Source organism: Streptomyces sp. NPDC059477, assembly GCF_042749375.1.
In the GTDB taxonomy this organism is placed as follows: domain Bacteria; phylum Actinomycetota; class Actinomycetes; order Streptomycetales; family Streptomycetaceae; genus Streptomyces.
Genome location: NZ_JBHYUG010000056.1, coordinates 1 through 48,485 on the forward strand (window position 1 = coordinate 1; position 48,485 = coordinate 48,485).

Sequence of the window (48,485 nt, forward strand, 5' to 3'; positions counted from 1 at the left end):
ACGGCGAGGGGCGGCCGGTCGTACGGGTGGGGAGCGCGCCCAGACGGCCGGTGGAGGGCGGATGAGCGGGTTCCGGTGCTTTGGGTTGCCGGTCAGGTGATGGCGAACCCGGGGTAGCCGCTGGTGGCGACTTCGTGGCACTTCTGCCGGTAGGCCCCCACGCCGCCGGTGTAGGAGAGGAGGCGTCGTGGTTTGCCGGACACGTTGGATCCGGTGTACCAGCTGTCGGTGCTGGGGATCAGTGTTGCGGCGGCGGTCTGCTCGTGATGTTCGATCCAGGCGTCCTCGGCTTCCTTGGTGGCCTCGATCGTGGTGGCGCCTTGGGTTCTGACGTGTGTGATGGCGTCGCGGATCCATTCGGCCTGTTGTTGTGCGCAGGTGGTCATGTTGCACAGCGCGGCTGACGGTGCCAGGGGGGCTCCGATGGTGAACAGGTTGGGGTAGCCGTGTATGCCGAGGCCCATCAGTGTGTGGATGTCGCGGCTCCAGTCCTCGGCGAGGCTGCGGTTGTCGCGTCCCCGCACGTCGATGCGGGTCAGCGAGCCGGTGCCGGCGTCGAAGCCCGTTGCCAGCACGATGACGTCAAGTTCGTGGACGGTGCCGTCGCTGAGGACGATGCCCTCCGGGGCGATACGTGCGATCGGGTTGTCCCGGATGCCGACCAGTTCGACGTCCGGGCGGTGGTAGACCTCGAGGTAGTTGTCTTCGAGGGGGACCCGGCGGGTGCCGAAGCCGTAGTCGGAGGGGACCAGTATGTCGGCGAGCCGGTCGTCTCCGAGGCGGGCGCGCATCTTGTTCCGGACGAACTCCGAGATCTCGTCGTTGACCTCGCGTTCGAAGAAGAGGTCGGCGAATCCGCCAACCCAGAGTCTGAGCGAGCCGTCCGCGTAGAGCTCTTCCATCACCTCGCGGCGCCGTTGTGGGGTGTACTCGGCCCAGACGTGTGCGAAGTCGAAGTCGAATCCGGCGAAGGTGTGCGGGACGGTGGAGCTGACTTCGTCGAAGCGGGCCTTGTAGGCGGATTGCTGCTCTTCGCCGTAGACGCGGTTCTTCATCGGGAGTACGTACTGCGGCGTACGTGCGAAGACGGTGAGGTGCCGGCCTCTTCCGGCGATTGTCTGGATCACCTGGATGCCGGTGGCGCCGATGCCGACGACTCCGATGCGTTTGCCGGTCATGTCGGCGTCCTCGGCCGGCCATTTCGCGGTGTGCAGGATGTCGCCGGAGAAGCTGTTCTGCCCCTCGAAGACATTCTCCAGGGGTGCGGAGAGCGGTCCGGCGCAGCTGACGAAGAACTGCGCGTCGACGGTGTCACCGCGGTCGGTACGCACCGTCCAGCGGCTGCGGTCCTCGTCGAACACCGCGCTGGTGATCGTCGTCGAGAACCGTATGTGGCCCCGGAGGTCCAGCCGGTCCGCGACGTACTGGGTCCAGCGCTGGATCTCGGGCTGGCCGGGGAACCTCTCGGTCCAGCTCCAGCCCTTGTAGAGTTCCTCGTCGAACATGTACTGGTAGACGTGGGACTCGCTGTCGAAGCGGGCACCGGGATAGCGGTTCCACCACCATGTCCCGCCCACGTCACCGGCCTTGTCGAAAACCAGCACGCGCAGTCCCAGTCGGCGCAGCAGGTGCAGCTGGTGGAGCCCGGCGATGCCGGCGCCGAGAATGACGGCGTCCACCTCGACGCGCTCCTCGTCGATCGCGTGGTATGCCGCCGGTAAGGACGTTTCCTCTGGGGTGGTCATCCTGGCTCCTTCGCTTTGGGCGCGTACGGAGGGTTCAGGAACCGGGCGTTGCCGGTCGTCGGGTGCCGTCGGGCAACGCGTGGTCCCTTTGCTTCTTGAGAGCGGGATCAGAGTTGTCGGCCGCTCGGCATCAGGTATCTCGACCAGTCTTTCCCGGAGTTTCGCTGATCAGTCCCTGCCGGAATCGGATTGTGTTGACCCGTCTGCAATCAGTCTTCGTGTCCTGAACTGTCGGTGGCCGTCGTGGGGCGTCGGGCGGGCGCGTCGTCGTGGCCTCGCTGGGGAGGGCTGGGGCGTGGTCCGGACCGTACGTATGTGGTCTGGGCTGTACGCGGCGGAGAGTGTCACCCGTGCGGTCGTCGATTTCTTCGCGCGGTTCTTCAGTGGCGTCCTGCCGGGCAGCGGGTTGGGCGGCTGGCGGCCCTGGCGGTCGGAGGGCGCGTGCGGCGCCGTTCCGGCACTGTGGCCGGGTTGCGGGGCGGAGGAGCGCGTCGTTGTCCGTCGTGGAGCCGGGTTTGTTGCCGGGGAGCCGCTCTTCCGGGGGGGGGCGTGGGGGCTGGTGCGGTGCCGGGGCGGTCGCCCGCGAGTGCTCCGAGCAGGAAGGTGGCGTACAGGCACACCGGTCATGGAAAGCGCGCTTCGAGCTCGGCGATCCACGCCTGTATGTCGGGGTCTGCCGCGAGGTGGGGAGGCAGGCGTGTGGAGGAGTCGATCTCCGTGGTGAGGAGCTGGGCTTCGGTGACGTCGGTGTTCCTCAGATCCGTTCCCCACAGGCCCGTCCAGTCCAGGTCCGCGTCGATCGGAGTGGCCTCCCTCAGGTCCGCGCCGGACAGGTTGGCTCCACTCAGGTTCCCCCCTGCCATCATGGCACCGGTCAGATCCGCGCCCACAGGGCAGCGGCGTAGAAGCTGGTGTCATTGAGGTATGCGTCGCTCAGGTCGGCTTTCGCGCAGGTCGACACCGGTCAGGTCTGCGAATGAGAGATTGGCTCCGGCCAGGTGTACCTCGGCCATGATCGCTCCGTTCAGCACAGTCCACCTCAGGTCCACGTTGTCGAGCTGGGCTCCGGTATGCAACTCGGCCCCGGCCAGATATGCGGATGTCAGGCTCAGGTAGGGCCCTTCGTCGTGGGCCGGGTCCCGGGTGGCGAGAACGTCAAAGCAGCCACGGCATCCGGCAGCGCCACCGGAACCGGCTCGTACACGAGGCCGCCGGGCGGGTGTACTCCCTGATGGTTTCCACGAGGTGGGGCAGGCCGAGCTTGCCGGCCGTGGTGCGGATGCGGGTGGAGACCAGCTCGCTCAAGACGTTTCCCTCGTGCTCGGACGGGTGGTGAAGGGACGGGTGGTGAAGGGACGGTTACCGGTCAGCTCGTCATAGACCGACAGCGGACGGCGACCGACCTCGATATGGGTGGCCGCGGCCCGGTTCAGCAGAGCCCGCAAAGGCCCTGTCTCCTCGCCCCGAGGACGCTCACGACGGGGCTGTGGCGGGACATCGCCGGTGGTGGTCCGGCGTCCCTTGCCCGTGGGCAGGCCGTCCCGGTGGGCCTCTTCAACGACGCGGCCCACCCGCGGCCGATCGCCCGCGGGTGGGCCGCCGCGTGGGCGGACATGATGCGCGCCCGCTACGAGACCTGACCCCGGCCGTGCGAAAGCTGCGCACCAGCCATACGAGCACCACCCACACCGAAAACGGACTCCAGCCGACTCCTACGTCATCGAACGCCCACCAACGCACCACTCCCGGATGACGTGCCACCGCTGAGCGCACCGCGTCACCGACGCCCTTCAACACGAACGCCCACCACCACCGCTGGCCGCCAGCCGGGGGCTTCATGCTTCCCGGAGGAGTCCGCTGTGCCCGCGTACGAGGCCCTGCCCCGCTTCACCGCCGGTCTGGACCGCCTCACCCTCGAACAGCGCCGCCGCTTCCGTCAGGCCGTGACCGCCTTCGTCGGCGACCTGCCCACCGGAAGACGCTTCCGCGACGGCCTCCGCGTCAGTCAAGCGTGTCCCGTGCGCTACAGGGATCTACGAGCTCACCTGGTCCATGGGCTCAGGGCCCGCAGGACGCGCGACCTGGGAGTACGGGCCTGAGCATCGCCCGGGCGAACAGCACATCGTCTGGCGACGCATCGGGCAGCCACGATGTCCTGACCGGCCCATGACCGGCTGAAGGCGGTGTCGGCGGCCAATGGAAAATCCCCGCGTACGGCCAGCGTGATTCCCCACTGGAGTGCCACACTCAGTAGTCGCAACCCTGGGCGGTCTTCGACGACTCGCGCGAGTCCGCCGTGCGGTCATCGCAGTGGAACCCCCTCGCCATCGGCGCCTGTTCAAGGGAACACTGCGGCCATGGAGTTCCTCTGCTACCACCGCGACCGCACTGGCTCACTGTCGCTGCGCTACGAACTGAACGATGCGCACTTGTCCTACATGGACGGATTCACGAAGGAGATGATCGCCCGAGGGCCGACCTTCGCTGACGACGGCGAGACCCTCACCGGCAGCGTGCACATCCTCGACCTGCCCGATCCCGCTGCCGCCCGCGCGTTCGCCTTCGACGAGCCGAACTACCGGGCCGGCGCCTACCGGGACGTACTCGTGCGACGGTGGCACAACGCCCTGGGGCGCACCATGTGGGACTTCCCCGGCGGCCGGACCGGAGGCAACCGATACCTGGTGCTCGGCCTCGGCACAGGAGAGGCCGCCGACCTCGCGCTGCCGCCCGAGCCGAAGGAGCTGATTGCCTACGGACCGCTGCTGTCCGACGACGGGACTCTCTGGCTGGGCACGGCGGCGTTGCTCCGGGCCCCGGACCCGGCCACCGCACGCGCCATCCTCACCCACGACCTGTACGCCGACATCGAGGTGCACAACTGGGAGTCCGGCGGGCGGCCGTCATGAACGAGGCGCCCACCGATGCCATCGCGGGCGCATCACGCTCTGTAGAGGAAGTGGCCGCCAACGGGGAATTGAAGTGGCCACGGGCGGGGAGAACCAACTGGCCGCTATCAAGGCGGTCATGGCGTGTGCGGCGCACGGGATTTCGTCCTGCTGAACACTTCCCCGGCGCAGCAGCGCCGGGCTGATGGAGAGGATGGGGTGGGGTTCAGGTCGCGGCGGTGAACGTCCAGCCGGTTTCGAAGGCTGCCCACTCGCTGAGGGTGATCAGGGTGCCGGAGGCTGCGGGGGTCGCGTCGACGGGGTTGTGGTCGAGGATGCGCAGGCGGGTGCCCTGGGAGCCGGTGGGGTGCGGCTGGGCGGGCTTGGCCGGGTCGAAGGTGCTGCCGGCGAAGCCGGGGTAGCCCATGGCCCACAGCTGCCGGCGTCCTCCCGGCTGGTCGGATGCCGCGTGAGGCTGCTGGGTGATCGTGCCGTCCGGCTGGACGGTCAGGGCGAGGCCGCTGCGGACGTTGGTGATGCGGAAGAACGTGTACTTGGTGCCGTGGTGGTCGACTTCGAAGCGCCACCGCTGGTGGGCGCCGTTGTTGCGGGTGTAGATGATCGGGGCGGCGCCGGGTGCGGTGGACGCGCGGCATGTCCCACACCAGCGTGGGATGGGACGCCAGAGCGATGTAGAGCTCGCCGTCCGGGGCCTCGTGCGTCTCGTCGATGTCACGGAACTGCGCCATGTACTCCCCCAGTTCGCCCGCGGTCCCGTCGCGGGGACGGGAAACCGTCACCAGTCCTCGCCCAGGGCCGGGCTCAACGACATGTCCGTCACACGGTAGGGAGCCCGACCGCCGCTGCCCAGAACGCCGATCCGGCCACCCGGCCGACCGCCCGGGGGAAAGCAGGGGCACCCAGTTCAGGCCAGGAGCACCCGCCGGTCCCGTAAGGGCACCGTCTTCCGCCGCGGGGACTTCGCCATGGCCTCGGTCGCGGCATCCTCCGCGGTCTCCGGAGTGAAGCCGGGGTGGGCGATCGGCATGGCCACCGCCCGCGGGTACCGACGGAACGCCGTGTATCTCTCGGATTCGTTGTCCACTCCCAACGTCCTTCCGGCCCGGACGGGCCCGGCGTCCGCTCCTGGCCCCGACGACGACCACGACGGTGATCAGCGGGACCAGCACAGCCGGACCGAGCGTGACCACAGCCGAACCGGTCGCGGGGCAGAAGGCGCCCAGGCCACCCAGGACAGAGCTGGTGAGCAGCATCAGGCCCGCCGTATCGCTCCGCTCCCGGCCGGCATCGCCATCTCCGGACCTTGCCGGAACGCCGGGCGTCTCGTCAGCGCCGGCCGCCGGATGGGAAGTCGAATCAGGCGGCCCGGCGAGCCGCTCGCTGTTGTCCGCCACGCCCATCTCGGGTGCTTCAGAAGCCGGGCGACGGCCGTGGCCCCGCCCGGCTGTCCCGCTGCACGCTTCGCGGCGGCGTCTCTCTCGCCGTCCGAAGCGCCCGGGAGCCTTGGGTCAGGGCGTTCGGGCGAGCGGCTTGCGCAGGAGCAGGAGGAAGAAGCGGGTCTTGCGGGCGACGACGTTCCGCGCCCTCGGGAGGCTGGAGATCACCAGCTCGGTGAACTCTGCGCCGAAACGCTGGGTGAACTCTTCCCGTCGGTCGTGACAGACAAGCTCCATCACATTCATGGTCATTGCCAGGTTGGCCGACAAGTCCTTGAGCTCCAGGGTCTGGAAGCCCGCCCGGGTGACCAGCTCGAAGAACTCCGGCAACCGGGGAGGAAGGTTGGCGGCCAGCATCCCGTCGAACACCGCGGCTTCGGCTTCAGTGAGCTCGTCGGTCAGGACCGACTCCAGGACCAGGAGGTCCCCGCCGGGGCGCAGTACCCGGTATGCCTCGTTCAGCGCCTTCTCCCGGTCCATGTGGCAGAGGCTCTCCACCGCCCAGGCGCAGTCGAAGGACTCGTCCTCGTAGGGAAGTCGCATGGCGTCGGCGTGCTCGAAGACGAGGCGGTCGCTGAGGCCATGGCTGCGGGCGAGTTGGCCGGCGCGCTCGATCTGGGCTTTGCTGATGGCGACACCTGTGACCTTGGAGCCGCGCTGCTCGGTCAGGCGGAGTGCGGAGCGTCCCGTACCGCAGCCGATGTCCAGCACCTGGTGGTGGGCCTGCGGATTCAGAGTCTTGATGAGGTAGTCGGTGTACCGGTCCTGGGCCTGCGATGACAGGGCCACGAGATCCATACTGCCGGGATGGGGCTCGTCCGGAGGGAACCACAGCCCGCAATGCACGCTCTCGCCGAGGGTCTGGTGGTAGACGTCGCCGAACTTGTCGTACCAGTCCCCCACCTGATCGGCGGTCACCTTGAGTTCAGAAGTGGGTCCTTGCGGCACTATGCGTTCCTTCCGAGGTCGGCAGCCACCTTCCAGTGAGGGAGAGGTGGCTGTGGTTACGACGTCCACATGTCACGGTGGGCCGTACGGGTCTGCCGCGCTCAGCGGTCATGGCGCTCGTCACGAGAAGCGTTCATTGCCTCCGTCCCTGCGACAAGAGGGCCTGCGTGCGTGTGCGGGCCTTTCAGGCCTGGCCGTTGACGGGTCAGGGCCGTTCGTCGAGCGCGGGCGGGGCTACGGTGGGCAGGTCACGCCGGGAGGGGGGCGGTGGCCGGCCCGTGGTACCGCACCATCTGGAACGTCCTCTTCGTCCGAAACCCTGCGAAGGTGTCCCTTCGTTCGGGCAGCAGGGTGTCCTCGCCGCTTCACTCCGTGTCTGGTGTGGCCGGGATGTGCGCAGTGGCCAGGAAGGCGGTCGTCGCGGGTGTGCGGCCGGCACGGCTGAAGGCGGCGTACTCGACACGGGTCGGGGCCACGGTGACCTCGATGGTGGTGACACCGGTGAGCTGAGGCACGTAGGCGGAGGGGCATGGCGACGCGGGCGAAGACGAAGGAGCATCACCCGCGTTCGGATCCGGTGGCGTCTCGGAGGACGCCACGGCAACCGTCCGGCATCTGGACCAGTAGGCCGCCTTCTCCGGCTCTGTCCACGGCCGGGTACCAGGTGCCTGGCGCCAGTTCCCGGGCCGGTAGGGAGCCGCCGTCCTCACTGACGAGTGAACGCGCAGCGGGCACAGCGAACCAGGCCGGGTCGTATTCCAAGGGCCGGCCAGTGAGTCTCAGCAGCAGCACCTTGCGGAGCTGGGTACTGGTCTCGGTGACCAAGGATCGGGCGCTCGTTGTCGTTCCGCCGTCGGCCAGTTCCACCCCGGCGATCGCTGTGGTCCGGTTGAAGGCCGTGGTGGGGACGTCGAGGAGTTCCCGGACGGTCGTGTCATAGGAGTCGACGTCGACGATTCGAGGTTCTGAACCACGAGTTCCGCGTAGAGGGCCCAGGACCCGTCGGTACCAGCCGACAGCAGGGAGGTCGTGCGACGATTCGCTGTCCAACTGAGCCACGAGCAGGGATGAATGACGATGGAGTACATCCAACTGGATGCGCGGATCGGCAGCCTGCCAGGTGTCCTGTCCCCCGCCCGATACCTGGAGCGCCTGCCGCTGCTGGCCGGCGGGCTGCCGGCCGGGGCGCGGGACTTCGCCACTGCGCCAGACCACTACGATTTCTCCAGCAAGCGGTGTGTGAAGGACCTGGAACTCCGGCACATCCGGGGTATCGGAGCGGGTGACCGGCAGATGGAGGTCCGTTTCCGGCACAACTGCTGGAAGCACGACGAAGACCTGACCGTCCGCTCCACCGGCGTCTGCGGCTTCAATGCCGCAAGCACCGACGATGGCGGCGGCGGTTGGGCAGCCTTCGGGGCCGTGATCCTTGACGAGGTCCTGCCCCACGAGAACGGCTGCAGCCACGAGATCGCGTTCTGGAACGGCTCACTTGCCGTCGTCTGCCATGACCTCGTTGCGATCTGGACCGAGGCCCGCTGCCCCGGCAACCCCTAGACCAGGAAAATCATCCCCACACAGAGCCACCTCCCTCACCGAGGTTGAACGGCAGGCTTAAAACTCCTAACTAAATGACACGCACTCCCTTGGAATGTGTGGGTCTGACGGTTTGTCAGCCTGTGCGTGACGAGGGGTGAGCTGCGTCCGTGGGTCGTGTCGGATGAGTTGTGGGCGCGGATCGAGCCGTTGCTCCCGGTCGGGCCGCGCCGTGCAGATCATTGTGGGCGCAGGCTTCTGGACGACCGGAAGGTGTTGCCGGGCATCCTGTTCGTGCTGTACAGCGGCATTCTGTGGGAGTTCCCGCACCAGGAACTCGGCTTCGGTCCGGCATGACGTGCTGGCGGCGACTGCGTGACGGGAACGACGCGGGTGTCCGGCAGCGGTTTGCACGAGTCGCTTCTGGCCGAGCTGCATGCCGCCGGTGCTCTGGGCTGGTCGCGGGCGGTGATCGACGGCTCCCGCGTGCGGGCCGTGAAAGGCGGCCCAAAAAGCCGGTGCGGGCCCGGTCGATCGCGCCCGGACCGGCTCCGGGCACCATCTGGTCACCGAAGCGCACAGCATCCCCCTCGCAGTGTCGCTGGCCGGCGGCAACCGCAACGACGCCACCCAGGCGCCGCGCGGGGCGTGGGTGAGGGCGGTGCGTCGGCGGCGGGCGGCCCACCGCAGGGACGGTGGCGCGTGCCGGCTCGGGCGTTGATGGGTTGGCGGGCGGCCTGCGGTGGACTCCTTCAGGCGGGCGACGAGCTGCCGGTCGGGCAGGGCGATGAAGCCGGGAACGGGGGTGCCGGCGGCGAGCCGGTCGACCTCGCTGTCAGGCGGTGGTGTGTTGCGTCGGACCTATGCCCTGTTGGTCTCAGGCACCAGTGGTCTCAGGCACCAGATCCGCCACTATGGCCGGTGGCAGGGACGGGCAGCAGCAACAGCGGGGCTGGCGCACCCGCGACGGCACCGCCGCGCCGACCCACCAGCCCCACGAACCGGAGCATCCGCCTCTACGCAGCCCAAGGCCAGCGGTCGAGTTGCCTGACGTCGAGTGGCGAGGTACCTGATGCAGCAGGGGCGGCCGAAGCCTCTCCTTGATGGCCGTGCGTGCCACGGCCGCCCAGACGTTCGCGTACCTTCACACAGCCGCGATCAGCCCCCGCCCAGCGACGGACAGCGGATCGCGAACGTGGCCGAACAACGACTCTAGTTGACGAGATTGCCGGAAGCGCCCGGCAGCTGCCCGTCGCTACGGTGGAGTCGTGGAGCGAGGGGCAGACAGCAACGGCGTCCAGCTGCCACCCGGCACGCCGCAGCCAGGCCGCGCTTGCACCGCCGAGGAGTTCACCGCGGCATCGCGCGGCCTGAGAGCCCGGTCCCGACTGTCCTACCGGCAGATGGAAGGCCGCAACGCGCGGGGACGCACTGGCCTCCGGCACGACGGGACCGCTCTCGGGCGCGCGCCGAGAAGAGGGGGATTCACGTGGCCGGGGTACCACTGCGGGCAGAGATCTTACGGGCGGGCGAGGAACACGTGGAGCAGATCGCCCGGCTCGCCGAGTCACGGAGTCTGAACGGGCCGGACGGCACCCGGAGGCTGGTGGAGGGCGGCTTTCTGGTCTCGGCGTACGCCGAGACCGACTACCGCGCCCGGCTGGGGACCGCCGAGCACTTCTATGTCGCGGTCAGTGGCGGGCAGGTGTCGGGATTCCTGCTGGCCTACAGCTCCGACCAGGTCGAGCCGGATGAATGGCTGAACCGCCGGATCAAGACGGCGCTCGGCAGCTTCCTGGTGGTCAAGCAGATCTGTGTGGCCCGGGACGCGGCGCGGATGGGGATCGCCTCAATGCTCTATCACCATATCCTCGAACAGTGGGACGAGAGCCCCGTGATCGCCGCCGTGGTCAACGATCCTCCCAATGACGCCTCCGCGCGCTTCCACCACAAGCTCGGCTTCCAGGAGCTGACCCGAATGATCCCGCCGGACGGGCTGCCCCGGGTGGTGTGGGTGTGGCGCAAACCGCGCGAAGCGATGCTGCACGCCCAGTATCAGATCGCGGTGGACCTCTACAAGCACGAGGACAACCTCAACTGGCAGAAGCTCAGCAACTTCTTCTACATCACGGCGGGCCTGGCGGCCTCCACCGCCTTCTTCCTCAGCAAGGACGGTGCGGGCGGCACCCTGGGCAAGGGGCTCGCGATCATCATCGCGATCATCGGTATCGGGGTATCGCTGGGCTTCTCACTGATGTTGCGTTTCGGCCGCCAGTACCTTCTGGCACGCAAGGAGACGGTGGTCGAGTTCGAGGAGTACATGGCCTGGCACGGCGGCGAGCGGATAGTGAACCGCCGTACCGACGAACCCAGTTCCGCCTACCTCAGGGTCTCCCCGACCGGCTTGATCATGGTGCTCCTGCCCGTGCTGGTGGCGGTCTGCTGGCTCGCAGTGCTCGGGGTACTGATCGCCGACTGAGCGGCTGAGGCTCTGGGCCAAACGCCGCCCCTAGACCTTGGGGCTGTGGCCCTGATCTGGCATGGACCATATTTGAGGACGAGGCGTCCATGCCGTGGTCCGCGGCACAGAGGACCGCGGCACGCTGTCCGACGTACCGGTATTCGAGGCGGTGCGTTCCGCTCTGGGCCGGCGCAGCGCCGGGCATGGATGGCCTCGGACTCGCGGAGGAAGTCCGCGTCCTGGCCACCGCGCCCAGACGCCCGTTCGCGCGATCGCGCGACGGTCGCGCGGCGGGCTGATGCAGTTGGGGGACCGGCCGGACCGTGCTGGAAGGGAGCGCCGATGACCTTGCGCAGCGTGGGGGTGCTGACGTCGGCCGCGGTGAGTCCGGCCAATGACGCCGCAGCCCGACGGCGCGCTGGTGCCGTCGTCCAAGGCGCGGTGCACTTCTCCCGCACCTCGATCGAGCGGGCTGGACCGCTCTGGCCCGTTCGGCGTCACCGACGTGCTGGTGGAAGGGGAGGGCTACCGCATCAGCCTGACCGAAGCGTTCACCCGCTGACCAGCCATGGCGAGACGGCTCTGTACGACAACGTCGTCACCTCGGCCGGCTCCGGGAGGCGGTTGTCGGCCGGGAGTTCTGAAGCCGGCCGAACCAGAAGCGCAGGGCGGAGGTCAGCGCCGGTGTTCGAGGCCGGTGAGTCACTGGCGGGCATGGTCGGTTCCGAGTTGGGCGGTGACGGTCTGTGCGGCGAGGGGAAACAGACGTTCGAGGTCGGCGGCGACGGCCCGGTGAGCGCCGGCGGCAAGGCCGGGCTGGTCCTGAGCGGTAGGGGCGATGGCACCGATGGTCTGGTGGCCGCCCCCCCCCGTGGGCTCCATCGGTGGCTGGGTAAGCCGCGGTCAGGGTGTCGTCGAGCGCGGTCGGTCGGCGAACGTCGGGAGGCGCGGTGGCCCCGTAGCCGCGGTGGTGGGCGTCGAAGGCGGCCCGGACGGCAGCTCGCCCGTCCTGCGCGGTGCGGGCTCCGGCGGATGCGGCGTACGTACTCCACTTCGCTGGCGAGCAGGACCTCCCTGGGATGGGTCTTGAGGGCGGACTCGGGGTTGGCACGTCGGCGAGCGCGGCGATGTAGTGGTGGATCACCGGTGGGTGCCCGGTGTGTTCGACGGCCGGTGGGCCGGGAGCGTCGTCGTGTCCCGCGTGGTGCCCGCCGTGCGGGCGGTGCTCAGGCCGGCTCGTCCCGCTGGGCGCGGACGCTCATCAGGCCGAGCGCGCCGAGCAGGGTGGCCACGACGACGGTCAGGACCGTGACATCGGTGGGGTAGGGCACGGCTGCGTCGAGGGAGTTCCAGACCGCCGACGCGACCACGCCCGTGCCGAGGCCGATGCCCACGACCATCACATACCCCATCAGGAACTCCCGCCCGGCGATCTCGCGCACCCGTGAACCGGTGAGTCCGAACGAGATCAGCAGACGTGCGTCGCGGCGGCCGGCCGCGCTGCGGTCGATGACGCCGATGGCCAATGTGCAGAAGACCTGTACGGCGAGCAGGGTGAGGCCGCCGAAGATCCAGCCGACGAGCTTCGACTCGCGGCCGGCGAGGTCGTTCTCGGACAGGACGGTGAGCGCGAGGGGCGAGGTGAGGGCGGCGGTGCGCACGTCGGGTTCGAAGCCGGGGCGACGCTCGCCGAGGATCAGCAGGGTGTCGGTCTTCGAGAGCTGCGACGGCTCCGGTGGCGGCCGGAGTGCCAGGTCCAGGGGTACGGGGAGACCCGCGATGCGGGTGAGCCGCTCGGCGGCCCGCGGCAGCAGTACGCCGGGACGCTCGCAGCTCGGGGCGCCGAGCAAGGTGGTGAGGGCGGAGCAGTCGGCCCCCAGCTGGAAGGCCGGCTCGGCTCGTTCGTCGCTGGGGTCGAGCGTGTGGATCCGGGCGGCCACCGCGCCCGGGACCGGTGCGGTGAAGTCCTTCAGATCGAGTTGCGCAAGTGCGCCCCGGAGCAGGACCGACTCCACGTACCGGTCCCGGGGTGCGGGCGGGTCGGCCTGGCGCGCGCTGGCCATCCAGGCGGCGACGACGGGGACGACCACGAGGAGCGCGGCGATCCCGTAGAGCGGTTTGACGGCGGAGCGCGGGTCGTACTGGAGACGGCGCGCGGCCATCACCCGCACCGGGTCGACGGCACCGGCGGCGCTGCGGGCGGCCAGTCGCCGGGCGACGACCGGCAGGGCGAGCGGCACCCCGGCGGCCAGGGTGACCGTTGCGGCGAGTGCGCTGACTGCCGCCGTCTCCCCCTCTCGCACGGATGCGGTGACGAGCAGGCAGACGCCCGCGACGGCGGGGGCGAGCCGCAGCTCGCTGAGCGCGGGGCGGCCCGCGCGTGGCCGGGGCGATGTCTGTCCCCGCCGCCCCCGTTTCACGCGGTCGGCGGCCAGGGAGAGCCCGGTGAAGAGCGCGGCCAGCGCGAGGACGGTCAGCAGGACCGCTCCGTACGGGGGGATCAGGGCGTTGTCCGCGACCCGATGGTCCACCACCGGTACCCGGTCGAGCAGCGAGCCGGCCACGGCCCACAGGACGGTACCGGCCACCAACCCCGGACCGGTGATCAGCAGCGACTCGTACACCAGCAGCCGACGGCGCCACCGGCCCGGCAGACCGATCGCGCCGAGCAGCGCCATCCGGCGCGATCGCAGCGGGGCGGAGACGCCTGTTGCGGTCAGGGCGAGCAGGAGCAGCGGCACTCCGGCGAAACCGGCGACCGCGAGCGTCATCGCCGGTACGTCGAGTTCGTCGTCCTCACCGATCGGCATGCTCTGCCCCGGCCGTCCGCCGCCGAACCCGGTGGCCTCCAGTACGTCGACGCCCATCGTCCCGCCGCGCGGCATCAGCCGGTAGGCGAGCAGCTCGCCCGGGTTGAGTACGCCTTCGGACCCGAGGACCCGAGCCCTGGGGAAACGCTCGGCCAGCCTCGGCTCATCGGCCGCGAGCTCCGCGAGGCCCGGGGAGACGTACCAGCCGCCGGGCTCCGGCCAGTCGGCCATGCCGGGTGGCAGCGCCGCGCGGTCCCCGGCCTTCACCGGCTCCAGCCACACGACGGGGAACTGCTCCGTGCCCCAGGTGTCCGACCTCAGGTTGACCCGTACGACGGGACGCTGTCCGTCGTCCGCCATCCTCACCGCGCGGGCATCGAACCGCTCACGCTCCTCGAACAGGGAGTGCACCACCCCGACCGCGAGCAGGGCGACCATCGCCGTCACCGCGGCCACCGCCGTGAGCAGCAGCAGCCGTAACCGCTGTCCGCGGTGCGGGCTGTACACGAGGCGCGCCGCCATCCGGCGCGTGGCCCGTGCCGCCTTCATGACCGTGCCTCGCCCTCGGCGCGCAGCGGTTCGACGTCGGCCAGCACGCCGCCGCGCAGCCGTACGCCGCGGTCCATCGCGGCGGCCACCGAGGCGTCGTGCGTGGCCACCAGGAGCGCGGCCCCCCGCTGCCGACAGGCGTTCAGCAACACCTCGGTGACGATACGGACGTTGTCCTCGTCCAGTGATCCCGTCGGTTCGTCCGCGAGCACCAGGCGTGGTTCGCAGATCAGCGCCCGTGCGATGGCCACCCGCTGTGTCTCGCCCCCGGACAGTTCCTCGGGGGCTCGCTCGCCGAACCCGTCCAGGCCGACCGTGGCCAGCAGTTCGCCGGCCCTCGCGCGGGCGTCCGTCCGTCCGGCGAACCATGCGGGGAGCGCGACATTCTCGGCCACGCTCAATTCGGGCATGAGCTCACCGAACTGAAACACCATTCCGATATGGGACAGTCTGTGCCGTGCCGATTCGTCATCCGAGAGTTCGTTTGTCCGCCGTCCCGCGACCGTGACCGTTCCGATCTCGGGACGTGTGAGTCCGGCCACGCAGTTCAGCAGTGTTGTCTTTCCGCTGCCGGAGGGACCGATAACCGCGACTGCCTCTCCGCGGTGAACGCGAAGGGACGCGCCGGTCAGCAGTCGGCGTCCGGGCACTTTAACGGTCAGTCCCTCAAGGGACACGAGTGGCTCGGCCGAGCCGTTCCGTGCGTTCACCACACCTTCACCGTCCGGGGCTGGGCACTTCGGGTCGTTTCTCGACAGACCGCTGACTGCCGGCCCGCGTCCGTCCCGGGAGCCGGAGCGCGGGCCGGCGGTCTGCCGGTCTAGTAGGACTGCCAGTTGCCGCACGCGTCCGGCCAGGCGGACCGGTACTCACACGTCTTGTGCTTCAGCACCTTGCCCACGCCGTTTCCTTCGCTGGCACAGGTGCCGTTGTTGCCGTCCGAGTCCTTGACGTCTCGCTTGGTGTTGTTCCCGACGTTGTAATACTCGCCTTTGACCGGAGTCGAATCGCTCTCCTTGTCGCAAGCGGTCATCCGTTCACGGCTTTCGCTGTCGAACGAATAGTCACTGCCGTTGTAGCTCGTCAGAGCCGAGGCGCCCGTGATGGCTCCGAAGAAGAGCACCGCGACGGCGAACGTCGATAACGCCAGATTTCTGAAATGCATGAGTCCCCCTACCGATGGATTTCCCGACTGCCGTGGAACATTCGGGATCTTCGCACACCTTTTTCCGGCAATCAGCGGTTCTCGGAAGGCCGGTGACTCCCGATAGGCCGAAGGGCTAATCTCCGCCACATTGACGTGAGGCACGTGGACTTGCTGCCTCGTCCCTCACGCTTCACCCTGGCCGCAGTCTCCCTGCCGCACGGTGATGTATCCGACCGTGTCAGCGGCGGCTCTGCGTGTCGTTGACGCCGGATGCTGGCTTCCTTGACATTCCGTCCGCCGTCACCGTCCCCGAGGGCTGCGGATAGTTATCACGTTCCCAGGAAACCAAGAACCGGTAAATCCCTCTTTCGGCTGATCTCGCTGCCGGGCTCAGAGGACGGTGCGGCTGTGTCGGTAGTCGCTGGGTGTCATGTGGTAGCGGGTGCGGAAGATGCGGGTGAAGGTGGCGTGGTGGGTGAAGCCCCAGCGGGCCGCGATGCGGTGCACGGGGACCGTGTGCTGTGCCGGGTCGGCGAGGTCGCGGCGGGCGGCTTCCAGGCGCAGGTGCCTGATGTAGGCGGCCACGGTGGTGTGCTGGGCGTCCTGGAACAGGCCGTGCAGGTGGCTGAGGGAGATGTGGTGTGCGGTGGCCAGGGTGCCCGGGGACAGGTCGGGGTCGTGGAGGTTGCGGCGGATGAAGGCGCGGATGCGCAGCATCAGGGTGCGTCGCGCCATGTCCGGGGGGAGAGCCTGCCGGGCGTCCAGGTGGTGGGCGAGCACGGTGGTGAGCAGGTCCACCAGAACGGTCTCCAGCCGTTCCCCGTCCTGGCACCGGTAGGTGATGCCGCCCGAGGCGAGGTCGGTGAGGAGGCCCGCCAGCAGCCTGCCGATCCCCTGATTTCCGGACAGCGGGCGCGTCACCAGGTCCGCGACGGGCAACGGCACGAGTGCCTTGGGGATTTCCAGACCGATCACGGTGAATCGCCCGGACGCCAGACAGGTGTGGGGTCGCGAACTGTCGACGAAGTACATGCTGCCGGGTCCGTGAATGCCGGCCCGGCCGGACTGCTCGACGCCCAGTACGCCGGTCCGCATGAGGGTGAGGTGATAGAACTCCGGGTCCGACTGCCTGATCAGCCGGAGAGACCGTTCCATCTCCACCGGGCCGTCCACGACCGAGGGCCAGACCTTCGCATCGCCCAGTTGGAAGACACGCATCTCGCCGTGGAACCGATCAGGCAGGTCGCTGGCCAGAGCCATGGGGTAGCAGGCCGATGCCAGCATCTCCAGCCAGTAGTCGAACGCTTCGGCCTCGGGCACATCAGCGGTGGAGAGCAGACTCTCCGTCACCTTGCTCGCATCACCATTTCGAGCAGCCAGTACGTTCGGTCTGCGCGGCATCGGCCCCGCCCGCCCGGATCCGTGCTGGGCAGGGCCGGCGTTTCCCTCGGAGTTGTACTGCAATGAGTCCTCTGGATTCACCACATGCTTCATCGTGATGCCGCTCACGCAGCGGTAGCAATGGCGAATCTGGTCAGCCCGCCGCCGTACGGTCCGAAATCCGGCCGGTCGCCTCGCGAAATGCCGGGACAGCGGGCCGGGGACCGGGCCCTGGTCGCAGCTGGCGCTGGAGCCAGGCGGGGGCGAGGCTGATCGCTCCGGTGTCGGTGCCGTGGCAGGCGCCGCGTGGGGGGGGTGAGGGCGGTGCGTTTGTTGCGGGCGGCCCGTTGTAGGACGGTGGTGTGCCGCTTCGGGTGTTGATGGGTTGGCGGGCGGTCGGGCGACCCCCGTTTTTTGTCGGGTGTCTGGGCGGGTGGTTGAGCGGCCTGCGGCGAATTCCTCCAGGGGGCACGAGTTGCCGGTTGGGCAGGGCGATGAGGCCGGGAACGGGGATGCTGGCGGGGAGCCGGTCAACTTCGTTCTCCGGCGCCCCGGTCGGAGGCAAGGCGCGGGAGCCCGTTGGCGTGGACGTAGCGGGCGATCTCCAGTGTGTTGAGGAAGACCGTGTCCGGGGGCATGGCGTCGGCGCCGGCGGTGAGCTGCCACCAGCACTGGGCGGACAGTTGGTGACCGGCGAGGTGGAGGAGACAGGAGCAGAGGAGGGCGCCGTCGGCGTCCATGCGGTCCGCGTCGGGCATGCTGAGGGGGTCGAGGCCGGTCCTCGGCTGGCCCGCTGAGCGCAGGCCCGGCCGGTCGCCACGGGCGGGCCGTATCTGCACGTGGAGCGGGGATGTCCACCCGCTCAGAAGGAGACGAACCGGACGACGGTGAGGACGGTGCCGGAGATGACGTACCGGACGATCGCCGTGGCGACGGTTGCCTCCCGCTGGTCGCGGTCCGCGTCTACCGGGGTGGAGCCGTGTCCGTAGGGGTTCCGGGCGACAGTGCGCGCCATGGCGGCCTCGAACGTCGATCTCACGGCCGTCCACCCAGGTCCGCAGCGGCTCTGCCACGACGCTCTCCATCCGACGCCGGCCACGGTAACCCCGCGAATCACCCCGCCCTGTCCGCGCCGGAATCAGGTCGTGCGTACCCCGTCGGTAGTGGTCGGGCCCTTCGGCCGACTCACCGTCTTGTCCCAGCGCGGTGCGCCCTTCATCGTCCGATTTGCCGCCGGATCGTGCCGACGGAGAGCGCTATGTCGTCCGGCACCGCCACCGCACCGCCGCCCGGTGAGGACTATCTGTCCTTGCACAACGACTGGTTTCCCGAGCTGCTGGGCATTCGTTCTGGCCAAGCACCAGGCCAAGATGATCGCCATGCTGTTGCGGCCGTCGGCCTGACGGTCACCGGTGCGCCGGAAGACCAGCCGCGGCCGTTCGCCGGGCTTGTAGCGGCTCCGCCTCCTCCACCATCAACGGCCTCTCCGGCTGCCACGGCCCCTGCGACATCTCCCTGTCCAGGGCGATGTAGGAGTGCACCGCCGCCAGCGAGGCGTAGTCGATCCACGTCGTGCGCAACTTCCGCCCCGTGGCCGCCAGCGCCGGGACCACCCACGGCATCGGCACCTCGGTCGGCTCAGCGGACACGGCGGAACCTCATGAACCAGCAGGTGAGCGAACTCCCGGCTCCGCATCCCGGTGCCCGGCACCGGACCGCCCATCGCCGCGTTCCGGCCAGGGTACGTCCCGTCCTCCAGCTCATCCGGGCCCATCCCGGCCAGGCCATGGCGGAACGGACCGGCGAAGTCCGACTCCGACTCCGGGTACTGCACCTTTCACGTGCGGCTTCGGCGCCGCAGCCGGGTCCCGGTGGTGCCGGGTCTCCGCCGGCCGGCCCTGCATCATCCGCTTGCGCGGTGGCCACCGTGAACGGCACCGCTGCGGCCAGGCCCTCGTGCTCGGTCCAGTCGTAGAACCGGCTCAGCGCCGTGACCTGCAACTCCCACGACGAGAACGCCAGCCGCTCGTCCAACGGCCCCGACAGCCGACGGTCCGCGTACGTACCGAGCGCGGCCACCCGCTCCTGGCGCGTACCGAATACCGCGACACGGTGCCGACGGAGAGCGCTATGTCGTCCGGCACCGCCAGCGCGTACGCCCGCCACGAATTCGGCGACGGTGCTCCGCTCGACGGCAGCGTACGAAGACAGGAGTTCACCGCCCGCGTCGCCCTGGGGCCGCCCTCGTCCTGGAGCAGGAAGTCGTCGTCGAACAGCACCGGCATCCCCCAAGGGGTCAACGGCCCGCCATCGAGCTCGCGGGACCGCCAGCCCTCGGCAGAGAAGAAGTGCACCGACACGGGGCGGGACGGTAGGTCCACGACACGTCCGTCATCAAGGTCCAGAACGACTTCTGCGCCCGCGGGAAGGCGGCGCCTGCGACGACGCCCCGGTGACCTACGAGGACCGGCCACCGGGGAGAGGACCTCCCACGGCACCGCCAACGGCCGCAAGACGTGCCGGTACTACGTGGCTTCTTCCGCCCAAAGAATCCGGTGGGTCCTCCGCCGTGGGCGAGGCACAATTCCCGGGGAATCGGGGCGAGGGGGAGCTTGTTTGGACGTGTTTGCGTGTGCCGGGTGCGGTACGGAGCTGACGGCGCCGGTGTGCCGGGTGGCCCTCCCGGTCCATACCCATCACGGGGGATGGGAGGAACTTCATCCTGCGCTGATGGAGCCCGCGACGTACGCCGTCGACCCCCGGCCCACGGGGCCGCCGTGGCGGTTGTGGGAGGAGGTCGGAGAGGACGCGGCTGCCCGGCAGGGCGTGTACGCGCCGGTGCACTCCGTCTCCTTCGGCGCGCGGAACAGGATCGTCATCGCCCCCGGCGACTCCCGGTTCATGGCCCTGATACCCGAGAGGTGCGAGGGCTACTGCCAGGGTGTGGACGGCCGGGCCGGCCCGAACCTGGCCTGCGAGGGGTGCGGGCGGGCCGTGGCGACCCGTATGGACGACTGCGGACTGTGGCAGACGGTATGGCTGGAGCCCTGCGCGGTCGTACGCCGCCCCTCGGGGCTCCCCGCCGGTCCGCCTCCCGACTGGGACGAGGTGGAGCGCGCCGAGTACCGCGTCCCACCCGTCGAACCCGACGGGTCGTGGAGCCGCCGCTGGGAGGCGGCGGTCGGGGCCGCGCTGGCCCACCTCGTGGCGGCCACTGAGGACCGCCCCGTGATCCTTCCCGCCGGCCCGGTCACCGAGCTGCTCGGCCACGCCGTCGGCCGGTACCTGCCGGCCGGACCCGATGCCCGTACCGTGGGGCTGGCCGGCCCGGGAATCCGCACGCCCCGGCCCCGTCCCGACGTCCTCCTCGTCCCCCGCCACCCCCTCACGGGCACACCCTGGCGCCCACCCGGCGACAACGCGGCCGTGGTGCCGCTGGACAGCGGGGTCTGGGCGTACCTCGCCCACCCGGGCGAGACCTCGCCGATGCCCGCGACGGGGGTGCTTCCGGACGGCGTCCTACGCGACGACTACCCCCTGCCGCCGCGCCCCCGGCACCCGCTGACGCCCCACCACCGCGCCTTCGAGTACACCCTGGTCGGGCTGCCCGCCATACGCGCCCCCCGGCTGCACCGGTACCACGACGGGTACCGACCATGAACGTTCGACGGGCGTCCGCGTCCGCGATCGCAGCAGTCCCAACGTCAGCGACGACGTGCTCGGCGTGCTGGTGGCCAGGGTCACCGGCCAGTCGTTCGAGGCGTTCCTGCGCGAGCGCATCTTCGATCCGCTGGGGATGAAGGACACCGGCTTCCATGTGCCCGCCGACAGGCTCGACCGGCTGCCGCCCCTGTACGCCCCCGATCCGCAGACCGGAGAGTTCACCGTGGAGGACCCGGCTGAAGGGGGACACCACAGCAAGCCTCCGGCATTCCAGTCCGGCGGCGGGCTCGGCTCCACCGTCGACGACTACCACGCCTGCTTCCGGATGCTGCTCAACCACGGAAGGCACGGCACCGAACGGATCCTGTCCCGGCCCGCCGCCGAACTGATGACCACCAACCGCCTCACGCCCGAGCAGACGGCCGCCCTGCAGTCCTGGGCCCGCAGCGTCGTCCATCTGTCACACGGCCAGGGTCGGACCGGCGGCTGGGGCTTCGGGATGACGGTGCGCACCTACGGAGGCGACTACGCGCCTGTCGGCCAGTTCGGTTGGGACGGCGGAGCCGGCACCACGACCTACGCCGACCCGGACAACCGGCTCGGCGGCATCCTGCTCACCCAGACCGGGATGTCCGCCCCGGACTCGGCGCGGGCCATGCAGGACTTCTGGACCATCCTCTACCAGGCAATCGACGACTGACCTGCCTGCCTGGTCAAGGCAGGTCCGGCAGCAGACCTCCGGCCAGGCTCCCCCCTCCGGCAGCCAGACGGGAGCGGATCGTGGCCGCCAGGCGGGCGGTCGGCTGGCGGGACGATCGGCTCACCGCCGCCGAGCCTGCAGAGATCGACGAACAACTCCGAGGGAAGTAGATGGAGTTGAGGGGGCCACATGAGATCCTCTGCTTCTACCCGGGAGGTCGACGCATCCCCTCCCCCGGATTGTCAGTGAGCGGCACTACGGTGCCGCCATGACAGCTGAAACCCACGAAACCCCTGAGGCCCCTGAGGCCCCTGGAACCTCCCTGTCCGGCTGGGACCGCCAACTGGCCCACGCTTTCGGCGTCCTGGTCGGCCGTCCCCTGGACGACTTCGACCCCGACGCGGTCTACGCGGCCGTCCTCCAGGGCAATGCGCTCAACGAGAGCGGTTTCCTGCGGGAGCCCGACTGGGTGCGTCCGGAGGCCCTGAGCGGCGCCAGGCCGATCCCCTGCCCCTTCGGCCTGAGCGGCGAGGCCGGCCGGCAGCCGCTGTTCGACGCGAGCACCTCGATCTTCGAGTTCTGGCAGTGCGACAGCCCGCGATCACCGCTCCCGAAGGACTTCGCGGCGGCCCTGAAGGCCGTCTGTTTCGCGCAGAGCCTGGTCAGAGGCGCCGACATAGCGCCTCTGCTGGACCGGTTCGGCGTCGATCTCACCACCCCCGCCCTGAAGGACACCTGGGAGATCTACCTCCCCCGCCTGGTCTGCGACGGCACCCTTCTCGACGCCCTGCGTGTCGCCCTGGACACCGGCCGCACCCCCGAGGAACTGGTCCCCTTCACCTTCACCTTCCCCACGGAGCCGCAGGAGGAGTGGGAAGAGGACCTGGCCACGATCGAGCACCCCGCACTGCGCACACACCTCGCCTACTTCTGCACCGACGGCGAGGAGGGCATGATGCCGCTCTGCCAGGATGAGACGACGACCCTCCCGGAGGACGAGGGCTGCGAGCCGGTCGCGGGGTGGGAGGACGGCCACGGGCAGATCACGATCACGGTGATCAAGCTGAGCCCGCAGGTCGCGGGCCCGGCCCAGGGATAGCGGTGCGGGAGCGGGCGGGGTCGATCAGGACCCTGGCCCGCCTGCCCCTTGGCCGTGACGGCCGGCACCATCGAGACATGAACGCATCCGCGAACACGACCGCCGCCGGCCACGCCCGGTTCGAGAAGCACGCGTTGTCCGAGGCGTACTGCATGACGCTGGTCGAGGGTCTGGCACCGGCCGAGTTCCGACCCGGGCCGGGCCCCCGGTCCGCATGGCGAGTGCGCCGGGTCGCCGCGTATGCAGAGGAGCGCCACGACTGGTGGGAGGACGGGAGCTGCGGACGCGCTTCGAATCGGCCCCGCGAGCGCTGGGGAAGCCACCCCCACGCGCTCGTGGAGGCCGTGACTCGGGTGGGGTTCGATCCGACCGGCGGGGCGTACGTGGGTGGCGATCCGCGTACTGCTGAATCTCACTTCGCTGTCCTGGTGCTTCCCATCCGACGTCACATCGATTTCAGCTGCATCGGAAAAGGAACTTGGCCTGGGTTTAATGGACTTGAAGAATGACGGTCATGCAGATTCGACAGGCGTGGCCTGATGACGCATCAGCGGTCGCCGGTGTCTACGTGCGCTCCTGGCAGACGGCCTTTGCCGGTCTTGTTCCGCAGCACTGCCTCCTCGCCATGGACCCCAGCCGCGAAGAGTCCGGGTGGAAGGCACGCATCTCGGAGACACGATGGCCGGCATCGGGAGTGCTGGTGGCAGAAGAAGCCGGGGCGGGGATCGTCGGTTTCGCGGGATTCGGCCCGTCTCAGGAGATCCCTGCCGTCGCGGAGATCGGCACGCTCTACGCGATGCCCGAGGTCTGGGGCACTGGGGTCGGGAAGCACTTGATGCTGGCCACGTTGACGGCTCTGCGACAGGCCGAGTACGCGCAAGCCACCTTGTGGGTCCTGGAGGACAATCGCCGCGCCCGGCGCTTCTACGAAGCTGCCGGCTGGCGCGCAGACGGCGCAGCCATGGAGGACACCACCGGTGGGGCCTCTCTCAGCAAGTTGCGCTACCGCCGGCGTCTCGACCAGCCCGCTCGGCGTGTTGCCCGGGCGGGGGATCAGGAACGGCATGGCCGCGAGTTGGAGCCGAACCCACGGAACCAGCTCCGTGGAGCACCATGACGCCGCCATGCGCAAGGCGTTCACCCGCCCGGGTCTCGCCGCCCGGCTGGAGTGCGCGGTGAAAAAGCGGGTGGCAGTCTCAGGTCCGGGCCGGGGTCCGAGAGAAGGCGGCCCCGCATCGGCGGCATGGTGATCGGCACCCGCGCCCGATTCGGCTGCACCGTACCGATCGGCTCGACGGACATCAGGGCCGTGTCCGGCACGTCGCCCTGCCGCCGGTCACGCCGTCCGCCTCTTCGGCGCCCAGGAGCCGGCGTCACCGACCAGCAGTTCAAGGAGATCGCCGGCGAAGTGTTCAAAGAGGTGTGCTTCCGGGGCGGCGGATGCCGCGCCGGGGGCCTGGAAGAGGTCCGGTTCACGGACATCGAGCACCTGGAGTTCGATCTGTGGGCAGATTCCCGGGCAGACAGCGAGCCCGTGGGACTGAGCGCCGTGGTCGGCGAGTGCCGCGGCCTTGAGGTGATGCAAGGGACCGTCTCCGATGCCGGGCGATGACAGCCGGGCCCGTTGCCCGGTGTTTAGCTTTTGTGCTAAATACCAGGCATGACAGAAGCTCATGACGAGGCAGGGGCCTTCCGTGCGCTCGCTGATCCGACGAGGCGCCAGATCCTTGAGGACCTCAGAGGTGGCGAGCTCGCGGCAGGGCAGATCGCGAGCCGGTTCGCGATCAGCGCGCCGTCCATCTCACGGCATCTGGGCGTGCTCAAGGGGGCGGGACTGGTCACCGAGCGCCGGGACGGCAACCGGATCCTCTACACACTGGCCGAGGATCGCCTGGCGACCTGCATCGGCCGGTTTCTCAGCGCCGTCTGCCCCGAGCAGATCGTCCTGCGTCACACCACATGGCGCCCGGGGGCGCGGAGCGAGGGATCATGAGGCAACCACGTCTGTCCAGTGTCGTTGAACGACGTCTTCTGGTGAACTACCGGGTCGCCCCGGACGCCGCGGCCCGCCTGCTTCCCGAGCCGCTGCGTCCGCACCTGGTGCACGGCCAGGCGGTCGCGGGTATCTGCCTGCTGCGGCTGGGAAGTGTGCGGCCGGTCTGGGCCCCCAGGGTGTTCGGGCTGCGGAGCGAGAACGCGGCGCATCGGATCGCCGTCGAATGGGACGGACCGGACGGCGTTGAGACCGGCGTCTACATCCCGCGTCGCGATACGGCCTCGCGGCTCAACGTCTGGGCCGGAGGCCGCGTGTTTCCCGGCGAACACGGCCGCGCCGGTTTCGAGGTGCACGAGACAGCCGACCGGGTGCGTGTCGCCTTCGCGACGTGGGACGGCGACATCCGGGTGGACGTCACCGTCGAGCCGTCCGACGAACTGCGGGGCAGCGAGCTCTTCGCCGATCTCGCCGAGGCCTCCCGCTTCTTCCAGGACGGAGCAAAGGGCTACTCGGCCACCAGGTCGGGGCGCCACCTGGACGGCATGGAACTGCACACCGACGCCTGGCATGTGGAAGCCGGCCGGGTCCGCTCCGCCGCGTCGTCCTTCTTCGAGGACCCGGACCGCTTCCCGCCGGGGAGCGCGACCCTGGACTGCGCCCTGGTCATGCGCAACGTTCCCGCCGGCTGGCGCCCGCTCCCGGCCATGGCCACCGGCCGAGGCGCTCAACTCGCTACATGAAGCGCTGTGCCAGACGGATCTGCTGGTCCGGGCCCGCTCGCGTACCCGCGGGGATCGGATGTTCATGCATCCGATGCCGTGCCCGACGGCGCCGCCGCGTGTCGGCTGCCCGGCCTGCGTCGCGGCGCCGGGAGAAGGCCGCTCCCGCCCTTGTCCAGGGTTGTCAGACGGCCGGGCGGGCGGGTGCGGTCGTCGACCGCTGTCGTGTGGATTCGGCGGTCGTAGGGGCCATCCGCTGAGTGCTGCTGTGGCCAGGATGATCCCTGATCCCCAACACCCCCGGCTCAAGGCACCCTCACCACATCAACCACGAACCCCGGAGTCACACTGACCGGGCCCTGCGTGCGGGCGGGTGTGCGGGCCGCCGGCAGCAGGCGGGCCGCACGCCGTCCGTGCGGTTGTGCGGTAGCGGGTGTCGGAGCCTGCCGGTGGCTGGTGGAGGTCCGGACGGGCCTCAGCGTTTCGCACTGCTCGGCCTCCGGTGAAGATCTGGGCAATGGGCGAGCTCGCGGCGACGGTGTGCCTCGCGCGTAAAGAGGGGCAACGCGGGACGGTCAGGCCGCCCTCTTCCTGACCAGGTGGTCCAGGACCTGGGTGGTGCGGGGTCAGGACGTTGGTGACGGCGCATAGTGGTGGGCAAGGCTGGTGGCGAGGTCGCGGAGGCGGGCCCTGGCCTCGGTGGGGCCGTGCACGGTGATGGCGCTCCCGAACGGCAGCAGTGTGCGCACGTCCTCCAGATGCAGGAAGCGGATCGTCACCTTGTGGCCGGTGGCGGATTCTTCATGGCCGTCCAGGACGAGTCGTTGGCCAAGGATCCGTTGTGCTCGCTCGATCTGGGTCTGGTCGATGGTGGCGCTGACCTCTATCGCGTGGTCGTGCTCCCACTGATCGACGAGCGCCGCGGCGACGGTGGCCAGGGTCTGGCTCTCGCGGAGCCGTCGTGGCTGGTCGACTTCCATCCACGTCGTGATCCGTTCGAGCCGGTACAACCGTGGCACTCGGGCACAGTCGGCGACGAGGTACCAGATGCCGGCCTTGGCGAACAGCCCGTAGGGATCCACGACCAGGTCGCCTGGGCATGACTCGCGGGGGCTGTCGTACTCGATCCGCAGCCGGCGACCGCGCCGCACCGGGCCGATCAGTGACGCCGGAGCCGTGCCGGAAGCAGGGGCCTGGAGCCAGGGACGGCTGTCCACGTGCACCACGTCGGTGAGCGGCAAAAGCTCATGAACCCGGCGGGACTGTGCAGCGCCGATCTTGGAGAGCGCGCGCCGGCTTTCGGCGGATGCGTTCAGTTCCGCGCGTTGCTTCTCGTCCAGTCCGGTGAGCGACAGGTGATCACGCTCGCCCGGTGTGAGCCGCGTGAGGTCGAGTCCGGACCCGGGCGGCATGGTGACGCCTCCGAGGCGGCCCCGGTGCGCGGTCACCGGCAGACCGGCGTCGCGGAGCCAGTTCAGGTCCCGGGTGATGGTGCGAAGGGACACCCCGAGCGCTGAGGCCAGCTCCTGTGTGGTCACGGCATCCCTCGATTCGAGGAGCAGCATCAGGGTGAAGAAGCGGTCCGGGGTCACCCAACGATCTTTTCAGGGAATTGCGACACGATGCGGCGCATATCCCGGTCAGGCTGGTGGATGCGTACCTGCGACCTGCCTGTTCGCCCAGTGGGTGCGCGCACGCACCCCCGATCCAGAAAGGTGCTCGCGATGAGTGCCAGCACGACCGACGCCGAATCACCGGTGGCGTACCGCCCGGGGTCTGCCGGGTACGACGAGCACCGTGCCGGCTTCCAGCTGCGGGAGCGGCATCGGCCGGCCCACGTGGTGGCAGCGCGGACCGCCGGTGACGTCGTGGCGGCCGTCCGGCGCGCCGCGCAGTCATGCATGCCGATCGCGGTGCAGGCCACGGGACATGGGCTCGCCGATCCGCTCGCCGGTGAAGGGGTGCTGGTGTCGACGCGGGGGATGGACAGCGTCGATGTCGACCCCGGTGCCGGGACCGCACGGGTGGGTGCCGGAGCGCGGTGGCGCGACGTGATCGAGGCCGCCGCACGCTACGGTCTGGCACCGCTGTCCGGGAGCATGCCCGGTGTCGGCGCTGTCTCCTACACGCTCGGCGGCGGCATCGGGCTGATGGCCCGTCGCTACGGCTTCGCCGCGGACCATGTCACGCGCTTGGAGCTGGTCACCGTCGACGGCTCCCTGCTGACGGTTTCGGAGCACGAGGAGCCGGACCTGTTCTGGGCGCTGCGCGGCGGTGGCGGGAGCTTCGGCATCGTGACCGCGCTGGAGATGGACTTGATGCCGGTCGCCAGGCTGGTCGGGGGCGGTCTGACGTTCGACCTGGGCGAGACGCCGGAGGTGGTCCCGACCTGGTTGCGCTGGACGGCGGCCATGCCCTCGGAGATGACCTCGGCGATGACCACGCTTGAGGCTGCCAAGCGGCACATGGCCCATGTCCAGATCGCCTACCTGGGTTCGGCTGCGGAGGCGGACGAGTTGGTGGCCCCGCTGCGGGCGCTGAAACCTGCGTACGACGGTTTGCGGGAGATCCCGTACCGGCGGTCCGACACCGTCTTCGGCGAACCGGATCAGCCGCATGCGTACGTCGGCGACAATGTGTTGTTGCGGGCGGTCGACGAGGAACGTCTCCGCGACGCCGTCGCCGCGTCGGCGCCAGGCCGGCCGGGTGGCTCCATCATTTCGGTTCGTCATCTCGGTGGGGCGCTGTCCACTGCGCCGAGGGTGCCCAACGCAGTCAGCCACCGCGAGGCGATGTACCTGCTGTGTGTCGTAGGTGTGGTATCCCCGACAACCAGGCCGGACGCGGCGAGTGCGCGGGCGCTGCGGGATGAACTGCTGGCCGGCTGGTCCGGGACCGCCGTAGGCAGCTCGCCGAACTTCACTTTCGGACGACCCGACCAACGTGCCGCCGCAAAACTGTTCGACGCCGGGCGTCGTGACCGGTTGCTGCGGCTGGCCCGTGAGCACGACCCCGCCGGACTGTTGCACCCCAGCTTCGTCATCGCCTGAGCACCTCCTACGAAAGGGTGACCGGTGCGTCTGGTCCGTGCGCGGCCTGCCGGGCGTCGAAGGTGGTTCGCTGGTGTGGCCGTCTTCCAGTTGGTCGGCGTCACCGCCGCCTTGTGTGGGCCGACGGCCAATGCGGATCCGATCGGCAACGGCCTCCTGCGCACGGCCTGCGGTCAGACGTCTTCGGCAGGATCGCTACGTTCTCCAGCCGGAACAGCAGGACTTCAGCACGCCGACGCCGATCACTCGCAGCGCCGACGACGTGCAGCGGATACAGGATGCAGGACCGCCCGGGCGGTCCGTCCCTGGCCTCTCGCGGGCGGCCCGCCGAGCCGTCGGGCGGCTGGCGGCGGGTCCGCGTGGTCGCCGCACCCGCCCCGCTCCGCGGCCACTCCCCCGGGTTCGGTGCCAGGGCACCCGGCTCATGCGCGCAGCCGCTCGGCGACGTGCGCCCGGTCAGCCACGGACAGTGGTCCGTGTCCGTCCGGTGCCGCTCTATCCGCCGTACTCCCAGGCGTCATCGGCGGCGGGCCCGCTGGCCTGGATCTTCAGCAGCCGAGAGGCGATGGCTCCTTCGTTGCGGCCGAATTCCTGCGACAGCTGGGACAGCGAAGCGCCCTGGGCGCAGCGTTCGGCGAGCCTGTGTTCGTCTTCGGGCTCCCAGGGTTTGTATGCGTTGGGGTGCAGTTGCCGCTTCGCTTCGACGGTGTAGGCCCTGGGCGTTTCCGGCTCGGCCGCCGCGGGGCGCGGGTCGGGCACGAGGCCGGTGGGGTGGGGCGCGAGCTTGAGGCCGTAGAGCTTCCAGCGGACGGAGTTCTCGCTGCGCCGGAGTTCCTCGGCCAGTTGCTCCGGGCTCTTGCCCGCCCGGTAGTGCTCCTTGAGGTAGGCGATGGCCTCAGGGGTCCATGCCTGGCCGCGGCGGGCGGCTTGGGCGGGGGCCGCGGAAGCGGCGGACGAGGTGGTCCTTGCGGTGGAGGTGACGGGAGCGGAGGCGATGAGACGGCTGATCTCGCCGAGGTCGCAGATGTCCAGTTCTCCGGTGAGTTCGCCGCGGATCACTCCGTCAGGGGTGCGGACGACGACGGTGATCTCGGCACGGCCCTGCGCCAGGAGGCCGGCGTGCAGGACATAGCGGCGGCGCGGACTGCCGCTCTCCAGCCTCACGGTTGCCGTGTCCCGCACCGCACCGGGGGCCGTGGGCACGCGTTGGTGGGCCGGGGACAGCAGTTCGTGGACATGCCAGGAGGCCGGGAAACTGTCACCGTTGTCGAGTCGGTAGCTCGTCTGGCTCGCTTCCACATCACATGCCGCGTATAAGACCTCGATCTGCTCGCCGTCGAAAAGGCCGGGGGCTTGTCCCGGGGCCGTGGGCGGGAGGGTGAGGGCACCGCGCCGCGGCTGACTGCCGTGGATGGCGGCCCCGGGATCTCCGTGCCAGGCACCGCCGGCATCACGGAAAGCGTAGATCAGCAAAGCGAGCAGCCCTTCGTCCGGATGAGGTGTCGGTCAATGATGGCCCGGCCGGCAGCGGCGTGGTCCCGTGCGGCTGTATCCGGCCTCTGAGGGAGTGCTGAGCCGCGAGGGCCTCCGGTGACGGATACGGGTTCAGCAGGCCGGCAGTGCCCGTCGGATCGAAGGCGTCGGCGCGGGCTCACGTCTGCGAAAGTGCGGCGCCAGGGGCTGATCGGCCTTTGAAGGGCAGGGGTTGGGGTCTGGATTGTGTCGGCGTTCAGGCGGATGACGGCCGCCGGGGGGCCTGGCCAAGGCCACGGGCCGGTCTTGTGCGGCGTCGCAGCCCGGCTGTCGCAGGCGTGGCGTTCGGCGGCCCGAGCGTCCGTGACGGCGGCGCAGATCCGCCGCCGTCCGTGATGGCGGCGCAGGTCCACCGGCTTCCACCGGCTTCCATCGGCTTCCACCAGCGCCCCGCGAAGTGGCGCGGCGCGGCGTCGCAGGCATCGGGCCTCGCCGTGGCCGGTGGCCTCTCCCGGCCGTTCTCGCCCCGAGCGGTCGCCGGATCGATCTGCGGTATCCGCAATTCCCTCGCCCAGTGCGAGGGGCTCCGGCTCAAGGCTGTCCGGGGCTTGACTGGACCGGTCGGTGCCTGATGCCTGGTGCCGGGTGCGGGGTGCGGTGCGGGCCCCAGGGGGGCGGGGGCGTCAGCTGGGCGAACGGCCCGGTGGACGTGCGGCGCGGGCAGGTGTCTGCGGGGCAGAGGCACCGTCACCGGTCACGGTCACAGCACCGGCCAGGGCGAGGCCCGCCCGCCCTATTTGACTGGGTGTCAATTTTGTTTTGGGGCGCCGGTCGTGCCGCACGAGGAGGAAGGCGTGCCACGGCTGCGGGCCGGGTGGGCGCAGGACGGCGGAGACAGTGCGCTTCATCGGGGCATGGCCCGCCGGGCGGTGATCCGCGCAGCGGACGGGGCGTCCTCCCCCGACTCCCCCGGCTCCCCCGGCTCTCCCTGCTCCCGTCGCGATGGGTCCGGGCGGGCCGCGCACACTCCGATGCGGAAGCCCGTCGGGGCCTGTGGTGCGTGGCAGTGCCAGTGGTCCGGGGCCGGGACGTGGGTGGTTCGGCGCAGGGTGATGCCTGCGTGGCCGTCGGCGGCGAAGGCGATCCGGGCGAACGGCAGGCGCAGGCCCAGTCCCACCGCCTTGGCGTAGGCCTCTTTCAGGGTCCAGAGTTGGGTGACGGCGTCCCGGCGCTGCGGGTGGGGCAGGTGTTCCACCGCGGCGCGTTCCTCCGGCGAGAGGCATCTGGCCACAAGGCGTCTGACGCTGTCGGGGGCGGCCAGGGCGTCGCAGGTCTGGATGTCGATGCCGACCGGACGGCCCCGGGTGAGGGCGATCAGGCAGATGCCGGCCGAGTGCGACAGGCTGAACTCGATGTCCAGTGCGTACCGGGGGTGGAGCGCGGGTTTGCCGTTCGGTGACAGGACGAACTCCCAGTCGCGGGGGGCGACGGGGGCGAGCCGGGAGAGTTCGGTGCGCAGCATCCAGCGGGTGTACTGGAACTGGTGGCGGTCCGCGTCGAGGCGGAAGGTGCCGGCGCGGCGCAGTTCGGCCTGTGACAGCACGGCCCGCCAGGTGTCCTCGGCGGCGGGTGGGTCCGTGCCGTCCGGAAGGCGGGTGCGGCCCATCGCGGTGATCAGGCCGGGGATGCGGGGGGCGGTGAGCCGGTGTCTGTCGTGGGTGGTGGGGGCAGGTGCGCTGCCTGGTGCCGTGGGGGGCATCGTCCGCTCTCGGGGTGCGTCGGGTCTCGGTGCGCGCCGGGCGCCGCGCGGCCGTCCGGCGTGCGGGCGGCTTGCCCGTCCCCGCGCGGGCGGGTGTCCGGTCCGGTCCCTGTGTGCGGGCGTCTGCGCCGCCCCAGGCCCCCCCGGGGGGGCGGGGGGTGCCGTGGCCGCCCCGCGGTGTCCCTGCGCGGCCGTTCCTGCGGAGGCGGGTGCGGCGGGATCGGTGGTGTCTGCCGTGGGGGTGTGGGGCCGGCACGGCCGCGGGGGTGGCCCCCGGGGAGGGGGTGTTCACCGCGGGCCGTGCCGGGGGTCTGCGGGTCTGCGGGGTGGCCGGGGTTATCCGTGCCCGGGCTCGGGGTCGAGGCCGAGCAGGTCGGGCTGTTTGGCGAGTTCGCGCAGGGTGGTGCGGGGGTCGGGGAGCAGGCGGCGGGTGGACAGGTCGAGCAGGGCGATCACCGCCTCGATGCGGGCGACGGGGAGGCCGTCGGGTGTGCGCAGGTGCTGGGTGAGTTCGATGAGCCTGCCCTGGCCGCCGGTGACGGCGCAGCCGACGTCGACGTCGTCGCCGGCGCGCAGTTCGCGCTGGAAGCGGATGCCGGCCTTGAGGAGTACGGGGCCGATGCCGGCCTCACCCAGGACGTCCGGGGTGAGGCCGGCGGCTTGCAGGAACTGCCAGCGGGCGTGTTCCGCGTACTGGAGGTACACGGCCTGGTTGAGGTGGCCCTGCCGGTCGAGTTCGTAGGCCCGTGTCTGGATGCGGACGCTGAAGGGTGTGGACATGCCGGGCGGCCCTCAGGCCCCGACCGGGTCGTCGAAGAGGATCCGCCAGGTGCCGTCGGGCTGCCGGCGGGAGACGACGGTGCCCTTGCCGGTGAGGTCGATCGGGCTGCCGGTCTCGTCCTTGCCCATGAGGTGCCAGTCGGCGTGCGTCATGGCGATGTCGCCGGATCGCAGGGCGCTGGTCAGGGTGATCTCGGCGGTCGTGATGGAGGCGAACATCGGCTTCAGGGCCCTGGCGACGGCTTCGAGGCCCTTCTCCTGGCCGCCGTCAGGGGGTGTGACGAGGATGCCGTCGGGCTCGTACAGGTCGAGCATGGCCTGCGGGTCGTTGGTGTTGAAGGCGGCGGCGATGAGGCCGGGGAGGTCTTCCGGGCGGTGTGCCGGCACAGGGGGTCTCCTTGCTGGAGGGCCAGGGGGCAGGGGGGTGTCGGTGGGCGGGGTCAGCCGAAGATGCCCTGGCCCGGTGTGAGGATCGCGGCGGGGTCGTACTGGCGCTTGAGGGCGCTGAGCCTGTTCCAGCGTGTGCCGTAGTGGGCCCGCCAGTCGGCGCGGGTCATCGAGGGCACCGAGCCGACGAGGTAGCGCTTGCCCCCGAGGGCGACGGCACGGTCGTAGAAGCGGCGGTTCTGCGCGAGCAGGCCGGGGGTGTCGGGGTGGTTCGGGGCGGGGATGCGGATGAGGCTGACCTCGAAGAACTCGTTGGCGGTGCAGCGGGGCAGGATGAAGCCGGGCCGGGTGAGCGAGCGGGTGTCCATCGGGGAGATCCGCAGCGGGCCGGGGCCCATCTGGGTGGCCGTCAGCTCACCGAGCACGGTGTCGAGGTAGGCGGGGGTCTTCTCCGCGCCGACGAACATCATCAGCCACGGCTTCTTGCTGCCCCAGAACCCGGCGGCCTTCAGCGCCGCCCAGTTCGGGTCGAAGCGCAGCAGCCAGTCCCGCAGCGGCAGGTCGGCGCTCGGGCCCGGCGTCGCCTGGGGGGAGAGCACGGCCTGAAGGGCGGCAGTGCCGGGCTGGGCGGGCGGCGAGTGGAAGAGGCCGAGCGCCAGCCGGTAGGTCCAGCCGCCGCCGGGCTGGGGCTCCGCATAGCCGTTCTGGTCGTCGGCCACACCGGCCCGCATCACGGCCAGCGAGTCCCGCAGGAACGCCGCCCGGTCGGTGTAGGTGAACTCGACGGAGCGGACGGTGCTCTTCGCGGGGATCAGCCTGAGGCCGGCCCGCACGATGATGCCGTACTGGCCGCCGCCGACGAGGACGGCGTCGAACAGGGCGCGGTGGCTGGTGCGCGAGCAGGTGATCAGCTCGCCGGTGCCGGTGACGACCTTGAGCCATTCCACGTTGTCGGCCTGCGAGCCGTAGCGCTGGCTGGTGCCGCCGAGGCCGCCGACGCTCAGTGTGCCGCCGATCGACAGATGGGCGAAGTCGTTGTAGACGGGCAGCGTCTGGCCGCTTTCCAGGGCCCGCAGGGCCAGCGTGGACCAGGTGACACCGGCGTCGACGTCGGCGATGCCCGCCGTGACGCTGTGGATCGTGCCGAGCGGCTTGGGGTCGATGGCGATACCGCCCTCGACCAGGGCCTGCCCGTAGTGCGAGTGCGAGGCACGGTCCTCGCTGCCGGTCCCGCTCTGGCCGTTGACGGCCACGGGGATGGCGTTGTTGCGGGCGTAGCGGACGACCGCCTGGATGTCGTTCACCGAGCCCGGGGTCAGGACGGCCTGGGGCTGGCGGGTGAACAGGTGGCCGAAGTCCTCGGTGAACGCCGAGGGGTCGGCGGGCAGGACCAGTGTGCCGTCGAGGGCGGGGACCTGCGCGATGCCGGACGTCGGACCGGGGGCGGTGGCCCACGCCCGGGCCTGGGGGTCCCACCCCAGGACCGCCGTGCCCGCTCCGACGACCAGGCCGGACAGGATGTTGCGGCGTGTGAGCTCGGTATGCATGTCTCGTTGGTACGCCCGCGGGCGCAAGGAGAGCGCAAGTCCGCCCCGGTGACGGCCCCGTGGCAACCCGGTGGCAGCCCGGTGGTGGGGAGGTGGTGGGGGGTGGTGGGGAGGTGGGGGGAGGTGGGGGGAGGTGGTGGGGGGTGGTGGGGGCTGGGGCCGGGTGGCCGGTGTGTTGAGGGGGCCGGTACCGGGGGGTGGTGGGGCGCGGCGGGTGGTGTGTTCAGTGGGCGGGTACGGCGGTGCGGTGTTCCTGGGGGCTGATGCCGTAGACCCGTTTGAAGGCGGAGCTGAGGGCGAAGCCGCTGCCGTAGCCGACCTGCCGGGCGACGACGTTGAGTGTGGCGTCGGACTGGCGCAGCAGGTCGGCGGCCAGGGCCAGGCGCCACTCGGTGAGGTAGGTCATCGGCGGGGTGCCGACGGTGCTGCGGAAGCATTCGGCGAGCGTCGCGCGGGACACGCCGATCTCGGCGGCGACCCGTGCCAGTGTCCAGTCGCCCGCCGGGTCCTCGTGGAACAGGCGCAGTGCCTCGCCGGCCACCGGGTGGGCGTGGGCACGGTACCAGGCGGGGGCCTCGGTCTCGGGCCGGTCGAACCACACCCGCAGCACCGAGATGAGCAGCAGGTCCAGGAGGCGGTCCAGGACGACGCCCTGGGCCGGGCCCTGTTTGGTGACCTCGCCGGACAGGACCGGGATGAGGGTGGAGTCCCAGGTGTCGTCGGAGACGACCAGCAGCGGCGGCAGTACGTCCAGCAGGCGCTGGCCGACGGCGCCGACCTCCTCGTACACACCCAGGAGCATCTGCACCGATCCGTCGGGGTTGCTGCCCCAGGTGCGCACGCCCAGGGACATCCGCTCGCGCAGCTCGACGCCCTCGGGGGTGACGCACTGCTGGCCGGGGTGCACGATGACCTGCGGCGCGGTGGCCGCCTGATCTCTCATCACATAGGGGTCGGGGCCGCGGACGATGGCGACGTCGCCCGGCCGCAGCCGTACCGGCTCGCCGTGGTCGGGCTCGACATGGGCCTCGCCGCTGAGCATGACGGCCAGGCACAGTGGTGATCCGTCCTGGACCCGGATCGACCAGGGGGGGTCCAGCACGATACGGAGGAGGAATGCGCCGCTGGCCCGCGGCCCCTCAAGTAACCCTGCGAGTGCGTCCACCCACCCAGTGTAGACGGTTGGACATGCATCCCGGCATCTCAACCATGGACCGTCCAGGCCGACTTCGTTCAGGCTGCGGGTATGACGACAAACGAGCACACGACACTGGTCCTCGGCGGTACCGGCCGGGTGGGCCGCCGGGTGACGAAGCGGCTGGCCGAGCGGGGCGTGGACGTGCGGGTCGGTTCCCGCGCCGGAAAGCCCCCGTTCGACTGGGAGGACCCCTCGACCTGGGCCGCCCCCTTCGCCGGCGTCCGGTCGGCCTACCTGATGTACTACCCGGAGGTCGAGTGGCCCGGCGCCGGTGACGCGATCGCCACGGTGGCCCGGCACGCGGTCGACGCCGGGGTGCGGCGCCTGGTCCTGCTGTCCGCCCGCAACCAGGAGGAGGCCGTCCGCTGCGAGGAGGCCGTGACGGGCCTGCCCGTCGAGTGGACCATCGTCGCCCCGGCCTCCTTCAACCAGAACTTCGACGAGGGTGTGTTCCTGGAGCCGCTGCGCCAGGGCGTGCTGGCGCTGCCCGCCGGCGGTAACGCCGACCCGTTCGTCGACGCCGACGACATCGCCGATGTCGTGGTGGCGGCCCTGACCGAGGACGGCCACGCGGGCGAGCGCTACGAGCTGACGGGGCCCCGGCTGTGGACGTTCGCCGAGGGCGTGCAGGAGATCGCCCGGGCGACGGGCCGCTCCCTGCGCTACGAGCCGATCACCCGGGACCAGTTCGCCGACGCCATCGTCGCTGACGGTGCCCCGCGTGACTTCGCCGAGCCGCTGGCCACGCTCATCTCCGAGTTCTTCGACGGCCGCAACAGCTCGCTGGCCGACGGTGTCGAGCGCGCCCTCAAGCGCAAGCCCCGCGACTTCGCGGACTGGGTGGCCGAGATCGCGCCCACCGGTGTGTGGGATGCCGCCTAGGGGGCGGGCCGGTGATGCCGCCGGGCAGCTGCTCCGGTGCCGGTGGCGCCCGGCGGGCGTTGTGGTGCGGTGCCGGTGACGCCGTCCGGTGGCTGCCCCGGTGCCGGTGCCGGTGCCGGTGCCGCCCGGCGGGCGCTGTGGTGCGGTGCCGGTGACGCCGTCCGGTGGGCGGGCGCCGGTGATGCCGCCGGGCGGCTGCCGCCGGGCCGTCCGGCGGGCGGAGCGGACGCCGGTGCCCGGCGGACGGTGCCGGTGACGGCGCCCGGCGGGCGGCGCGGGTGCTGCCGCCGGGCGGGCGGTCCGGGTGCCGGTGCCCGGCCGCCGGGCCCCGGTGACTGCGCCCGGTGGTGCCGGTGACGGCGGCGGGTGGTGCCGGTGACGGCGGCGGGCGCGGGCGGGCGGCGGGGGCGGGCCTTGCGCTGATGTTGCGGCAGCGCCCCCACGATGCCGGGAATGAAACCAACCCGGCTCTGGACCTCGTTCGCCCGGCAGGTCGAGGCCCGCCCCGACGCCACGGCTCTCGTGGCCAGGGGCCGGCACCTCTCCTACGGCGACCTCGCCCGCCTCGTGGCCGACGCCTCGGCCCGCCTGGACCGGCTCGACACGAGCGGCGGCGAGCCGATCGGCGTGCCGGCCACGAAGACACCCCGCACCATCGCCCTGGTACTGGCGTGCCTGCGGGCGGGCCTGCCCGTGGTGCTCCCGTCCGCCACACTGCCCGACGCCACCCTGCAACGCCTGTGGGCGCGGGCCGGATGCCGTCACGTCATCAGCGCCGACGACAACGGGGCCGGCCCGGCCGGCGCCGCGGGCCTTGCCCACGACGGCGACGGCAGCGGCAGCGGCAGCGGCAGCGGTGACGGTGACGGTGACGGCGCCCTGCCGGCCGCCGCCTCGCTCAACGGCCCCTCCTCCCTCGGCGGCCCCGGCGGCCCGGACGGCTCCTCACCAGCCTTCGCCGCACCGCCCGTTGCCTTCGCTGACGACCCCGCCGCCTCCCCCCACCCCCCGGACGGCGTCGCCTTCGTGCTCACGACGTCGGGGTCGACGGGGGTGCCGAAACTGGTGCCTCTCACCGCGGGCGCCGTCGAGCGTTTCGCCGACTGGGCCGCCGCGCGGTTCGGTCTGGGGCCGGGCGCCTGCACGCTCAGCCACGCCCCGCTGAACTTCGACGTCTGCTTCCTCGACGTGTGGGCCACGCTGCACCACGGGGGCCGCGTGGTGCTGGTCGAGGCGGGCCCGGCCACCAACGGGGGCCACCTGCTCGACGCCATCGACGACAACGCGGTGACCCTCGTGCAGGCCGTGCCGATGGCCCACCAGCTGCTGGTCGACGCCGCCGGGGACCCGGCCCGCCGTCTCACCTCGGTCCGTCATGTCCTGTTCACCGGCGACCACATGCCCGCCCGGTGCCTGGCCGCGCTGCCCGCCGTGTTCCCCCGCAGCCGCCTCTACAACCTCTACGGCTGCACCGAGACCAACGACAGCTTCCTGTACGAGGTCGACCGCGACGCGCTGCCGGCCGGCGGCGTTCCGCTGGGCACCCCGCTGCCCGGCGTCGAAGCCATCGTCCTGGACCGGGACGGCACCCCGGTCACCGGGGCGGGCCGGGGCGAACTCGTCGTCTCCACGCCGTTCCAGTCGGCCGGCTACCTCGGCGCCGACCCGGCCCACCCCGGCCCCTTCACCGACACCCCGTTCACCCGCACCCCGGCCCCCGGCACCCCGGCCGCCCACACTCCGGCCGCCGGCGCCCGCTTCTACCGGACCGGTGACATCGTGCGCCGTGACGAGGCCGGTGTCCTGCACCTGGAGGGCCGCAGCGACTTCCAGGTCAAGGTGCGCGGCACCCGGGTCAACACCGAGGCCGTCGAGCAGGTGCTGCTCAGCCACCCCGAGGTCGCCGAGGCCGTGGTCCTGGCCGCCCCGGACCCGGTCGCCGGCCATCTGCTGCACGCCGTCCTGCGCCGGGTGCCGGGGGCGCGGGTGACAACGCTGGGCCTGCGCCGGCACTGCGCCCTGCACCTGCCCACGGCCGCCATCCCCTCCACCCTGCGCCTGCTGGAGAGCGCCCTGCCCCGCACGTCCACCGGCAAGGTCGACCGCCGGCTGCTCGGCCAGAGCCTCGGCCGGCCGTCACCCCCACCACCCTCACCGTCACCGGCCCGCCCGCAGACGACCACCGCCACCGCCACCACGACCTCCACCTCCACCTCCACCTCCACCTCCACCTCCACCGGATAAGGAACCGACACCATGACCCACGAGAACCTCATCAAGTCCTTCCTGATCGATGAATTCCTGCCCGAGGTCGAGCCGTCCGAGCTGACCACCGGCTACGACCTGCTCACCAACGGCGTCGTCGACAGCCTCGGCCTGCTCAAGCTCATCGCCTGGGTGGAGACCGAGTTCGACGTCACCGTCGACGACGCGGGCCTGGACCCGGACAACTTCCGCACCATCGCCGCCATCGACGCCTTCGTGGCGCGGGCGGCGGTCCCGGCCGAGGCGGGCTGAACGGTGCACGACGTATCCGCGGCCCTACGGGCCCACCGCCCCGTCCCGACGGCGGCATGGTCGTCGTTCTGGGACGAACTGAGCGCCGGCACCCTGGACACCGGCGAGCCGGCGTCCGTCCTGGCGGCCCTCGACCCCCACACGGCCGACCCCCGCACACTCGCCGCCCTGGTGCGGTCGCTGCGCGCACGCCGCACCGGGCCGGTGCCCCCGCTGCCCGGCGCGGTCAACGTGGTCGGCACCGGCGGAGGGGCGGCCACGTTCAACATCTCCACCGCCGCCGCCCTGACCGCCGCCGCGCTCGGCGCACGCGTCGTGAAGACCGGATCGCGGGCCCACGCCAGCAGACACGGCTCGATCGACCTGCTGGAACGCCTGGGAATCCCCCTCACCAAGTCGTACGCCGGGACCGCCGCGTCACTGGAACGGCACAACGTCGCCTTCGCCGGCTACTTCGTGTATCCGGTCGAGCTGACCGTGCTGGCCCGGCGGATCCTGCCGGTGCCCATGCGCACCTACGGCCGGCTGCTGAACATACTGGGCCCGTTCCTGCCCGCGCTGCCCGGAGCACGCCAGCTCACGGGCCTCGCGAGCCCCTCGCTGCTGCCGCTGGCCCGCGCCCTGGCCGCCGAGGTCGAGGACCGTGACGTGTGGCTGTGCACCAACGACACCGGCGCCGACGAACTGATCGGCTTCGCCCCCAACACCGTCCACCGCGGCCCCGGCACCGAACAGTTGCGGCTGGACCCGCGTGAACTGGGCACCGCGGACGGCACCCTGGCGGACCTGGCACCGGTGCCCGATCCCGCCCGGGTCACCGGGCACTTCCTCGACGTCATATCCGGGCGGGCACACCGAACGGCCACCGAGACCGTCGCCCTGAACGCCGCCGCCCTGGTGATCGCCGCCGGGCAGCAGACACAGTGGCGCCCCGCCATCGCCTCGGCGGTGGCGGCGCTGCGCGACGGCGCGGTACGCGCCCTCGTCGAGGCCGTACGGGCCACCCCGCCCCCGGTGCCGGATCCGGTGCCGCTGGTGAACGGGGGCGGTGTCCGGTGACCGGCCTGTTCGCCCGCCCGCCGGGGCTGGCCGTGTTCCTCAACGCCGGGGACCCGCCGCTCGACGTCCTCGACGACGTCGCCGACATGCTCGACGACCACGAGGTCGACGTCCTGGAACTGGGCGTGCCGTTCCCCGACTCGGTCAGCGACGGGCCGGTGATCCGCCGGTCCGCCGGGCGGGCACTCGCCGCCGGGACCACCTTCGAGGACACCCTCGCCTTCGTCGAACGCTCCCGCCACCGCCACCGCCATCTGCGGGTGGTCGTCCTCGCCGACTGGGCGCACACGGTCCGCCCCCGCTCGATGGCCCAGGCCGTCACGGCCGTCGCCGCGTCCGGGGCGGCCGGGGTGCTCCTGCACGGCGCACCGCCCCGCGTCCGCCCGGAACTGTACGAGCGGGCGGGTGCCGCCGGCCTGCCCGTCGTCACCACGTGCTACGCCACCTCGCCGCCCGGCGTGGTGGCCGAGGCCGGCGCCCACGCCTCCGCCTACGTGTACCTGGTGACGCACTACGGGCAGAGCGGCGCGGGCCCGGCGCCCGACGCGGGGGCGCTGCGCGGGCCCGTCGACGCGCTGCGGGCACTGACCGGCGTGCCGATCGCCGCGGGTTTCGGGGTGCGTACGGCGGCCGATGTCGAGCGGGTCCACGCGGCGGGCGCCGATGCCGCCGTGGTCGGCAGCCCCGTCGTCGCCCGGGTGGAGGCGTCGCTGGCGGCCGGCGGCGATGTCGCCGCCGACCTGGCCGCCCTCGTCACCGGCCTGCGCCCCCACCACACACCCCAGCCCCGGCCCCGGCCCCGGCCCCGGTGACCGGCGGCCTGTTGCCGGGTGACCGGTGACCGGAAGCCCCCGGATGTCCCCCGCTCCACCCCACCCCACCCACCTCTTTCCCTTTTCCTTTCCTTCTTGAGAGGAGCGATCCCGTGATCGTGCGCAACCTGGACAACGTCACCACCGTCGACTGGGGCAACGGCCTGAGCCGCCGTTTCCTGCTGGAGGCCGACGGCCTGGGCTACTCCGTCACCGACACCACGGTGCGGGCCGGCACCAAGTCGCTCCTGGAGTACCGCCATCACCTGGAGGCCTGCTACTGCATCGAGGGCTCGGGCGAGGTCGTCGCCCTCGACGGCACGGCGCACCGCATCACCCCGGGCACCCTCTACGCCCTCGACCAGCACGACGCGCACCACCTGATCGCCGATCCGGACACCGACCTGCGCCTGGTGTGCGTGTTCTCGCCCGCCCTGCGCGGCGACGAGCAGCACAGTCTCGACGCCTCCAGCGCCTCCGCGTACTGACTGAGAAAGGGGAGTACGGGCATGCGTATCTGGGACGAGGATCAGCTCGCACTGCGCGAGGGCATGCGGTGGTGGTGCCGCGACCTGGCCGCCGCCGGGCACGACAGCGCCGGGCACGGCGACGGCACCGCCGGGCAGGACACCGGCACGAGCGGCTTCGCGTGGGACGCGTGGAAGCTGGTCCGCTCCTCGGGCGTGCTCGGCCTGCCCTTCGACCCCGCCCGGGGCGGGGCCGGCGCCGACCTGCCGACCACCATGTTCGTGCTGGAGGCCCTGGGCGAGGGATGCCGCGACGGGGGGCTGAGCTTCTCGGTGGCCACCACCATGTGCAGCACCGGCGTCGCGCTCCAGCAGTTCGGGACGGACGAGCAGAAGGACCGCTACCTGCCCCGGGTGTGCTCGGGCGAGCTGATCGGCGCCCACGCCATCAGCGAGCCCGACACCGGGTCGGACGCTTTGAGCATGCGCACCAGCGCCGTCCGCGACGGCGACCACTACATCCTCAACGGCAGCAAGAGCTTCGTGACCAACGGCCCCGTCGCCGACACGGTCGTCGTCTACGCCCGCACCCGGCCCGGGGGCGGCCCGCTGGGCATCACCGCCTTCCTCGTCGACACGGACACCCCCGGCTTCACGGCCGGCCGGCCGCTGAAGAAGATGGGGCTTTCGTCCGCGCCGATGAGCGAGCTGTACCTGGACGGCTGCCGGGTGCCCGCCGACCGGGTCGTCGGCGGGATCGGGCGGGGATACCTGGTCCTCGAACACGTCATGAAGTGGGAGATCCTGTGCTCCTTCATCATCAACGTCGGGGAGATGCAGCACCGCTTCGAGCGCTGCCTCGAATACGCCCGCACCCGCACGCAGTTCGGCAAGCCGATCGGCTCGTTCCAGGCCATCGCCCACAAACTGGTCGACATGCGCATCCGGCTGGAGACGGCCCGCCGCTGGCTCTACGACACCGGCGAACGCCTGGCCGCCGGTGAGGACGTCACGATGGACGTGGCCATCGGCAAACTGCTGACCAGCGAGGCCAACGTGGCCTCGGGACTGACGGCCGTCCAGATCTTCGGCGGCAACGGCTACATGTCGGAGTACGGCCTGGACCGCGAACTGGCCAACGCCGTGGCCGGCACCATCTACTCGGGCACGACGCAGATCCAGTACAACCGGATCTCCTCACTGCTGGGGCTGTGACCGTGCTCCTCAAGGTGTGCGGCGCCACCAGCCGCGACGACATCGCCCTGCTCGCCGCCGCGGGCACGGACCTGATCGGCCTGTGGCACGGCGTGACCGGCGGCCGGGCGGACCTGCCCGCCGCCCGCCTCACCGCCCTGGCACACACCTGCCGCACCCTCAACAGGGAACAACGGGAAGGCACGGCACCTACACCACCACCGGAAGGCCGGGAGGCTGCGGCGGTGCGTGCGGCGCCGGCGCCACGGGAGGAGCGGGGCGGGGCGGCACGTACACCACCGGCGGTCTGGGGCGGGCCGGCGCGTGGGGCGCGTACGGGGGTGGTCTCGCCGGAGCCGGTGATGGTGACGTTCCTGCGGGATCCGGCCGCGATCCTGGGTGCGGCCCGTGCGGCCGGGGTGCGGTGGCTGCAGCTGCACGGCTACCAGCCCCCGGCCGTGGTGGCGGCGCTGAAGCGGGGGCAGCCCGGGGTGGTGGTCGTCAAGGTCGTGCATGTCACCGGTGACGCCTGTGTGGAGCGCCCGCTGCTGGCCTCCTACGAGCGGGCCGGGACCGATCTGTTCCTGTTCGACGCGGCCACCGCCCAGGGCCGCATCGGCAGTACCGGCCTGGCGCTCGACGCCGGTGTGGTGAGCGGCCTGGCCGGGGCGATCACCCGGCCGTTCCTGCTGGCCGGGGGTATCTCGGCCGCCGCCCGGCCCCGTTACCGCAAGGTGGCCGCCCACCCCCGCTTCGCCGGCGTCGACGTCGACACGGGCGCGCGGGACGCGGCGGGGGCGTTCTGCCCGGCGAGCGTGCGCGGTATCCGCGAGAACTGGCGGACCGCACCCGGCACCGGGGAGGGGGTCTGATGACGTCCGTGTTCATGAGTGCCCTGGCGGGCGCCGCGCGTCCTGTGATCATGGAGCTGAAGCCCCGCTCGGCGAGCGGTGAGGACCTGTTCCGCGGCCGGAGTCCGGCCGAGATCGTGGCCCGCTACGAGGCGGCGGGCGCGCCCTGTCTGTCGGTGGTCACCGGCCGCTGGTTCGGGGGCGACACCGCTCTGCTGGCCGAGGTCGCCGCGCGTACCCGGCTGCCGCTGCTCCAGAAGGACTTCATCACCAGCACCGGTCAGCTGCGGGCGGCGGCCGGTCTCGGCGCGTCCGCGGTGCTCCTGACGGCCGCGCTGCTGCCGGGGGTGGCGCTGGCCCGGCTGGCGGAACGCGCGCTGGCGCTGGGGCTGACGCCGTTCATCGAGGTGGCCACGGCCGCGGAGGCAAGGGCCCTGCCCCCGTGCGAGGAGTATGTGGTGGCCGTCAACAACCGGGACATCCGCAACCGTGAGCGGGGCGGCGCCGACACGGGCCGCAGCAGGCGGCTGCTGCCCGCCGTGCGGGCGACGGGGTCGCGGTGCCCGGTCAGTGCCGGCGGCATCGACGACCCGCGCGAGGCCGCCGCGCTCCTCAGTGCCGGCTACGCCGCACTGCTGGTCGGGACGGGCCTGCTGCGGGCAGATGCCCTGGAGTCATGGTGCGGGGAGCTGGACGGCCTGCGGGGTGGGCCGCCCGCCCCGCGTCCGGCGGGCTGAGGGACAGTTCGTCCCACTCGACGGCGTAGGGCACGCCCAGTTCGTTGGCCGCGGCGATCACCCTGGCGGCGAGGTCGCCCGCCTCCAGGTGGCGGCGGGCGTCGACCAGGGCGCGGGCCACCCGCAGGGGGCGTTCCTGGTCGTAGGGGTCGAGTTCCATGGCCGATTCCAGGCGGCCGGTGGCCTCCTGGCGGTCGCCCGCCTCCAGCGCGGCCGTCAGGACCACGTCGATCAGGCCCAGGACCCGCTGGCGCACGACCTCGCGGCGCTGGGCGATGCGGTCGTCGTAGAGGTCGTCGGGCAGCAGCGGCCCGGTGAACGCGGCGACGGCGAGACGGGCGCGTGCCACGCGTTCGCTGTCCTGGGTGGCGGCGACGGTCCTGGCCAGGTCCTCGAACACGTGCAGGTCGACCTTGCAGGAGGACAGGCACAGCAGTTGTCCCCGGCGGTTGACGAGCGGGCCGTAGGTGGCGCGGGCGCGGGTGAGGACGTTCTTCAGGCGGCGCTGCCCGACGCCGGCCTTCTCGTCGGGCCACAGCATCTCGACCATGGTCTCCACCCGTACCGATCCGCCGGCCAGCACGAGGTGTTTGACGAGCTGGCTGGCGCGGCCGGAGCCGGTGAGGACGGTGTGTCCCTGGCGGACCTCGAAGGCGCCCAGGACCCGTACCTCGTAGCTGCCGCCGCCGGGTAAGGCGTCGGCGACGGGTGCGGGGGGCAGCCGGATCGCGGAGCGCAGCACGCCCACGACGCGTCGCTCGCGGCGGTCGGGGAGGTCGGGGTGGCCCAGGCTGGCCGCCCGGTCCAGGGCGACCTGGAGGCAGCGGTCGGCGGCGTCGGGTTCGCCGGCGGTGTCGCGGGCGTAGCCGGTCAGGAGTTCGGCTTTCCAGCGCAGGCCGGGGGCGATCTCGCTCTGGGCGAGCATCCGTTCCAGGACGTCGGCGGCCTGTGGTTCGCCGCGGCGGGCGCCGATGAACGCCTCGGTCAGGGCGAGGGTGACGGGGTCCTCGACGCGGTGTTCGCGGGCCGCGGCCAGCAGGCGGGCCGATGCGGCGTCGGCGCCGACGACGGCGCAGGCGTCGGCGGCCTCGCACAGGAACAGCAGGCCGCCGCTGTCGTGGATCATCATCTGGCCCAGGTGGGCCTCGGCCCGTGCCAGCTGTTCCAGGACCCCGGGCAGGTCGTGGTCGTTGGCGGCGACGATCAGGCGGGTCCAGGCGGCGTGGCCGGCGACCCAGTCGATGCGCAGGAGTTCGGCGAGGCGGATCGCGTCGTCGAGGATGGCCAGTGAGCGTTCGGCCTCGCCGCCCAGGGCCAGCAGCCGGGCTTCCATGACCAGGCACAGCATGCGGTCGAACTGGGTGTCGCTGCTCGCGCCGAGGCGGCGCAGCAGCAGGGCGCCCTCGCCGGTCTTGCCCAGGGCGGCCAGGACGGTGGCGGCGAGCTGGCGCTGGACGGCGGCGACGCGGGCGGGTTCGCCCAGTTCGCCCCAGGTGATGGCGGCCTGGCGCAGGGCGTTCTCCGCGCGGCGCAGGCTCGGTCCGTCGGGGCGTTCGGACAGGGCGACGCCCAGTGCTTCCAGGAGGGCGGCCTGGGCGCGGGTGCCCTGCGTGCTCTGTTCGAGGAGCTGTTCGACGTGGGCGAGGACGCCGGTGTCGCGGAGCAGGGCGCGCTGGATCAGCCATTCGCTCTCGACCTCGACGGTGAGGTCGCCATCGTTGTCCTGCTCGCGCACGATGCGCAGGGCCCGGCCGATGACCTCGCGTTCCTCGGCGAGCTGGCCGAGGTTGCGGTGGGTGCGGGCCAGGTGCAGCAGGACCTGCGGCGCGGCCTCGGCGGCGGGGCCCAGACGGGCCATCAGGTGGATGAAGCCGGCCGGGTCGAGCTGGTTGATGCGTGAGGTGGGCAGCCGGGCGATGAGGGTGGCGGCCTGTTCGGGGTCGCCGCTGTCGGCGAGGAGGCCGGCGGCGGCGAGTTCGGCGCCCTGGGAGATCAGCAGCGGTGCGGCTCTGCGGGCCAGGGCCGCGTCGAGGGGGGCGAGTGCGGTCAGGGTCTCCTTCGACTCGCTGCACAGCCGTGACCAGCCGTCGGCGCCGACCGCGAAGGGGACACCCGCCCTGATCAGGCGGCGCAGCAGCCCCGGGTGCCCGAGCCTTTCCACGAGGATGTCGTTGACCATGGGGAACGCGGCGATCTGGATCAGCAGGCGGCGGTCGGCGGGGTCGAGGTCGGCGGCGTAGTGGTCCATCAGCTGGCGGATCAGGCCGGGGTGCCGCAGCAGGACGGTGGTGGCCGCCATCCGGTCGGACTCGCGGGCCAGGCGGCGCAGCATCACCAGCAGCAGTGCCGCCCAGCCGCCCGACAGGTCGTGCAGGGTCGCCGCGAGCCGCTGCCCGTCGCGGTCGCCGAGTTCGCCCCGGGCCAGGGCGGTGGCCTCCTCCGGGGTCAGGCGCAGGTCCTGTGTGTTGAAACGCTCCGCGGTCCCCATGAACTCCATCGCGGCCAGGGGTGCGGGCAGCAGGCGGCTGCTGACCAGGATCCGCAGGGACGGCGTCCGGTCGTGGACCAGGGCGGCCAGCCAGGCGGCGGCGTCGTCGGTGAGTGCCTCGGCGTTGTCGACGGCCAGCAGGCCCGGCCCTGCCGGTGCGGCCAGCAGTTCCCCGACCTGGCCGGCGGCGCCCGCGGTCGCGAACCGCGGGCGTCCCGCCGCGGTGAGGACCGCGGACGTCAGTTCGTCGACGGTGACCGGACGCTCCCGCGGCAGGCACACTCCCAGGCCCCCGGCGCCGGCGACGACCTGTCCGACCAGGACGCTCTTGCCGAACCCGCCGCCCGCCTCGATGAGGACCGAATGCCTCGCGTTGAGCATCTCCTGCACCAGCCGCTGACGCGGGACGAAAGGCACGCGAGCCATACGAGGCTGTCCCCTTCTAAACCGGCGACCCCAGGCCCCCCACCAACATGCCCATATGGTCGGCTTGTACGTTAACACGAACTCTTGATGATGGACCGTCACCCGGCCCGAACAGCAGGTTCCTGCGAGGGCGGTGACCGCGGCGGGCACCCTCGCAGGAACCTGCAAGGACGAACGGGAGGGATGTGGTGTGACCCCCTCCCCCGGGGCGGGCGGGGCGGGGCGGCTGCCGCCGCGGGGAGCCGCCGGGGGGGGAGCCGCCGGGGGCTGCGGGGGGCACGGGAGGCTGCGGGGGGGGTGGCTGTTGCCGCGTTCTGGCAGGCGGGGCGGGGCAGTTGCCGCCGCGGGGTTCCTGCGGGGAACGCGACCGGGGGGAACGTGACCGCTGCCGTGCGGCCCGGCAGGCGGGGCGGGGCGGCTTCCGCCGCAGGGACCCGCGGGGACCGTGACTGTTGCCGCGTCCTGTCATCCGGGCCGGGACGGCTCCCGCCCGCAAGGATCCCGTGAAGGCCGTGACCGCTGCCGCATGTCCCGGCAGGCGGGCGGGGCAGCTGCCGCCGCAGGATCCTGCGAAGGCCGTGACCGCTGCCGCGTTCTGTCATGCGGGCTGTGGCAGCCGCTGCCGCAGGGATCCTGCGGGGCCGTGGCCAGCTGCTGCCGCGAGGATCCCGCAGCGGCGGTGAGCGCTGCCGCGCTCTCTCACCCGGGCGTGACCACTGCCGCAGGACCCTGCGGGGAACGTGACCGCTGCCGCGTCCTGACGGGCGGGCCGGGACAACTACCGCCACAGGATCCTGCGAGGACCCGTGGGCCGCCGCCGCGCGTCCCGGCAGGCGGGGCAGGACAGTTGCCGCCGCAAGGATCCTGCGGGGAACGTAACTTGCCGCCATGCCCTGGCAGGCGGGCCGGACAGCTGCCGCGCAGTGACCCGCAGGGGCCGTGACTGCTGCCGCGCGCCCTCCCGCACCGGCCGGGACAGCTACCGCCGCGGGATCCTGCGAGGACCCGTGGGCCGCCGCCGTGTGTCCTGTCAGGCGGGCCTGGACAGCTGCCGCGTCCGCTCGCCGCCGGTGCGCGCGAGCTGGTGGCCGCTCTCCTGGCGGGGTGCGGGCACCATCTGCTGCCGGGAGGTGACGTGACGCCGGCGGGCGTCGCTCACCTGCTCGCCGACCGCCTGGCGCACGACGTCGTGGCAGAACTCGTAGACCGCCGCCCGGCCCGGATGCCCCAGACCCCCCGCGGTCACCTCCGTGAGGAACCGGGCCCGCAGCAGCGCCTCCAGAGCGTCCAGGGCCGCGAGCACGTCCAGACCGGCGGCGCCCGCCACCACGTCGAAGGAGACACGGGGACCGCAGACGGCCGCCGCCTGGAGCAGCCGGGCGGCGTCCGGGCCGACGGCCGCCTGCTTCGCGGCCACCAGCCGGGCCACAGCCGGCGGCACCGCGTCCGGACCACCTGTGTGCCGCAGCAGCTCCAGGAACATGAACGGGTTCCCGCCACTGCGCGCGAACGCCCGGCCCACCGGGCCACCACCCGCAGCAGCACCACCGTCGGCGTCGGTGGCGGCGGTGTCGGCAGCACCCGCGCCGGTGGCGGTAGCAGTGGGGGCGGTAGTAGTGGGGGCGGTAGTAGTGGGGGCCTCGGCAGCACCGGCGACGTCGGCGCGCGCGCCGGTGGCGGCGCCCCGTTCGGTGGCGGCGGTGGCGGCGTCGGCAGCACCCGCGCCGGCAGCGCCGCCCCGGCCACTGGCGGGGGTGGCG

Annotated in this window: 43 protein-coding genes and 6 pseudogenes; 24 read left to right on the forward strand and 25 right to left on the reverse strand. The window is 71.5% G+C overall.

Going from position 1 to position 48,485, the window contains the following annotated elements; all coding sequences use genetic code 11:
• Positions 1 to 92 precede the first annotated feature (92 nt).
• From ACFXAZ_RS25385 to ACFXAZ_RS25400, 4 genes and pseudogenes are all read right to left on the reverse strand, one after another.
• Positions 93 to 1,745 (reverse strand): flavin-containing monooxygenase, encoded by a 1,653-nt coding sequence (locus ACFXAZ_RS25385; RefSeq protein ID WP_384595565.1) that lies wholly within the window; start codon positions 1,743 to 1,745, stop codon positions 93 to 95.
• 623 nt (positions 1,746 to 2,368) lie between these two features.
• Positions 2,369 to 2,635: a pentapeptide repeat-containing protein gene (locus ACFXAZ_RS25390; RefSeq protein WP_384595568.1), complete on the reverse strand. Its 267-nt coding sequence runs from the start codon at positions 2,633 to 2,635 to the stop codon at positions 2,369 to 2,371.
• 24 nt (positions 2,636 to 2,659) lie between these two features.
• A complete protein-coding gene (locus tag ACFXAZ_RS25395; protein ID WP_384595571.1) occupies positions 2,660 to 2,821 on the reverse strand; it encodes a pentapeptide repeat-containing protein in 162 nt (53 codons plus the stop codon).
• Positions 2,822 to 2,954: 133 nt separating this feature from the next.
• Positions 2,955 to 3,050, reverse strand: a pseudogene (locus tag ACFXAZ_RS25400) (AAA family ATPase); the annotation flags it as partial.
• A 554-nt stretch (positions 3,051 to 3,604) separates the two neighbouring features.
• Here ACFXAZ_RS25400 and ACFXAZ_RS25405 point away from each other — a divergent pair.
• Together ACFXAZ_RS25405 and ACFXAZ_RS25410 are read left to right on the forward strand one after the other, a co-directional pair.
• The gene (locus tag ACFXAZ_RS25405) at positions 3,605 to 3,844 is read left to right on the forward strand and encodes a hypothetical protein (protein WP_384595574.1); all 240 of its coding nucleotides are present in this window, start codon (positions 3,605 to 3,607) and stop codon (positions 3,842 to 3,844) included.
• A 258-nt stretch (positions 3,845 to 4,102) separates the two neighbouring features.
• The gene (locus ACFXAZ_RS25410) at positions 4,103 to 4,654 is read left to right on the forward strand and encodes a YciI family protein (protein ID WP_384595577.1); all 552 of its coding nucleotides are present in this window, start codon (positions 4,103 to 4,105) and stop codon (positions 4,652 to 4,654) included.
• A 205-nt stretch (positions 4,655 to 4,859) separates the two neighbouring features.
• Here the strand turns inward: ACFXAZ_RS25410 and ACFXAZ_RS25415 are convergent, their stop codons facing one another.
• From ACFXAZ_RS25415 to ACFXAZ_RS25430, 4 genes are all read right to left on the reverse strand, one after another.
• Positions 4,860 to 5,369 carry an RICIN domain-containing protein gene (locus tag ACFXAZ_RS25415; RefSeq protein WP_384595580.1) on the reverse strand — a complete coding sequence of 170 codons (510 nt, stop codon included), beginning with the start codon at positions 5,367 to 5,369 and terminating at the stop codon, positions 4,860 to 4,862.
• Positions 5,370 to 5,558: 189 nt separating this feature from the next.
• Positions 5,559 to 5,738, reverse strand: coding sequence for a hypothetical protein (locus tag ACFXAZ_RS25420; protein ID WP_384595583.1), 180 nt, complete (start codon positions 5,736 to 5,738; stop codon positions 5,559 to 5,561).
• Positions 5,739 to 6,162: 424 nt separating this feature from the next.
• Positions 6,163 to 7,038: an SAM-dependent methyltransferase gene (locus ACFXAZ_RS25425; RefSeq protein WP_384595586.1), complete on the reverse strand. Its 876-nt coding sequence runs from the start codon at positions 7,036 to 7,038 to the stop codon at positions 6,163 to 6,165.
• 365 nt (positions 7,039 to 7,403) lie between these two features.
• Complete coding sequence (locus ACFXAZ_RS25430) at positions 7,404 to 7,553, reverse strand: hypothetical protein (protein WP_384595589.1); 150 nt, start codon at positions 7,551 to 7,553, stop codon at positions 7,404 to 7,406.
• A gap of 556 nt (positions 7,554 to 8,109) precedes the next feature.
• Here ACFXAZ_RS25430 and ACFXAZ_RS25435 point away from each other — a divergent pair.
• The 4 genes and pseudogenes from ACFXAZ_RS25435 to ACFXAZ_RS25450 all read left to right on the forward strand — a co-directional run bounded on the left by ACFXAZ_RS25435 (position 8,110) and on the right by ACFXAZ_RS25450 (position 11,597).
• Positions 8,110 to 8,595 carry a hypothetical protein gene (locus ACFXAZ_RS25435; protein WP_384595592.1) on the forward strand — a complete coding sequence of 162 codons (486 nt, stop codon included), beginning with the start codon at positions 8,110 to 8,112 and terminating at the stop codon, positions 8,593 to 8,595.
• Positions 8,596 to 8,715: 120 nt separating this feature from the next.
• A pseudogene (locus ACFXAZ_RS25440) lies at positions 8,716 to 9,208 on the forward strand (transposase); the annotation flags it as partial.
• 855 nt (positions 9,209 to 10,063) lie between these two features.
• Positions 10,064 to 11,053, forward strand: a complete 990-nt coding sequence (locus ACFXAZ_RS25445) for a GNAT family N-acetyltransferase (protein WP_384595595.1) — start codon at positions 10,064 to 10,066, stop codon at positions 11,051 to 11,053.
• 376 nt (positions 11,054 to 11,429) lie between these two features.
• Entirely contained in the window at positions 11,430 to 11,597 is a 168-nt protein-coding gene (locus tag ACFXAZ_RS25450; protein WP_384595598.1) for a hypothetical protein, read from the forward strand.
• A gap of 140 nt (positions 11,598 to 11,737) precedes the next feature.
• On the opposite strand, the gene ACFXAZ_RS25455 is transcribed toward ACFXAZ_RS25450, so the two are convergent.
• The 8 genes from ACFXAZ_RS25455 to ACFXAZ_RS25490 form a co-directional block, all read right to left on the reverse strand.
• Positions 11,738 to 11,917, reverse strand: coding sequence for a hypothetical protein (locus ACFXAZ_RS25455; RefSeq protein ID WP_384595601.1), 180 nt, complete (start codon positions 11,915 to 11,917; stop codon positions 11,738 to 11,740).
• A 344-nt stretch (positions 11,918 to 12,261) separates the two neighbouring features.
• Positions 12,262 to 14,394, reverse strand: coding sequence for an FtsX-like permease family protein (locus tag ACFXAZ_RS25460; protein ID WP_384595604.1), 2,133 nt, complete (start codon positions 14,392 to 14,394; stop codon positions 12,262 to 12,264).
• Positions 14,391 to 15,239, reverse strand: a complete 849-nt coding sequence (locus ACFXAZ_RS25465) for an ABC transporter ATP-binding protein (RefSeq protein ID WP_384595607.1) — start codon at positions 15,237 to 15,239, stop codon at positions 14,391 to 14,393. Before ACFXAZ_RS25465 ends, ACFXAZ_RS25460 begins: the two co-directional genes overlap by 4 nt.
• Positions 15,215 to 15,559, reverse strand: a complete 345-nt coding sequence (locus ACFXAZ_RS25470; RefSeq protein WP_384595610.1) for a hypothetical protein — start codon at positions 15,557 to 15,559, stop codon at positions 15,215 to 15,217. The genes ACFXAZ_RS25465 and ACFXAZ_RS25470 overlap by 25 nt, the downstream gene beginning before the upstream one ends.
• A gap of 372 nt (positions 15,560 to 15,931) precedes the next feature.
• Entirely contained in the window at positions 15,932 to 16,891 is a 960-nt protein-coding gene (locus ACFXAZ_RS25475) for a helix-turn-helix domain-containing protein (protein ID WP_384595613.1), read from the reverse strand.
• A gap of 560 nt (positions 16,892 to 17,451) precedes the next feature.
• On the reverse strand, positions 17,452 to 17,679 hold the full coding sequence (locus ACFXAZ_RS25480) for a hypothetical protein (RefSeq protein ID WP_384595616.1): 228 nt from the start codon (positions 17,677 to 17,679) through the stop codon (positions 17,452 to 17,454).
• Between the two features lie 104 nt (positions 17,680 to 17,783).
• Positions 17,784 to 17,960, reverse strand: a complete 177-nt coding sequence (locus ACFXAZ_RS25485; protein WP_384595618.1) for a hypothetical protein — start codon at positions 17,958 to 17,960, stop codon at positions 17,784 to 17,786.
• Between the two features lie 367 nt (positions 17,961 to 18,327).
• Entirely contained in the window at positions 18,328 to 18,570 is a 243-nt protein-coding gene (locus ACFXAZ_RS25490; protein ID WP_384595621.1) for a hypothetical protein, read from the reverse strand.
• A 1,081-nt stretch (positions 18,571 to 19,651) separates the two neighbouring features.
• Between ACFXAZ_RS25490 and ACFXAZ_RS25495 the strand changes: the two genes are divergently transcribed.
• From ACFXAZ_RS25495 to ACFXAZ_RS25530, 8 genes and pseudogenes are all read left to right on the forward strand, one after another.
• On the forward strand, positions 19,652 to 20,581 hold the full coding sequence (locus tag ACFXAZ_RS25495) for a hypothetical protein (protein WP_384595624.1): 930 nt from the start codon (positions 19,652 to 19,654) through the stop codon (positions 20,579 to 20,581).
• A gap of 40 nt (positions 20,582 to 20,621) precedes the next feature.
• Positions 20,622 to 21,284: pseudogene (locus ACFXAZ_RS25500) on the forward strand (serine hydrolase domain-containing protein); the annotation flags it as partial.
• Between the two features lie 268 nt (positions 21,285 to 21,552).
• Positions 21,553 to 22,383 carry a hypothetical protein gene (locus ACFXAZ_RS25505; RefSeq protein ID WP_384595627.1) on the forward strand — a complete coding sequence of 277 codons (831 nt, stop codon included), beginning with the start codon at positions 21,553 to 21,555 and terminating at the stop codon, positions 22,381 to 22,383.
• Positions 22,384 to 22,535: 152 nt separating this feature from the next.
• Positions 22,536 to 22,892, forward strand: coding sequence for a DUF6461 domain-containing protein (locus tag ACFXAZ_RS25510; RefSeq protein ID WP_384595702.1), 357 nt, complete (start codon positions 22,536 to 22,538; stop codon positions 22,890 to 22,892).
• A gap of 5 nt (positions 22,893 to 22,897) precedes the next feature.
• Entirely contained in the window at positions 22,898 to 23,500 is a 603-nt protein-coding gene (locus ACFXAZ_RS25515; protein ID WP_384595630.1) for a GNAT family N-acetyltransferase, read from the forward strand.
• Between the two features lie 25 nt (positions 23,501 to 23,525).
• Positions 23,526 to 23,887 (forward strand): annotated as a pseudogene (tpg, locus tag ACFXAZ_RS25520) (telomere-protecting terminal protein Tpg); the annotation flags it as partial.
• Positions 23,888 to 24,043: 156 nt separating this feature from the next.
• Complete coding sequence (locus ACFXAZ_RS25525) at positions 24,044 to 24,376, forward strand: metalloregulator ArsR/SmtB family transcription factor (protein WP_384595633.1); 333 nt, start codon at positions 24,044 to 24,046, stop codon at positions 24,374 to 24,376.
• Positions 24,373 to 25,119, forward strand: coding sequence for a DUF2071 domain-containing protein (locus tag ACFXAZ_RS25530; protein ID WP_384595636.1), 747 nt, complete (start codon positions 24,373 to 24,375; stop codon positions 25,117 to 25,119). Before ACFXAZ_RS25525 ends, ACFXAZ_RS25530 begins: the two co-directional genes overlap by 4 nt.
• A gap of 605 nt (positions 25,120 to 25,724) precedes the next feature.
• Here the strand turns inward: ACFXAZ_RS25530 and ACFXAZ_RS25535 are convergent.
• The gene (locus tag ACFXAZ_RS25535; protein ID WP_384595639.1) at positions 25,725 to 26,690 is read right to left on the reverse strand and encodes a helix-turn-helix transcriptional regulator; all 966 of its coding nucleotides are present in this window, start codon (positions 26,688 to 26,690) and stop codon (positions 25,725 to 25,727) included.
• A gap of 132 nt (positions 26,691 to 26,822) precedes the next feature.
• Here ACFXAZ_RS25535 and ACFXAZ_RS25540 point away from each other — a divergent pair, with 132 nt between their 5' ends.
• Positions 26,823 to 28,148 carry an FAD-binding oxidoreductase gene (locus tag ACFXAZ_RS25540; RefSeq protein WP_384595642.1) on the forward strand — a complete coding sequence of 442 codons (1,326 nt, stop codon included), beginning with the start codon at positions 26,823 to 26,825 and terminating at the stop codon, positions 28,146 to 28,148.
• A gap of 495 nt (positions 28,149 to 28,643) precedes the next feature.
• Here ACFXAZ_RS25540 and ACFXAZ_RS25545 read toward each other — a convergent pair whose 3' ends face one another.
• The 6 genes from ACFXAZ_RS25545 to ACFXAZ_RS25570 form a co-directional block, all read right to left on the reverse strand.
• A complete protein-coding gene (locus ACFXAZ_RS25545) occupies positions 28,644 to 29,447 on the reverse strand; it encodes a hypothetical protein (protein ID WP_384595645.1) in 804 nt (267 codons plus the stop codon).
• 1,078 nt (positions 29,448 to 30,525) lie between these two features.
• On the reverse strand, positions 30,526 to 31,380 hold the full coding sequence (locus tag ACFXAZ_RS25550) for a 4'-phosphopantetheinyl transferase family protein (protein ID WP_384595648.1): 855 nt from the start codon (positions 31,378 to 31,380) through the stop codon (positions 30,526 to 30,528).
• A 336-nt stretch (positions 31,381 to 31,716) separates the two neighbouring features.
• On the reverse strand, positions 31,717 to 32,160 hold the full coding sequence (locus ACFXAZ_RS25555; RefSeq protein WP_384595651.1) for an acyl-CoA thioesterase: 444 nt from the start codon (positions 32,158 to 32,160) through the stop codon (positions 31,717 to 31,719).
• A 12-nt stretch (positions 32,161 to 32,172) separates the two neighbouring features.
• Positions 32,173 to 32,547: a YybH family protein gene (locus ACFXAZ_RS25560; RefSeq protein ID WP_384595655.1), complete on the reverse strand. Its 375-nt coding sequence runs from the start codon at positions 32,545 to 32,547 to the stop codon at positions 32,173 to 32,175.
• Positions 32,548 to 32,600: 53 nt separating this feature from the next.
• Positions 32,601 to 34,094: an FAD-binding protein gene (locus ACFXAZ_RS25565; protein ID WP_384595658.1), complete on the reverse strand. Its 1,494-nt coding sequence runs from the start codon at positions 34,092 to 34,094 to the stop codon at positions 32,601 to 32,603.
• Between the two features lie 223 nt (positions 34,095 to 34,317).
• Positions 34,318 to 35,259 carry an AraC family transcriptional regulator gene (locus ACFXAZ_RS25570; RefSeq protein ID WP_384595661.1) on the reverse strand — a complete coding sequence of 314 codons (942 nt, stop codon included), beginning with the start codon at positions 35,257 to 35,259 and terminating at the stop codon, positions 34,318 to 34,320.
• A gap of 81 nt (positions 35,260 to 35,340) precedes the next feature.
• On the opposite strand from ACFXAZ_RS25570, the gene ACFXAZ_RS25575 reads away from it, so the two are divergent.
• The 9 genes from ACFXAZ_RS25575 (at position 35,341) to ACFXAZ_RS25615 (ending at position 43,811) form a co-directional block, all read left to right on the forward strand.
• Positions 35,341 to 36,174 (forward strand): NmrA family transcriptional regulator, encoded by an 834-nt coding sequence (locus tag ACFXAZ_RS25575; RefSeq protein ID WP_384595664.1) that lies wholly within the window; start codon positions 35,341 to 35,343, stop codon positions 36,172 to 36,174.
• A 453-nt stretch (positions 36,175 to 36,627) separates the two neighbouring features.
• Positions 36,628 to 38,418, forward strand: coding sequence for an AMP-binding protein (locus ACFXAZ_RS25580; protein ID WP_384595667.1), 1,791 nt, complete (start codon positions 36,628 to 36,630; stop codon positions 38,416 to 38,418).
• 12 nt (positions 38,419 to 38,430) lie between these two features.
• Positions 38,431 to 38,691, forward strand: a complete 261-nt coding sequence (locus ACFXAZ_RS25585; protein ID WP_384595670.1) for an acyl carrier protein — start codon at positions 38,431 to 38,433, stop codon at positions 38,689 to 38,691.
• A 3-nt stretch (positions 38,692 to 38,694) separates the two neighbouring features.
• Positions 38,695 to 39,750, forward strand: a complete 1,056-nt coding sequence (locus ACFXAZ_RS25590) for a hypothetical protein (protein WP_384595672.1) — start codon at positions 38,695 to 38,697, stop codon at positions 39,748 to 39,750.
• Positions 39,747 to 40,562, forward strand: a complete 816-nt coding sequence (gene trpA, locus ACFXAZ_RS25595) for a tryptophan synthase subunit alpha (protein WP_384595675.1) — start codon at positions 39,747 to 39,749, stop codon at positions 40,560 to 40,562. The genes ACFXAZ_RS25590 and trpA overlap by 4 nt, the downstream gene beginning before the upstream one ends.
• Before the next feature lie 113 nt (positions 40,563 to 40,675).
• Positions 40,676 to 41,050: an ectoine synthase gene (locus ACFXAZ_RS25600; RefSeq protein WP_384595678.1), complete on the forward strand. Its 375-nt coding sequence runs from the start codon at positions 40,676 to 40,678 to the stop codon at positions 41,048 to 41,050.
• 21 nt (positions 41,051 to 41,071) lie between these two features.
• Entirely contained in the window at positions 41,072 to 42,244 is a 1,173-nt protein-coding gene (locus tag ACFXAZ_RS25605) for an acyl-CoA dehydrogenase family protein (protein ID WP_384595681.1), read from the forward strand.
• Entirely contained in the window at positions 42,241 to 43,095 is an 855-nt protein-coding gene (locus ACFXAZ_RS25610) for an N-(5'-phosphoribosyl)anthranilate isomerase (protein WP_384595684.1), read from the forward strand. The genes ACFXAZ_RS25605 and ACFXAZ_RS25610 overlap by 4 nt, the downstream gene beginning before the upstream one ends.
• Positions 43,095 to 43,811, forward strand: a complete 717-nt coding sequence (locus ACFXAZ_RS25615) for an indole-3-glycerol-phosphate synthase (RefSeq protein ID WP_384595687.1) — start codon at positions 43,095 to 43,097, stop codon at positions 43,809 to 43,811. The genes ACFXAZ_RS25610 and ACFXAZ_RS25615 overlap by 1 nt, the downstream gene beginning before the upstream one ends.
• A 91-nt stretch (positions 43,812 to 43,902) precedes the next feature.
• Here the strand turns inward: ACFXAZ_RS25615 and ACFXAZ_RS25620 are convergent.
• Both ACFXAZ_RS25620 and ACFXAZ_RS25625 read right to left on the reverse strand, forming a co-directional pair.
• Positions 43,903 to 46,725, reverse strand: a pseudogene (locus ACFXAZ_RS25620) (BTAD domain-containing putative transcriptional regulator); the annotation flags it as partial.
• A gap of 1,030 nt (positions 46,726 to 47,755) precedes the next feature.
• Positions 47,756 to 48,485 (reverse strand): annotated as a pseudogene (locus ACFXAZ_RS25625) (hypothetical protein); the annotation flags it as partial.

What these genes read in the sequence shown, in the direction of transcription:
- ACFXAZ_RS25385 (WP_384595565.1), bottom strand. Translation starts at nt 1,745, where the DNA reads ATGACCACCCCAGAGGAAACGTCCTTACCGGCGGCATACCACGCGATC.
- ACFXAZ_RS25410 (WP_384595577.1), top strand. Translation starts at nt 4,103, where the DNA reads ATGGAGTTCCTCTGCTACCACCGCGACCGCACTGGCTCACTGTCGCTG.
- ACFXAZ_RS25435 (WP_384595592.1), top strand. Translation starts at nt 8,110, where the DNA reads ATGACGATGGAGTACATCCAACTGGATGCGCGGATCGGCAGCCTGCCA.
- ACFXAZ_RS25450 (WP_384595598.1), top strand. Translation starts at nt 11,430, where the DNA reads ATGACGCCGCAGCCCGACGGCGCGCTGGTGCCGTCGTCCAAGGCGCGG.
- ACFXAZ_RS25455 (WP_384595601.1), bottom strand. Translation starts at nt 11,917, where the DNA reads ATGGAGCCCACGGGGGGGGGCGGCCACCAGACCATCGGTGCCATCGCC.
- ACFXAZ_RS25460 (WP_384595604.1), bottom strand. Translation starts at nt 14,394, where the DNA reads ATGAAGGCGGCACGGGCCACGCGCCGGATGGCGGCGCGCCTCGTGTAC.
- ACFXAZ_RS25470 (WP_384595610.1), bottom strand. Translation starts at nt 15,559, where the DNA reads ATGCATTTCAGAAATCTGGCGTTATCGACGTTCGCCGTCGCGGTGCTC.
- ACFXAZ_RS25480 (WP_384595616.1), bottom strand. Translation starts at nt 17,679, where the DNA reads ATGCCCGACGCGGACCGCATGGACGCCGACGGCGCCCTCCTCTGCTCC.
- ACFXAZ_RS25495 (WP_384595624.1), top strand. Translation starts at nt 19,652, where the DNA reads ATGGAGCCCGCGACGTACGCCGTCGACCCCCGGCCCACGGGGCCGCCG.
- ACFXAZ_RS25505 (WP_384595627.1), top strand. Translation starts at nt 21,553, where the DNA reads ATGACAGCTGAAACCCACGAAACCCCTGAGGCCCCTGAGGCCCCTGGA.
- ACFXAZ_RS25510 (WP_384595702.1), top strand. Translation starts at nt 22,536, where the DNA reads ATGACGCTGGTCGAGGGTCTGGCACCGGCCGAGTTCCGACCCGGGCCG.
- ACFXAZ_RS25515 (WP_384595630.1), top strand. Translation starts at nt 22,898, where the DNA reads ATGCAGATTCGACAGGCGTGGCCTGATGACGCATCAGCGGTCGCCGGT.
- ACFXAZ_RS25525 (WP_384595633.1), top strand. Translation starts at nt 24,044, where the DNA reads ATGACAGAAGCTCATGACGAGGCAGGGGCCTTCCGTGCGCTCGCTGAT.
- ACFXAZ_RS25530 (WP_384595636.1), top strand. Translation starts at nt 24,373, where the DNA reads ATGAGGCAACCACGTCTGTCCAGTGTCGTTGAACGACGTCTTCTGGTG.
- ACFXAZ_RS25540 (WP_384595642.1), top strand. Translation starts at nt 26,823, where the DNA reads ATGAGTGCCAGCACGACCGACGCCGAATCACCGGTGGCGTACCGCCCG.
- ACFXAZ_RS25550 (WP_384595648.1), bottom strand. Translation starts at nt 31,380, where the DNA reads ATGCCCCCCACGGCACCAGGCAGCGCACCTGCCCCCACCACCCACGAC.
- ACFXAZ_RS25555 (WP_384595651.1), bottom strand. Translation starts at nt 32,160, where the DNA reads ATGTCCACACCCTTCAGCGTCCGCATCCAGACACGGGCCTACGAACTC.
- ACFXAZ_RS25565 (WP_384595658.1), bottom strand. Translation starts at nt 34,094, where the DNA reads ATGCATACCGAGCTCACACGCCGCAACATCCTGTCCGGCCTGGTCGTC.
- ACFXAZ_RS25575 (WP_384595664.1), top strand. Translation starts at nt 35,341, where the DNA reads ATGACGACAAACGAGCACACGACACTGGTCCTCGGCGGTACCGGCCGG.
- ACFXAZ_RS25580 (WP_384595667.1), top strand. Translation starts at nt 36,628, where the DNA reads ATGAAACCAACCCGGCTCTGGACCTCGTTCGCCCGGCAGGTCGAGGCC.
- ACFXAZ_RS25585 (WP_384595670.1), top strand. Translation starts at nt 38,431, where the DNA reads ATGACCCACGAGAACCTCATCAAGTCCTTCCTGATCGATGAATTCCTG.
- ACFXAZ_RS25605 (WP_384595681.1), top strand. Translation starts at nt 41,072, where the DNA reads ATGCGTATCTGGGACGAGGATCAGCTCGCACTGCGCGAGGGCATGCGG.
- ACFXAZ_RS25615 (WP_384595687.1), top strand. Translation starts at nt 43,095, where the DNA reads ATGACGTCCGTGTTCATGAGTGCCCTGGCGGGCGCCGCGCGTCCTGTG.